Here is a 49,219-nt window from a genome sequence, read left to right on the forward strand (position 1 = left end):
GAATGACCTTGCCGGTCACGCCCACACGGTGTCCACCCTGTACACTGATATAACCCTGACGCAGCTCATCTTCACACGCATACAGAGAATATCCGCTGATGTACTCCAGTGTTTCCTTAAGGTCCTGTCTGGTCACCAGATAGGGGACATCCTTTGTTCGGAGGAATTTTTCGCCGCTGTCATAGCAAAGAAATACCGGTCGCCCCACCCGAAGGCGGATCTCGTAAATTCGCTCATAATCCCGCGGTGCTTCCAGAAGAAGCTTCCTGATATTGCCTGCAAAAAGATTCTTTACCTGTTCCGCCCTGATCGTCCTCACCCTCTCTTACACATAATATATGTAATGGTTTCGGATTTAGTACAGCCGTCAAAAGCTTCTTTCGGATTTTCTTTTTACACGAAAAAACCTCCCACATTAACTGTAGAAGGTTTCTGTTTCCATTGCGATCCCCATTCCCAGAATACACCAGAATAACGGCGAAACTGCTAAATTTGAATCATTTGCCAGTCCCATAAGCAGAAATCCTGTAACGCTTAAAAGAATCCCTGTCCTGAACATGGCTTTTTCTCTGTTTTTTTCTGTTTTTGCATTTCTGACTGCAATTCTGATATAGTGCAGGAAGAACATCAACAGACATATCCCGGAAAGGATTCCCGTCTGCAGTGCACTTTGCAGAAAAATCGCTCCTGTCCGATGCAATTTTCCGCTCCGTCAAAGAAGCTAAAATTCTCCTGTTCCAACCCAACTCAGTATCGGTGTATAAGCACCATCTCTCCAACCCATTTCCCGCTTTATCTACAAAATCCCTGTGGCACTCTCACCACAGGGATCATATATATATGCATTTACGGAAGCTGTACATCGACATGCTCCCACCGCAGCTCCAGCGGATCCTGTGACCAGACAGCACCGCTGTAGCCTTCCTCTAATTCTAAAAGTATATAGGAACCTTCCTCCAGTGAAATCGTCCGAAGATCTCTCGAAAGCCCCTCTCCAGTCCATTTGATGTAGGCCTCCCGAAGTACCCACTGTGTAAAAAAAGCTTTTTCTGGTTCATCCGCATCCAGAATCTCCCGGATCATATCCTGTGGAACCATCCGTTCCAGCATCCGCTCATAATTTGCCTTACGGTGCTGCTGCACATCAATTCCCACTTCCTGACCGGCAAGAATGCACATTACGTACTTGCCGGAATGGGTGATGTTGTAATGGATCTTCGGCTGCAGGATCAAAAATGGTTTTCCGTGCTCTCCTGTCGCCCTCGGCTCCTCCTTAAGCTTCAGACCATATTCTCTTAAAAGGCCTGTTTCAAGAAGCTTTTCCCCGATCATGTGCTCCATATTTTTGTGTTCGTACTGCTGTGCAACCTCTGTAAAAAAAATAACCGCCTTCATACTCCAGCCTCCTTTAAGAACCGGGATGGTTCCCGTTTCTTCTCATACTGCTGTCTTACGTAACACAGAGTCAGCTCTTTTCTGGCACGTGTCATTCCCACATAAAAAAGTCTCCGTTCCTCCTCGATTGCCGGTTCCAGAACAGCTTTTTTGTACGGCATGCTCCCTTCATTTACATTGAGGATGTACACCCTGTCGTATTCCAGGCCCTTAACTCCGTGAAGAGTGGAAATCAGAACGCCCTCCCTTTCTTTTTCCTGTTTGCGTGCCTGCTCTTCCAGCTTCTGTGTATAATCCTCTATGTAATCTTCCCATTCTTTCAGGCTGTCCATGCCCTTCGTACTCTCGGTCAGCCGATCCAGAATTTCACTTAACTCTTCTGGTTTTATTTTACGATACTCTGCATATTCACGCAAGTATTCTTCATATCCCATACCTTTTCTGATAAAATTTATCGCCGCATATGGTGCCAGTCCTTTCAGAATCCGCAGGTGCGTCTCCAGTGTAGTAAGCCGGTCACACATCCAGTCTTTATCCTTGTAACATTCTTTTAGCTGATCAAAAGATATTTCTGGTGAAAGCGACAGAGCATCCCTCGCTATATACCGGTTCGGACGGTTCATAAATTCCAGAAAATTTTTCCTGCTCCTGTCTCCGTTTGCAAAACGCATATAAGCAAGCAGATTCCGACAGATCCAGTGATGAAAAAGATTCGGCAGTTTTTCTTTCATATAGAATGGCACCTGCCGTTCCATCAGCGCTCCGACCAGCCCTTCCGCCTCCTGATTGGTACGGAGAAGAAGTGCCGTATCTTTCAGATCATCTCCCTTTTCCATCCTCCCACGAAGCCGCGCTACCACAGAAAGATATTCTTCCCGCGGATTCTGGTATTCGCTTATAGTTACTTCGCATCCTTCCTGATTCGGTGTCGAAAGATTCTTCTGAAATCTCTTTTTATTTGACCCGATCAGGCGAAGTGCCGAAGAAAGAATCCTGCCGCTGCAGCGATAATTCACATCCAGCGTGACCGTCTCCGCCTTCGGATAATCTTTCGTAAAATTAAGCATGATCTCCGGTCTTGCCCCGCGGAAATGATAGATGGACTGATCATCGTCCCCGACAATAAAAAGATTGTCCTGCGGTTTCGCCAGCATCCGCACAATGTCATACTGAAGCTGGTTGATATCCTGAAACTCATCGACCAGAATGTACTGAAATTTATTCTGCCATGCCGCCAGAATGTCCTTCCTCTGAACAAAAAGCTCATAGCAGTAGAGAAGCATATCATCAAAGTCCAGCTTGCGCCGTGCCTGACATGTCTGACAATAACCGCTGTAGATCTGTCGGAATACTTCATCCGGGCAGCAGGAAGAATAATAATATTCCAGAGAGATCCGATTTCCCTTGACCACACTGATCTCTTTTGCGATTTCTTCCGGGAAGTCACCTTCTTCTGCCAGATCTCCCCCGTAATTCAGAATCAGTTCTTTTAAAATCCCGGATTTTTCTTCTTCTGACAAAATATTAGCTGCTGTGAATCCATATGCCTGTTTCAGGATTCCATAAAAAACACCATGGAATGTTCCAAAGGTCACCCTGGTCGCAGTCTGACCTGTAAACTTCAGAAAACGTTCCTTCATTTCCTTTGCGGCCGCTCTGGAAAAAGTAACTACGAGAATGTTTTCCGGCGGAATCTTCCCCTCATCAGTCATATATGCAGTTCTTTCTACGATTACGGAAGTTTTCCCCGAACCGGGGCCTGCCAGAACCATCATAGGTCCTGACAGGTGGGCGATTGCCCTTGATTGAGATGGATTTCGTTTCATATTTATCAGCTGAGCTTTTCGATAGCTGCCTTTACACGTTTCAGTGTTTCTTCTTTACCGATGATCTCCATGATCTCTGTAGCACCTGCCGGTGTCATCTGTTTGCCGGATACTGCTGTACGCAGAGGCCACATTACATAGCCGTTCTTGTATCCTTTTTCTTTTACAAATGCGCTTAAGGACGCAAACAGCGGATCATTGGTATAATCTTCCTGAGCTTCCAGAACCGGAAGTACTTCTTTCAGGACAGCAAGAGAAGTTTCTTCGTTTGTTTTCATTTTCTTGTGGCAGTACATTGCAGAATCGTATTCCGGTACTTCCTCAAAGAAATCAATCAGAGCCGGAATATCCGGGAATGTCTCAATTCTTGTCTGAACCATACCTGCGATCTTGCGGAAGTTGTAATCTTTCCTGAGTACTTCTTTCATGTATGGCAGTGCTCTCTCATAGAATTCTTCCGGATCCATTTTCTTAATGTATTCGCCATTCATCCAGCGAAGCTTGGTGATATCAAATACAGCCGGTGATTTGCTGATGTGATGATAATCAAAAGCTTTGACCAGTTCCGGGAGGGAGAAGATCTCACAGTTGTCCTGCGGGCTCCATCCGAGAAGTGCAACAAAGTTTACGATTGCTTCTGTCACAAATCCCTGCTCCAGAAGATCCTCATAGGAAGAATGTCCGGAACGTTTGGACAGCTTCTGATGCTCTTCGTTTGTGATCAACGGACAATGCACATAGACCGGAATATCCCATCCGAATGCTTCATAAATACGGTTGTATTTCGGTGCAGAAGAAAGGTACTCATTTCCTCTGACTACATGTGTGATTCCCATAAGATGGTCATCTACAACATTTGCAAAATTGTAAGTCGGGTATCCGTCGGATTTGATCAGGATCAGATCCTCCATCTCCTCGTTGTTTACAGTGATATCACCATAGATAACATCATGGAAAGTGGTGGTTCCTTCTGTCGGCATATTGAAACGGATAACATGCGGCTCGCCTGCATCCAGACGCTTCTGTACTTCTTCTTTGGACAGGTGCAGACATCTCTTGTCATAGATAGAAATCTCTTTGCCTGCAACGACACGTTTCATGGATTCCAGTTCTTCCGGTCCGCAGAAACAATAATAAGCATCACCCTGCTCAATAAGCTGTTTTGCATATTTCAGATAAAGGCCGGATGCCTGTCTCTCACTCTGTACATATGGTCCGACACCGCCGTCCTTGTCCGGTCCTTCGTCATGAAGCAATCCGGTGTTTTTCATGGTACGGTAGATGATATCGACTGCACCTTCCATATAACGCTCCTGATCGGTATCCTCAATACGGAGGATAAAATCTCCGTCCTCGTGTTTTGCGATAAGATATGCATAGAGCGCTGTACGAAGATTACCGACATGCATTCTTCCTGTCGGGCTCGGTGCAAATCTGGTTCTGATTTTTGTCATCGTTCTTTCCTTCCTTTCAAAATGTAAAACCCCTGAGACACTGCTGCCTCAGGGAATGTTTTAAAACTTATGCTTCAATACCTCTGCCTCTGAGATATTCGATCACATCTCCCACAGTTGCCAGCTCTGTAAGTTCTTCGGCAGGTATCTCTATATTGTACTCATCCTCAAGAGCCATTACCAGTTCAAAAAGGTCGAGAGAATCTGCACCAAGATCATCTTTAAAAGAAGTGTCTGCGGTAATTTCACTTTCTTCACAGTTTAACTGCTGCGCAATCATTTTTCTCATTTCTTCTAACATTGCTTTTCTCCTTTATCAAGTAACTTATCTCTGCTTTGATGTGCAAAGTATATATTCTGGAAAAGTATTTGTCAATAGATTTTCCAGATTTTAGAGAAGCCTTTCAGGCTCTTTAAACTTAATCTGTCTTGCCACGCTTAAGGCAAGTCCCATCTCCGACATCAGGAACACGATCGAGGTACCTCCGTAACTGACGAGCGGCAGTGTGACACCGGTATTTGGCATCAGATTTAACACAACCGCAATGTTAAAAATAACCTGCAGTGCAATATGGATAAAAATACCGCTGACCATCAGCGAACCAAACATGTCCGGTGCATTCTGTGCGATGAAAAACAGCCGGTACAGAAGGTATGCAAACAACAGTAAAAGAATGATTCCACCCAGGATACCAAGCTCCTCACACACAATCGAAAAGATCATATCATTCTGTGCTTCCGGTACACTTCCGAGCTTCTGGATACTGTTACCAAGACCGCGGCCGAGAAATCCGCCGGAACCGATCGCATACAGTGCCTGAATCGTCTGATAACCATCACCTGATGCAAAATCTTCCGGGTGCAGCCATACAAGAATACGGCGCAGACGGAAACTGGAACTCGTCTCAAGAGAAGAGCTTAAGATCATAACAAAAATAATGATCAGCACAATACCTACTCCTGCTGCAATCAGGAAAGGCTTCACCTTCGGATGCGCAATGAAGATCAGTCCCATCGTGATGCAGAAAATGATGATCGCGGTACTTAAGTTATCGGTACATGCATATGCCAGAAATGCAAGTGCACTTCCGCTTCCTGCGAGGATCATAAATGCCTTGAGCGTTTTGATATTCCTGCCCATATTGACGATCATATAGGACAGGCACACAATAACGGCAATCTTTGCAACCTCGGATGGCTGAAAGGACAGAGGGCCGAGATTCAGCCAGCGCCTTGCACCATTCGCCGTTCTTCCGAGAGGTGTCTTAACCAGAATCATCAAAATAGCTGCCATTCCGTACAGCACCCCGGTAAATTTCGTCAGAATATGATAGTCGATCTGTGAAATCCCAAGTGCTATGATAATACAGCCAAAACTGATTGCCGCCTGTTTTTTGAAGTAATACATGTCATCACCGTAATTCAGCTCTGCCATGTAGGAACTGGTACTGTAAAGCATGACCAGACCAAAACATGTCAAAAGAATGATAACAGCGAGAAGACTGTAATCATAGTAATCTGTTTTCTTTTTTGTTTTTGGTTTTTTAATTGCTTTTTTTTCTCTGCTCATAATGTACAGTATAGCAGACTCCTTTTCTAACCGCAAGAAAAAACAGGGAAACGGCACACAATCCGTTTCCCTGTCTGTCACATCATTTTTGATTATTTGTCGCTGTCGTTATCGATGGCTGCTGTCTCGATCACAAATTTGACATTTCCATCCATGCCGGTGGATTTTCCACTGAAGGAAGTGTAAGCATTGTCATCGGAACGGATCGCATCGAAGCGGTCCATAAGATCCTGAAGATCATCTTCTACAAGATCAGACAGCTTCTTGATACCTTCATCGTCGAATTTCTTTGTTCCGTCTGCAAGCTCTTTTGCTCCGTCAGAAAGGCTCTTGATACCAGCCTTAACCTGTGTACTTCCGCTGCTGAGTGTTGCTGTTCCGCTTACAAGCTGCTGTGCACCGGATGCAAGCTGTGCCGCTCCACTTGTCAGTGTACCGCTGTTTGCTGAAAGCTGGGATGCTCCGCTTGTCAGCGTACCGCTGTTTGCAGCAAGCTGAGATGCTCCGCCTGTCAGTGTCTTGCCACTTGTCTCAAGCTGTGTTGCACCGCTCTTGATCGTCCTGTTGTTCCTTGTAAGCTGTTTTGCACCGGAAAGAAGCTGGTCGATACCTTTCAGGAGAGTGGATTTATAACCAGTCTGTAAAGCTTTTGCTCCGTCTGCCAGTTTTTTTACACCTGTCTGGAGATCTGTAACATTCTTATTGTTTTCTCCCAGAATGTCCGGAAGCTCTTTTGCAAGTGCTCCAACCTTCGTCGCTACTGCACCGGCCGCAGCCTCCAGAGATGGCTGTTCCTTACTTCCAACTGTTCCCATCGCCTGCAGTGTCTGTGCTCCTGCTGCCAGTTTCTGTGCATCTTCACCTTCAACTAACGTGGTAAGACCTGCATCAATTCCATCTACATACTGCTTAATTGCAGTAAGACCTGCTACTGTCTGTGCATCATCCTGTTTCTGTGTATCATCCGCATTCAGTGTTGTAAGACCGCTTTCAATCTGAGACAAACCGCTCTGAAGCTGTGCTGCGGCATCACCAACTGCGGCAGCCTGTTCACTCTGTGAGCTGACTGCTCCTGCTGCCTCCTGTACGGCTGCTGCCTGCTCATTCAGTCCGGAAACCTGACCAGCATGTGCTTCCAGACTTGCCACACCGCCCTGTGCGGTAGCCACACCACCGGAAATTGCACCGATTGCACTCTGTACTGCACTGTTTACAGCAGCTGCTGTTGCTTCATCCATGGAAGAAGTATCAATACTGCTTAAGATATCAATTGCGGAGCTTGCACTGTCCAGACCTGCTGAGATCGTACCTGCATCTCCCTGAAGAGCATCGCCGGTTCCTGCTGCCGCACTGACTGCACTTGCTGCTGCGTTTAACTGATCCGCTGCAGAAGTTCCTGCTACAGCTGATACAGAGTTTGCTGCTGCCTGTGCAGTTGCAAGACCGTCTTCAATCTGCTGTGTACCTGCTTCCGGAGAACTGCTGCCACCTGGAACCATACTGTCAACCAGCTTTTTCAGGGCATCTGTATTTTCTTTCGCACTTTTTACTCCCGGCATATAAGAATTAAGTAATCCATTTGCCAAATCGCCTGTACTTTTTGCAAAGCTCTGTGTACTCTGTGCAAATGTAATGATATCACTTAAATCCTGCGGTAAAGTCTCTAAACTTCCAGCCAATTTTTCGACCAGTCCGGAAACCCTTGTATTTAATTCATCCGTGCCTTTTACCAGATCATTCATTCCCTGTGTAAACTCTTTGGCAAGACCATTCTTTAATGTCTGAATTCCTTTCTGAAGAGTAGCAGCTCCATCTACATAAGTTTTTACACCGGAAGTCAGGGTATTGCTTCCTGCTACATACTGACTCACACCACTTGTCAATGTATCTGCTCCTGCAACATACTGTTTTACACCACCTGCCAGAGTATCCGCTCCTGATGTATAAGAAGATACGCCGCTGCTGAGTGTTGACGCACCACTTGAAAGCGTGCTGACGCCACTTGACAGCGTTCCGATTCCGGAATCAAATTCCTGATATTTTTCATCAAGTGTGGAAGCTCCGTCAGAAAGCTCCTTGCTTCCGTCAACCAGTTTGGTTGCCGCATCTGTCAGATCATTCATGGAATCCTTAAGATCGTCCAGGCCGTCTACATCATCCAGATTCAGAGAATTAAGAAGATCTGTCAGTGCAAATGTAAATGTTGAGCTCATACTGAAATCAGTAACATCCGCTTCCATTGTAAAACCTTCCGGAATATCCAGATCAATGTCCTCATCAATGCTCTTGAGGTCAAGGCTTTCAGACAATCCCGGCATACCTACACCGATTGCAATATTTCGCTGTCCGTCGGAAAGAACTTTACCATTGTCAATTGTGACATTTGTGAAATTATCAGTAGGAAGAATCATGGCTGTTGCCATAACAAACGGTGCATAGACGTCTGTTGTTTTCTTTCCTACTTTTGTTTTGTTCTTAACATTATTTGTATAATTTACTTCAATTTTCAGGTGACCGCTCTTGCCGCCAAGATCACTCGGACTTACCTGTACACCGTCCAGATAATATTTGATTTCCATAGATACAGGAAGATCTTTATTCGTAGTTCCCTGATAATAGATATCTTTATCCTCTGTATTCCATGTCAGATTGGAACCATCCTGTTCAAAAGTCTCATCACCTTTGACATTCTTGATATCTTTCAGGTCTGACTCATCGCTTAAATCTCCTGCCGATGCAGAGTTTTTCAGCCAGTCAGATACTGTAATATCCTCCGGCGTTCCGTCTGCTGCCGCATTTACATATACGGTTTCTTCTTTTGAAATATCTGTATCAGCTGCAAGTATCGGGCTTGCACCCATTACAACTGTCATTCCTACTGCCACAGAAGCTGCCACTGCTTTTTTTCTGTTTCTGTTCATGTTTTACGACTCCTTTTCCAGCCATTGGCTTCATTTATATATTTCAATCATCTTGTACGTATTTTGTTATTTCTTATCCGGTAAGAATCCTTTGGATGTATGAACAATGATCGGGTCAAATACCATAAACATTGCCGGCAGAATCAGCAATACTACGATCGTACTGATCACCGCGCCTCTTGCAAGAAGGGTACAGATGGAACCGATCATATCAACCTGTGAATAAAGGGCAACACCGAATGTTGCGGCAAAGAAACTGCATCCACTGACAATGATTGACTTCATGGAGAATTTATGTGCAATGGAAATTGCGTCTTTCTTTGTCTTTCCGAGGTGTCTCTGTTTCTGGTAATTACTTGTCATCAGAATCGCATAATCAACGGTTGCTCCAAGCTGGATCGCACCGATAACGATACTTGCCACGAATGGAAGTGTAACACCCTGATAATAAGGAATTGCCATGTTTACAAAAATCGCAAACTCAATAACTGCCAGAAGGATGAAAGGCAGTGAGATTGATTTGAATACAAACAGGATGATCACAAAGATTGCTGCCATGGAGAGGATATTTACTCTCTGGAGGTCTACGTCTGTCGTATCCTGAAGGTCTTTCATCAATGGTGCTTCACCGATGACCATAGATTCCGGACTGTAGGATTTGACGATCTCCTGAATCTTGTCAAGCTGTGCGTTACATTCATCTGTTGCTGATGAATACTCGGAACATACAAACTGTACTTCATAGTTACCGGACTGAAGCATTTCTTTGATATTGGAAGGAATCATAGATTCCGGAAATGTCGGTCCGATCAGGGAATTCATACCCAATGACCATTTCACTCCGTCAACTTTATCAATCTTGTCAAGCATCTGTGTCTTCTGTTTGCTGTCCAGTCCGTTTTTCAGAAGCACCATATGTACGGTACTCATATCGAAATCTTCTTTCAGTTTATCATTGGCAACATTACTTGCCAGTGTAGACGGAAGAGATTTATCAATATTGTAATAGATCTGTGTATGGTTGTTTCCGTAAATTGCAGGATACAGAAGTACGAGGAAAACAATCAGCCATACTTTATAATGTTTTGTAATAAATCCGGATGCTTTATCAAGGCTCGGGATCAGAGCTTTGTGTTTGGTCTTTTCGATTGCTCCGTCAAATACAAGGATCATTGCCGGAAGAACGGTAACACAACAGATAACACCGATGACAACACCCTTCGCCATAACGATACCCATGTCACGTCCAAGTGCAAATGTCATAACACAAAGTGCAAGGAAACCGGCAATTGTTGTAACGGAACTTCCTGCTACGGATTTAAAAGTATCTCCGATCGCATGTGCCATCGCACGTTCTTTTTCATCGTATTTCTTCTTATAAGCTTCAAAGGAGTTCAGAAGGAAAATGGAATAGTCCATTGTTACACCAAGCTGAAGCACTGCTGTCAGTGATTTTGTGATGTAGCACACCTGACCGAAGAAAATATTACTTCCGAGGTTATATACAACCGCAAGTCCTACACTGATCAGGAATAATACCGGAATTACCAGTGAGTCCATCGCAAGAAGCAGAACCAGAAGTGAAAGGCACGCAGCAATCACAACGTAGATCGGCATCTCTTCCAGGGCAATGTTCTTGATGTCGGTTACGACTCCTGACATACCACTGATATAGCACTGCTCATTTGCAATCTTGCGCATATCTGTGACTGCTTCCATTGCTGCATCGGAAGATGTCGTATTATCAAACAGTGCGATCATCATCGTTGCATCTCCGTTAAAGAATGCGTCTTTGAATTTATCAGGAATCATGCTTACCGGGATGCTTAAATCAGCTACACTGTCATACCACAGCACATCTTTCACATGATCTACATCCTGAAATTTTTCCTTTAATGCCGCTACGTCTTTCAGATCCATATTTTCGACAACTACCATGGAGAATGCACCCATTCCGAATTCATCCACCATGATGTCCTGACCTTCTACTGTCTCCAGAGAATCCGGCAGATAACTTAAGATATCGTAGTTGACTCTCGTTGCCGCCATTCCCAGGAATGATGGTATCAGCAGAAGCATACTGATTATTACGATCAGGACTTTATGCTTCGCAATCCATTTTCCAACCTTAATCATCATATCCTCCTTATTGACTATTTTTTTCATTTATGACTAGTAGTCACTTTTTATTCATACAGAGTTATATACCAAAACTGACCATTAGTCAATATACGTTTTGACCAATGTGTCCAAAAATTCTTTTGTATTTTTTGTAATATTGACTTTCGGTCAGTTTTGACTATAATAAATAACGAAGTTGTTTTTCGTAATTTAGAGGGAGGTTTTCTGATGGGAAAAGTAGAATCAAATAAGAAACAGAAAAAAGATGCTCTGTTTAACACTGCATTTGAGCTTTTTACCACAAAGGGCACAAATAAAACTACGATCTCAGATATCGCAGACAAAGCCGGTGTCGCCAAGGGAACCTTCTATCTGTATTTTAAAGATAAATATGATATAAGAAACAAATTAGTTTCCTATAAAACAAAAGAACTTTTTTACCGGGCCTATCAGTCGGTTCTCGAACATGAAATTTCAGGATTTGACAACCAGCTTCATTTTATGGTTGATTTTATTCTGGACAGTCTCGAGCAGGATTATGCCCTTCTTGTTTTTATTTCCAAGAATCTTTCATGGGGCGTTTTTCAGGCAGCTCTCGATGATAAGATGCCGGACAGTGATCAGCAGTTTTATCAGCAGTATCTCGAATTAATAAAAAAAGATGGCCGTACTTACGACCATCCTGATCTGATGCTTTTCTCTGTTATTGAACTTGCAAGCTCCACCTGCTACAGCTGTATTCTTTATCAGCAGCCGGTTTCACTTGCCGAATATCGTCCTTATATGCACCGGACGATCGATGCGATCCTGACAAGTTTTGAATCAAAGGGACTTTAATTTTCCGTCCTGCTGCGCTTTTTCAAGAAGTTCCACAATTCTGTGATTTGCACTTCCTATAATTATACCTGCATTGATAACACTTTCGCAGGAATCCATCAATTTCACAGCCTCTTCAAATGTCTGCTCGCTTATTTTCTCAAAAGGCTTTTCAGTTACTGTCTGTACTGCCAGAAGTCGTGCAAGCTGATAATCAATGTCATTCGGGTACAAAACCCCTGCCGCAAAAGGTATATTCTTACGCTGCAGCCTCCTGTAAACCGGTATTCCGCTTCCCCCGGAAGATATCACAAACACTTTTGGTTCTCCCTCTGGTCTCGGAAGTTCCAGACTGCCGAAGACCGGGTCAAAATACCCATTATCTATTCCATACAGCTCTCTGATCGTCTCCTCCTGAAAAATAGTTTCCGGTTTGCCGCAATGAGCAATCCTGTCGCCTTTGACGCAGATAATTTTATCTGCTACTTTTTCAGCCAGATCAATCTCATGAAGAGACATAATTACCGTAATTCCTTTTTTCTTCGCCATATTCCTGAGAATTGAGAGTAATTCCAGTTTATAACGTACATCCAGAAAAGATGTCGGCTCATCCAGAACAATAATCTCCGGTTCCTGACAAATTGCTCTTGCCAGAAGAACCCTCTGACGCTGTCCGTCACTGATCGCATTAAAATCTCGTTCTCCCAGCTCCTGTGCATGAACTGCCTCCATCGCCTCATCTACCTTCTGCTCATCTTCTCTGCTTAAGATTCCAAGTTTTCCGGTATATGGATAACGCCCCGTAGCAACAATATCATGACAGGTCATAAGTTCCGGTTTCATACGCTCTGTCAAAACGACCGCCATCTTGGTTGAAAGGTCACGAAAAGACAGTTTTGTCAGATTTTCTTCGGCAATAGTCACATTTCCTGAAATAATTTTCAGCTGTCTGGTAATACTCTTGAGAATCGTAGATTTTCCCGCACCATTTGGTCCGATCAGCGTCACGATTTCCCCCTTTTCAATCCCGATACAGATATCGTGGATCAGAGCCTTTCCATTGTAACCTACTGCCAGATTATTCATATTTATGTATTGTTCTGCCATATCACTGTCTTCCTTTCTGGCGTTTCAGCATCATTGCAATAACTACAGGTGCACCGAAGATCGAGGTCACCGTACTGATGTTCAATTCCAACGGAGCAAACGCAGTACGTGCGATCAGGTCACTGAGCATACAGAAAACAGCTCCACCGAGAAAAGTTCCCGGCACAACGATCAGCGGCCTTGATGTATTCAATGCCTGTTTCACAAGATGTGGAACCGCAATACCGACAAAAGAGATGGGACCGGCAAACGCGGTTACTGTCGCAGAAAGAACACTTGATAATAAAATCAATGTCACTCGGAAGATTTTTATGTTCACACCCATACTCTGTGCATAAGCTTCACCCAGCTGGTATGCCCCAATCGGTTTTGAAAGCATAAAAGTCAGTACCACCGCAACCGCAATGATCACAGCTGCCACTTTGACATTACTCCAGCTCATACCAGAGAAACTTCCCTGAGACCATCCGTGAAGATTTACAATATCCGAATCTTCTGCAAAAGTAACCATAAAATCTGTAATTGCAGAGCAGATATAACCAATCATAGTTCCTGCGATCAACAGGGTAGCCATATGCTTAATCCTTCTGGATACCAGAAGAATAAATCCAGTTGCGATCAGCGAGCCTATAAAGGCTGCAATGATCAATGTGTAGGAAGATACCTTATTGAATTTCTCCAGGAAGTAGATCATTGCCAGCGCGACAACCATCTTGGCACCTGAAGAAATTCCCAAAAGATATGGTCCTGCAATCGGATTTTCAAAAAAAGTCTGCAGCAGAAAACCAGAAAGTGAAAGTGCTCCTCCTAAAATAGCAGCCATCAGAAGACGCGGCATTCGGATTTTCCAGATGATATTATATTCTGTCTGTGCACCCTCCCGCAGAAAAACAATCTTCAGGATGCGAGAAACAGGAATATTCGTAGTACCTGTATTAATATTCAAGATCAGAATTGCAAAAAGTGCTGCAGCCAGTACTGCGAATACCGCCGCATAGCGTGAACGCCGCCGGAAGTTCTCCATATGAAAAGTTCCTGTTGCTTCACCTGTCTGTGATTTCATCATAACCGCTCCTGTAATTAATCAATTTTTGTCATAAATGTCATCTGACTTTCATCTCCGCCGGTGAGCATAAGATGAAGATCTGTAATCATATTTCCAACAATATCGGTCGCCTGATAAAGATATTTACCGGCACACCATACATTTCCTTCCTTTACAGCCTTGAAATCAGCAAAAAGCTCACTTTTCTGCAAAAGCTCATCCACACTGTTGATCGGATCATCGATGGTTCCATTATATACCAGATAATCTGCATCAATTGCCTGTGTGTAAAATTCTTCCATTGTCATTGGAACCGATGAACGTTTGGTTTCTTCTTCGGAATCCACCTGTTCAGGAACATATCGTCCACCTGCGATTTCGATCATCTTTGGAACATAATCTGTTGGTTTTCGCACTACTACTGAACCATCTGTACTGATATAGAAAAATGCGACTGTCTTTTCTGTATTTTTAAAATCTTTCAGCTCAGAGATGACTTTTGACTGTTCATCAAAAAATGCCTTTGCTTCATCCCTCTTATCAACCATCTCCGCATAAACTTTGATCCACTCCGTTCTTCCAAGAGGATGATTTTCATAGCTGGAACGATCTGTAAAAACAGGAATTCCCATCTGTTCGATCATTTCCTGAACTTTCGGAGTATGCAGGATCATGGTTGATTCGATTGCCAGATTACAGCCGGAATTTACAAGCAGCTCGTAATCCGGTTCACTGTACTTGCCGGCAAAAACAATGCTTCCATCTTCCATGGCCTGTTTTGCCGCCTCTACATACCAGCCAGACTCCTGAAGGGAAGAAAATTTGATATTGTCCAGTGCATCCAGCGAAGAAAACAATGACATAGCCGAAGTTGCTGCCAGATAAATATTATCCAGCGGTTTCTGAAGCACTACGATATCACTGTCCAGACCGTCCGGTGCTGTTTTTCCCTCCGGCACAAGCAGGAACTGTCCGCTGTCCGGTACATCGATCAGAGTGTAATCATCATTGTAATAATATATATGGAAACATTCTGCAAAATCGTTCTGCATTTCCGATTCAAATGTCAGTCCCGGAATTTCCGGTGCAGAAGAATCCGTGTCTGCGGCCTTTACATTCATGGAAATGCTGAAAATGCCTGCTACAAAAAAGCATACCATCAACAATGATAACCACAGAGTTCTTATACTTCTTTCTTTCATTTTCTTATCTCATCCTCCGATTTTGTATAAGGGGCGATCCGAAGACCGCCCGTGTTTTATTCTGTATCTGTGTTTTCTTTTGTGTCTGTACTTTCCTGAGTATCTGTACTTTCCTGAGTATCTGTACTTTCTTTCGAATCGCTGCTATGTGCACCTGCAGCAGATTCATAAAGTTTGGAAGCTTCTTTCTCGCATCCGAACAGCGCACCATATACCTTGCTCCATTCGTATTTCGCAAGTACATCTTTTTCATCTTTTGAACGGTCAAGTATCATAGGAATCTTGAGGATTGCAAATTTTTCTGCAAGAGTTGTCATAGCCGGATATTTTGTATCACCCTGCTCCTCTTCCGATTTATCTTTCAGAATATCAGACGGCACGATCGCAAGCTTACATTTATTCTTCACAAGATCTTTCAGGTCAGCCTTATCATAAGTTCCCGCAGAAATGATATCACCATTTTTTATGGATTCTTTTATTTTATCAATTTTGCATTCCTCTTCTGTTACTGACACCGCTGAAACGTTTTTATCCGCACCGATCTTATTGATCATTTCCAGCGCCACATCAGATGCCACGTATGTTTTGTCCATCGGAAGCTGAATGACGATGATTGATTTGTCAATTCCTGCCGGAATCTGATCCGTCTTGTCTTCCGGAACCAGCAGATAACGGATAGCATCCTGTTTGTAGAGTTTTGCATAATCCTGTTCGGATGCTGCTTCTTCTCCATCTGTACCGGAGGATTTGGAAGAAGTTGTCTCTTCAGATGATTTTGCAGAATCACCATTCTCACTGTCCGATGTAGTCTGTGCTGCATTATTCTGTGTAAGATCCACACTTTCTTTGCCAAACTCATCATTTAATGAAATTTCAAGTACTGTCATATCATTGCTGTAATAATGAATTTTGAACATTTTTGAATGTTCCAGTTTCAGTGAGCTCATATATTCCAGCCCCGTGATCTTTGGTGCTGCATCATCTTTGTAAACAATACCTGCATCTGTTTCGGCCTCTTCGCCCGCAGCTACCTTCTTTGCGCTTCCGGCTGCTTTTGCAGAGACACTGCTTCCTGATGAACTCTTGCTGCTGTCTGAAATGTCCATACCAAAATACAATGTATATTCGATTTCGTATGGTTTTGACATAGCCGTAGTACAGCCAACTACCTTATTGTTGGCATTCAGCTGAACCGGAATCTTGAAAGTTGTATAATCACTTCCCTGCTCTACCGGATCATACTGGCTTCCACTGGCTTTAAGATAAATCCACTTGCCACTGTTAAAAGTTACATAAGCCCATGCCTGTCCATTCTCTACACTGATCTTATCACAGGTGATATTCAGCCCGTGTGTACCGGTTCCGCCTGACCATGAAAACGAAAAGGCATCTGAACCATATTCACCATCTTTTAAGCTTCCCGCCGAAGAATCCACCTGACTGGTCTTACCGTCTGTTTTGGACTGATACTGGCTGCCGGATGAACTGCTTCCGCCGATGCTGCTTCCACTGGAGCTTCCTCCGCCGGTACTGCTTCCGTTCGAACTGCTTCCATTGGAATTACTTCCATTAGAACTGTTACTTCCACTGGAATTGTTTCCGCCTGTGTTACTTCCGTTAGAGCTGTTATTTCCATTAGAATTGCTTCCGTTGGAATTATTTCCACCGGAGTTATTGCTGCCGGAATTATCACTCTTTGAACCATCCCCGCCAGTCTCGGAACCACTGGTATCTACTGTAAATTTCAGGGTATGGTCATACCACATTTTTTCTTTGTCTCCGGCTTCATAATAACGATGGGAACGTGCTGCCAGTTTTACTTCCTGATTCAGACCCGGGAGTGAAAATGTATAAGTATATTTACCATTTCCGTCAACTTTGTAGGAGATCAGATTGCTGTCATCTGCCTTAAGTGCATCTTCTTTGCTTCCCAGGAACAGCCTGTCATATCCATCACTGCTCAGCGTGATCGTAGCCGTGACTTTACCGCTTTGGGCAACAAGTTTGCAGGCTATGATCTTAAACATCGTCTTTGTTCCATATGTATGTTCTACATTTCCGATATAAGTTCCATCCTTTACCTCATCGCCGGATGGCTTATCTGAAGACCCTGTATCGTTTTTTGTAATATGGATCGTATAATCAATGTCATGGGGTTCTGTCATAGCTATTGTCGTTGCAGTAATGACCATATCTGTGTTCAAGGCAACCGGAATCTCAAAATAAGATCCCCCCTCATTGCTCGTCGGCAGATATTCCTGACTGTCAACTACTACTCTGGTAAATTTCTCACTGCTGAACTTGATGGTTGCGTATGTCTTACCCTCCTTTACAGTGATACCTTCACAAGTGATCTGCGTTTTCCCTGTGCCGCCTTCAAAGGAAAATCCATCTGCTGTATATGTACCATCAGCAAGTGCAAAAACAGATATTACATCCTGTGTATCCTGTTCTGTATTCTCACTGTCTTCTTCCAGACTTTCTATGCGATAAGAATCTTCGTCCGTATCCTGTGTTTCTTCTGCAGTATTTCCTTCCAGTGATCCGATCTTCCAGAGCGAATCTGACATCTCATCTGCACCGCTCTTTGAAATAGTTCCCTCGCCGGAATTATCTGCCGGAATATTTTCTTCTGTTTCCTGCGGCTCCTGCATATTTTCTGAATTATTATCATCCACTGTCTCCTGTGCAGGTTCTGCCTCAGACGGAAGCATGAAATAAAGATCTTCCTCTGTATACCAGCTGTTATCTGCAGTGTTACCTGGAACATATCCTGCCTTTTCTCCCAGATACTGCGGATCAATATAAAACAGATAATGATATCTGCCCTCTTCGTCCATTGAACCTTCGATCACAGGTGTTTTATCCTCATCTGATCTGTTTCCAATATAAAGCCTGTTATATGCTGTATTTGCAGATACAATTTCAATCAGAACAGACTCGCCTTCCTGAAAAGCCCTTTTCTCCGTGATCTGCAGAAATTCTTCGTTCACAGGATCTGTATCAGCGTTCTGCTCTGTTTCTTCTGTCGTTGCTTCATCTGGTTCTTCATTTGCATCTGAGCCAGATTCTTCACCTGCATCTTCGCTGTTTTCTTTTTCCGGTGCAACATCACTGTTTTCCTGTACTGTCGCATTCTCTGCTGATGCCGAAACCACAGCCTGTGGTGCCGTCGTCATACTCAGTGCAAGAAGTACAGCAAGCGCCTTTTTTGCCTGCATGCTTACCTCTCCTTTTTATTTGAAGTGCTGTTTTTATGAATGTTTAACTTTTATAGGATAAAAATAAAGCCTGCTTTCCGTACAGAACAGGCAGACTTTTTCATACAAATAAAGTGTACACTTCCACTTTAAGCTCAATAGCATTCTGATCTTTCGTGGATTTGTTACACTTGCATTGATGCGATCTGCTTTCTTCGGAAGCTGTTCATCATCCCTCCAGCAGGTTTCCTGACTTACACAGTATCACATGCCCATTCCTTCTCACGCCTATTTCACGCAATGGCTCTTATGAACACCTCTTATGTTTACAGTGACCGGATCGTTCAGGACTTACACCTGATTCCCTATTATCCGCCTGCGGCAGCACTGGAGTTCCTATATTCTACTTTATTATAACAATATCTCCGATAAGGTGCAAGAGTCTGAACCCGATTTACATTTATATAAGAAAGCTGTTCATAAAATGTGCTGAAATGCACCGAAAAAGCCGCTGATTTTTTGATTAATATTTGTCAATTTTACTAATAAATGTTATTATAATTTTATGGGATGTATACGCGGAGCATTCCAGCCGCAACAGACACATGTAAATGTGTCCGAATTTATTTAATTACATAAGGAGACTATTATGAAGCAAAGAAGAAAAGCTATTTTGGCGCTGCTTCTCAGTGCGTCCGTGGCAGCTTCTCCAATTGTATCTGCAACATCCGTTTTTGCGGAAGATCTGGATTTTGCAACAGTTGAAGAAACTGAGGTTACATCAGAAGATGCGGGTTCTGATTTCTCAGATGACTCTATTTCCATAGAAGATTCTGATGACGTGACCGAGGCTGATACAGCCGATGATTCCATTTTAATTGACAACTCTGATTCTGCTGAGTATTCAGAATCAGATACAGATGTATTCAGTGCCGGTGATGAAGTAGACGCATTCACTGCAGCAGATGAAGTATCTGTACAGGCTGACGAAGAAGCAAAAACTCACTCTATTAAAGTTACTGTTGTCAACAGTAAGGGTGTGGTATCCGGCATGTATGCTATGGACAATGCCATCATTACCAAACAGGACGATGGCACTTATCTGGTTAAAATGCATCAGGCAAGTGAAAACAGAGAGTACATGGCGCTCACCAACGATATCACCGCTGCCACTCAGCACAGAGTTGACTGGTATGTTGCTGATTCAAACTGGTACTACACCATCCCGGTTGCAAACCTGACCGATCCTGTTTACGCAAGTTTCAGCTATGCGAAAAACGTAAATAAAGGCAGTAAATGGGGTAATGTTCAGACAATTACTTTTGATACTTCCTCTATGGCAGATACAACTGAACCTGATGTTGACGCTTCCGGCATGAACAAACAGGTAGCTCTTGACTATACTGCTGCTGATGCCGCTCTGGCTTCCGTTCCGGAAGATCTCTCAATCTACACAGATGAGACAGCAAAGGCAGTTACCGATGCTGTTAACAAACTTAAGGGAAACTATAAAGCAACCCAGCAGTCTGACGTTGATACCCTTGTCACCGCTCTCACTGACGCGGTTAAAGCTTTAAGAAAAAAAGCAGTTTCTCTTACCGTTACAAATAAGACAGGCATGTTTAATGTTACAGATGCAGTTCTCGATAATGACAAACTCATCGTTACTCTTCATGGAACTGGTTATCATTATCTGTACAAGGGTACTTATGAAGAAGCTGTTGAAAATGGGGATAACAGAGACAAATGGATTGCAGGCGATAATTCCAGCGGAAAATGGCAGTTTACCATTCCTGTTGCTAAAGGTGAAACCTTCGTCCCGATCGTAGCTATCTCCCACAGCTACCTTACCAAATATGAGCAGGGTAAGAACTCTCTGGAAAGAGCTTTCTATCCTCGCCAGGCTGTAATTGACCAGAACGCAGCTACTTTAGTTACCGGTGATTATGATCATACAAAAAATCTGACTGTCACCAATAATGTTAAAATGTTCAAAGTTGACACCGCTTCCCTTGAGACAATTGGTGGACCTAACTCTAATAATTATAAGGAGATTCTTCACCTCACCATGGGAAGTACCAGCTTCGATAAAGTATTTATCGGCTCTGCTGTAGATGCGGCCGCTGCTGAAACAACAACTGACATCACAGACCAGAAAGCAGATCTCACTGTAAAAGCAAATGCAATGGGCGGTACAACAACTGTCGACTACCTCGACAAGGACGTTGTTTTCTCTTTCCATTCTGTAAAAAATAATACCTGGTATGAACGTGTCTTCAATATCAGCAAAACAAACGGAACACTTACGATCACTCCTGTTGCTGTTCCTGCAACAGCAGTTGCTCTGGATTCTACCAGTCAGAAACTGGAAACCGGCAAATCTTTCACTTTGATGGCTACTGTTACACCAACTGATACAACAGACAAAGTTGTATGGTCTTCTGATAATGGAGCTGTTGCAAAAGTTTCCTCAACTGGTGTTGTAACTGCTGTAAAACCTGGTACTGCAGTTATCACTGCTACTGCCGGCAGCGTAAAAGCAACCTGCACCATTACAGTTGCCAACCCGGTTGTAAAGGTAACAGGAATTAAGATCACTGCTTCTTCCCGCAGCATCGCAGCCGGAAAGAAAGTTCAGCTCAAAGCAACAGCAGCACCTTCCAATGCTGATAACAAAGCAGTAACATGGACTTCCAGCAACAAAAAAGTTGCAACAGTCAATTCCAAAGGTGTTGTAACCTTCAACAAAAAAGCAGGAGGCAAGAAGGTAACGATCACTGCTGCTGCAAAAGACGGCAGTAAGAAATATGCAAAGATCACTCTGCGCTGCATGAAAGGTTCTGTAAAGAGCATCAAACTTTCCGGTAAGACTACTCTTAAACCAGGAAAGACTACCAAATTAAAAGCAAAAGTTACCACAGTAAACGGTAAAGCAAACAAATCCGTTGTATGGTCTTCCAGCAACACAAAACTTGCTACTGTTGACAAAAATGGTAAAGTAAAAGCTGTAAAAGGCAAAAAAGGTACCGTTAAGATCACAGCAAGAGCAGTTGATGGTTCTAGAAAGAAAGCAACTATTAAGATCAGAATCAAATAATATTTTCTGGTTTCCAGTGATATTATGACATAAAAAAATCCTGTCGGGTCCGGCTCTTTCATATGAGTCCAAACCTGACAGGATATTTTTTACTTGTAATGTTTTGTCGATTTCATTTTCGACAACTTATTTCTCTGAGTCTTTTTTCTCTGTAGCTTTTGCAGTATCCTCTGCTGCATCTGCATCAGCTTCTTCTTTCTGAGGATTTGTCACTTTGACCTTATGATCATACCATTTATTTTTCTTTCCGATCAGAGCCAGGTCAAATTCTTCGTCAATGGCAGGAACCGGAATATCAAATCCATAAACTTCCTCTGTCATTCCATCACTGTATGTCACAGTATCCGTTGTTGGCTCAAGAAGCTCTGCTCCATCCTTCTGTGCGTCTTCTGCAGTTCCTACAAAAAGATTCACGATATTTTTGGAAGCCAGACTTACATGAAGTGTCATTTTTCCATCTTTGACTGTCAGTGTACCTTTTCCATCATTTGCTTCATTTACATGGAACATTCCACTGTCTGTATCAAATTCTGCACTGTAAACGCCGTCTTCCAGGACCTCACCTTTTGCAGTATCTTCTTTTTTATCGTCTGCTTTTGCAGCATCTGTCTTGGCTTCAGCTCCATCCTTGTCTGTTGCAGTTGCAGAAACTGCTTTCGCTTCTGTCTTTGCCAGAACCGGACTGTAACTGCCAATCATAAGTGCTCCGCTTAATACACATGCCATCATTGCCACTGAACGTTTCATAATATAAAATCCTCCTGTTTTACAGGAAATGCCCGGAAGGACCTGAATCCTCCCGGGCAGCCCCGTTATCTTACATAAAAATTATGTACTGTTTTATTATTCTGCAGCTTCTTCTGTTGTTTCTGCTGTGTCATCTGCTGCTGTATCGTCTGTTGCTTCTGCGTCAGCATCATCTGTTGTTGCTTCTGCATCTGTTCCAATGGAATCAATTGCAGCTTTTGTGTGCTCTACATACAGATCTTCTACTGCTTCAATTCTTCCAAGTCCTTCAATCTGGCAGTCAATGCTGTCAAAAGCACCGGATGCTTCGAACTGGGATTTCCAGGAATCGTCATCATCACCAGCCATATCGTTGTTTGCATGGTCACCGGCAACAACCATCAGCGGACGAAGAACTACTTTTTTGAATCCAGCTTCTTTTACTTTTTCGATAACAGCCTGGCACTCTGTATCTTCCGGCTCACCTTCTACAGTACCGATGAAAGCGTTTGTGAATCCAAGGTCTTCCATCTGTGTCTGCATCTGGTCGTATGTTACGTTTGCTGTATGGGAAGTACCATGTCCCATAAATACGAATGCTGTTCCGTCTTCTGCAGCAGCTTCCATGCTGTCATATCCTGCGATCTTGCAGGCTTCATCTGTGATAGCCTGTGCAACTGCTTTCTTGTCATCGTTGATTACAGTAGCGTCATCGCCTACTTCACCAAGCATTGGCTCTGCGATTGCCACAGATTCGAATTTGTCTTTGTAGCTGTCGATTGCTTCTACCATCTCATCGTACTCAGCACCATGCATCAGATGTGTAGGCTGAACAACAAGATTCTTAACACCGTTTGCAACTGCACGGTCAAGCGCCTGATCCATATTGTCAATTACTTCATCGTCTCTTGCTTCTACATGGTTGATGATGATCTGTGCTGTAAATGCACGTCTTACAGACCAGTCCGGATATGCTTCCTGAAGTTTGTCTTCGATTCCTTTGATATCCTGTGCACGGCTGTCATTGAAGGAAGTACCAAAACTTACAACGAGAAGCTCATTCTCACCGATTTCATCCTGATTACGTGGATCATCCTTGGATGCATCACCTGTATCTGCACCGAAATATTCAGGACTGGCTTCTTCACCTTCAACCAGTTCTTTCTGAGCATCTGTCAGTTTGTCCCATGCTTCTTTTGCAGCTTTACAGTCTTCGTCAGTTGTGTCGTTTCTTTCCTGAACATAAATCTTGTCGATCAGTGCTGCGACTTTGTCTGCTGCTGCCTTGTCATCATCGGATGCTTCTTCTGTATCTGCAGCATCTGCGTTTTCTTCTGTATCTGCAGCATCTGCGTCTTCTTCTGTATCTGCTGTTTCCTCTGTTGCTACCTCTGCAGTGTCATCAGAAGCATAAATGCTTGCAGATCCCATCATTGTGACTGTTGCTACAGCCATAGCCAGTGCCAGTGCTTTTACAGTTTTGTTTTTCATGTTTGTTTCCTCCTGTACTTGTGGTTTTCATGAAAATTAAAATGAATAACAAAGTACGGCTGATAGTCCGGTGGATTGTTTTTATGTATTTTTTACATAAAAAAACTCCTGCACCGGGCTAAGAGTTTCTGGATTATGGTACAACCAATTACTCGTGATCCGGAATTAAAAAATCCCCGTACCAACAGCAGGCAGGTTTCCTGACTTACAGATCAACACATAAAAAGTCGCCTTCCCGGTTCTCCAGTGGCTGCGCATCCACGCATGACTTTACATTCCCTGTTTACAGTGACGAGATCGTACAGGACTTACACCTGTTTCCCTTTTAACTTGTGATTTCTTATAAAAAATCATCTGCACCTGTTGTTTATTATTCAATTTCTTACAGAATACCACTATTTTTTTAACTTTACAATAGTTCCGGTTATTTTTTTATCAATAAGTCCCACAGAGGCAGCAGGTATAAAAACAAAACAAAGAAAATAGAATGATCAGCTCCAACCTGAAAGTCAATCAATAACATTTCTTACATGCGCTGTACCCCATGCTTATTGCCTGACTGATGCTTACCTGGCGCGGACTGTGCATTCCACTGCAGGAAGCGCTGCTGTGATATTTACTTCCGGTAGCCGGAATCCATACATAACCGTTGACACCTGACGAGGAAGCTTGTCCTGAAGGCTTTCCGGAGGATTGACCGGAACTTCCAGAACTTTTCTTAGATCTGGTTTTTACGGTTACTTTGCATTTGTATTTGACACCATTTACTTTTGCGGTAATAGTTGCCTTGCCGGTTCTTCTGGCAGTTATTTTTCCTTTTTTATTCACGCTGACAACTGATGGCGCACTGGATGACCAGGTGACTTTACGTGAAGTACCTTTGAGTTTCAGCTGCTTTGATGTCTTAGTATAAACTGATAACCTGGTATTACTCAGTTTAGGCTTTTCTACTTTAATTTTGTAAGTCCATGTTACCTTTGAGGTTTTGGCTGTAACAGTGGCATTTCCCTTTGCTTTTGCAGTAACTTTCCCATTGGAATTTACGGCTGCAACTTTAGGATTGCTGCTTTTGAAGGTCATTTTTACAGGTGTTTTGATGGTTGTCTTTTGTCCAACGAACATTACCACTTTTTTCGCCTGATTCTGCAAAGTGTCTGCGGCCTGCACCGGAATTGCGCACATAGACAGGAGCATGACCATTGCCAGAAGCAGGGAAAGTATCTTGGATTTCTTTTTCATGAAACATTCCTCCTTAGTGTATTTTCTTAATTATACTGTAACTGTTCAGTACCTTCACAGTTACGAGTCAAAATGCATTCCAAATCACCTTCGGTGATGGCATTTTGCCTTGTATGTCTCGGGATTTTGGCAGAAAACATGCCAAAACGCCTCGCGGGATACTACCTTCTGAATAGTTACATTATACTACAGATTCTCAATTATGCACACTGACCTTTTTTATTTCATAAAGTATAAGGAAACAACTTTTTTATCAGAAAGGATTATTCATGGAAAATTATCAGATGCGCCGCGGTTGCGGTCGACCATATAATACAACCTGCGGCATGGGAAATCAGAGAGAATTGCCCTGTGCCCGCCGGACAATAACTGAAAAGCCGACAGCTTACGGGAAGGAAATGTATACCCACATTGATCAGATGGAACCCGCGATGGCATATGTTCCCTATCAGAATTTTACGACGACGTATGATCTTGGGTATGCGCTGCAAGTGGGAACTGTTTTCCCACAGCTGTGCAAACCGTTTTGCGGAAAGAGAGGTAAGCAGAAATGATGTATCGAAATCAGTGCACGCCCCGCGAAAATCTGTTGAACCGAATTAATGAAGTCAGCTTTGCAGTCAACGACATCCTGCTTTATCTCGATACCCATCCGGAGTGTAAAGAAGGGCTTGCTTTTTATCAGGAATGCGATAAGGAACGTCAGAAACTAATGAAAGAATATGCGCAGTGTTATGGTCCTCTGACTGTAGATGATGCGTTGGAGTCCGGCGGTGATACCTGGAAATGGGCAGAACAGCCGTTTCCATGGGAAGTGGAAGGAGGTTGCAGATAGTTTATGTGGAATTATGAAAAAAGGCTCCAATACCCTGTCAATATAAAGACACCGAATGCCAAAATTGCGCAGTTTATCATGAGTCAGTATGGTGGCCCGGACGGTGAGATCGGTGCATCCATGCGTTACCTCTCCCAGCGTTTTACGATGCCTAACCGAACAGCCGTTGCTGTCCTGAATGATGTCGGTACGGAAGAACTCGCGCATCTGGAAATGGTTTCCACGATCGTTCATCAGCTTACCCGAGGATTGTCCATGGAGGAAATCGAAAAGAGTGGTTTCGGACCGTACTATATTGATCATACGGTTGGTGTGTGGCCGCAGGCTGCCGGAGGAGTTCCATTCAATGCCTGTGAATTCCAGAGCAAAGGAGATCCTATCACGGATTTGTTTGAAGATCTTGCCGCAGAACAAAAAGCACGTGCAACTTATGACAACATCCTTCGTGTAGTACGTGACATTCCGGAAGTTGCAGATCCTATCCGATTCCTGAGAGCTCGTGAAATCGTGCATTTCCAGCGTTTCGGTGAAGCACTCCGTTCTGTACAGGAACAGCTTGATGAAAAGAATTTCTACGCTTTCAATCCGAGCTTTGACTGCCCGTGCGAAGCATCCTGTAAAAATTCCTGAATCAGAGAATATGCTCATGGCACTGCTTCAATACACAATGCAAAAAATTCAGCTCCCCACTGACGGGGAGCTGTTTTCACATTTGAACTAATATTTATTCAATTACATATGCATTTACGATTTCTCCGTAATATGCCACATGTGTATCTTTGTTTGAACCGGTAAACAGACTGTCTACATCCTGCGGATAGAATTTGGCTCTGTTTTCTTCGGTCATTGCATTCATATCCTGTGCCTGTTTGTAAGCGATCTTACATTCAAGTGTCAGTGGGAGTTCTTTTACTCCCGGTACAGAAGTCATTTCCGGTTCTTCATAGGTAAAACCGAGTTCTTTTGCTTTATCTACATCTCTGCCGGATTTTGAACCGCAGAAACTGAGAATTTTTTTTGCACTGTCGTCAACCGGAATGCTGACTGTAAATTCACCGGTCTTTTCAATGAGGCTCCTTGTAAAGCGATTTTCTCTGATAAAGGTAACAAAAATCGGTTTTCCCCATTCGATTCCAACCATTCCCCATGAGATAGTCATGGAATTTACTTTATCATCAGCTTTACCAGTGATGAGTACTCCTGATTTTACCCTTTTCAGAATTTCTCCCATATGTTCATAAACATCTATTTTTTTCTTCATTTTGGCTTTCCTCCTGTTTTGCATCCATATTCTGCAACTATTTTTCATCTTAAAATAAAAAAATGAAATCTGCAAGTATTTTATACTTTATCCGTTTCCCAATCCAATGTATAATAGAAACAATACATATCAAAGGAGTCTTTATTATGTCTTCAGCAAAAAATAAAAATTTAACGCCCATTTATGCCTTTATCCAGGGGTTGTACTGGATGAATTTTGCGGCAATCATGGGATATTCCGGATTTTATCTGCTTGGAAGTGGCTTTTCCAATACAGAGATCGGCATCATCATCGCAATCGCCGGTATCCTGTCAGCAGTTCTTCAGCCGGTACTTGCCAGTTATGCAGACCGTCCGGAAAGCCCTTCCCTGAAAAAATCCCTGCAGTTACTGCTGGTGCTGCAGCTGATTCTCGGAATTGCCCTTCTTTTCTGCAAATCAATATTGCTGACCGGAGTTGTTTATGGATGCGGCGTTACCCTGCTCCAGCTTCTGACTCCATTTATCAATTCATTGGGAATGGAAAGCATCAATCAGGGGCAGACACTTAATTTCGGCATTGCCCGCGGAATGGGTTCAGTCGCTTATGCAGCATTATCCTATGTTCTTGGAATCATCACATCACGCACCGGAATTACGGCAGTACCGGTATGCATCATGATTGTTACACTTATACTGATGGGCTGTCTGGCACTGTTTCCATTTACCAAAAGCAACTCAGTGCCGACAAAGGATAACGTTAAGGAAAAAACGTCAAATCCATTACAGTTCTTTCGCAAATATAAACGTTTTACGATCGTACTTACAGGATGTATCCTGATTTATCTCGGACATGTTCTTCTGAACAGTTTTACTTTCCAGATTGTTCAGAGCAAGGGCGGCGGCAGTTCAGAAATGGGAACAGCAACCGCGATTGCAGCAATGTCCGAACTTCCGACCTTATTCCTGTTTGGCTATATGCTGAAAAAAGCACGTTGTGATACCTGGTTCCGCCTCACCGGAATTTTCTTCACACTGAAATCACTTGGCTCTCTGCTTGCACCCAACATGACGGTATTCTACGGCATCCAGATCTTTCAGATGCTCGGCTGGGGTCTGATGGCAGCGGCATCCGTTTATTATGTAAATTCCATTATGGATACAGAAGATGCAATCAAAGGTCAGGCATATATCACGATGACTTACACACTTGGCAGTGTGATCGGTGCTTTCCTGGGCGGTGCGCTGATCGATTTCTCCGGAGTTAATACCATGCTTTTGTTTGCGACAATTTCTGCAGCAGCCGGAGCGGTAATTATTTTCTTTGGCGCCGAAAAGACTGCATAACACAAGAAACGTGCCACATAGTACTCTGACTGTATGGCACGTTTCTAATTTCATACTTATTTCCATCTGCTTTCTTTCCGTCTGCATATTTCATTCCACTGGCAGCCACCACAGATTTCCTCGCGTTTTCCGGTCTCGATGATATTTTTCTGTACGTTATCCACAAACTCCCGGAAACTCAGACTTTCTTTTTCTTTTAATCCACAATGCTCCAGTACTTTCCGATCGTAATGTTCTACGAGATCTGCACTTAAACATACTCCACTTTTAAGATTGGGGCAGGCTTTGCAAATTTCATCACCGGAAACGGTCATCTCCACCTCTGCACCTTTTTCCAGAAGTTCCAGCATATGCTGCATATTTTCGGTAAAATCATCACTGTAACCTTTTCCTTCGAAATACGCCAGACACATCCCATGGTGAGGTCTCAGCCGGATCATGCTACAAATTTACGAAGCTTTCTGGAGAGTCCATAAGCAAGTACGATCTTGATGATATCCGGAATGATGAACGGAATCACGCACCATCCAAGAACGGTTGCCAGACCAACAGCTCCGTTTGCTCTGCTGTAAACGATCATAAACCATGCAGTACCAAATGCATAACAGACAATCAGTCCTACGATCATAGAAACAATCTGCATCACTGCTTTTTTGCCAGGAAGTTTTTCCATTGCCCACATTACAAGTGCGGAGAAAAGAAATCCGATGATATATCCACCGGTCGTTCCTGCAAGAACACCGATTCCGCCGGAAAATCCTGCAAATACCGGTACACCGATGGCTCCGAGAAGGATAAATACCAGAACAGAAAGTGTTCCTCTTTTTCCTCCGAGAATGCCTACGGCAATAAAAACACCAAACGTCTGCAATGTAAACGGAACTGCTGCCGGAATGGAAATCCAGGAACAGATTGCCATGATCACTGCAAAAACGGCAATGTATACAATGTCATAAGTTTTACTTCTGGTTGCTGCTACTGTACTCATTTTGTCCTCCTCGCGATAACAGACTTCTGTCATCTGATCTTTGCTTTGATTTTAACAATTTAACACAGCGTTCTCAGATTGTCAACCTATCATTGTAAAAAGGTTTACTTTTATCATGTCGTAATTTACATATCACCACATCTTAATTTACTTTCTATTCCTGATGTACATAGACTTCCATCTGATTGTATGGAATTACAATTCCATTTGCATCAAATTCTTCTTTTATTTTCTGATTCAGACGCCATTTTACCGCCCAGTAGGACTCAGTTGCAACCCACACTCTTAATCCCATGATCACGGCACTTTCCGCCAGTTCATCTACAAAAACAACCATTTCCCGGCTGTCACTCTTTGTATCAGGATCTTCTTTCAGTATTTTTTCCAGAATGGTCTTGGCCTTCTGAATATCTGCCTCATAAGAAATTCCTACTTTGATCTCAAGTTTACGATTCTCTTTCGCCGTCACATTAATGATCGTACTGTTGGACAATGTACCGTTCGGAACTACAATTTTCTTGTTGTCAATACTGAGAAGTGTTGTATAGCAGATCTCAATCTTTGCAACCGTACCTTCACAGCCATTCGACTGATCCCGAATAATATAATCTCCCACTACAAACGGCTTAAACAAAAGCAGGAGAACACCGCCTGCCAGATTCGCAAGTCCGCCCTGCAGTGCCAGACCAACCGTTACGCCGGCAGTTCCGAGTAAAGCCGCCACTGACGACTCTTTTACCCCAAGACTCACTGCAATATTAATGATCAGCAGGATATACAAAATCGCTTTTCCCGCAGAAGAGGCGAACTGAATCACTCCGGCATCCACATTCGCGCGTTCCAGTGAACGTCGCATAACCTTCAGTATCCAACGAATGATTTTTCTGCCTACAAAAAATACAATAATCGACAATACAACTTTTATACAAAATCCGGTCACTGCTGGAATTTGATTCTGCAGATACTGTTTAAAGTCCAGAATATCCTCGATACTTTCTTTTACACTGCCGATTCCCATTTCCTGCAGTCCCTGATCTACTTTACTGACTGTTTCATCAACTGCACTCATAAAAAGCTCCCTTCGTTATTTTTGCATACAAACAGCATACTCTTTTTGTTTGCAAAACTGTAGTTTTAATATAACACGGATTTTACACAAAAACCATTTTATATGTTTAAAATTCTCATATAGAGTGATATAATGAAAACGCTTATAAATAGAAATATACTTTATTTTATGGAGGAAACCATGCATATTATAATTGTTGGGTGTGGAAAAGTTGGACGCACCCTTGCGGATCAATTGCAGGAAGAAGATACCGATCTGACGCTGATCGACACTGATCCGGATGTTATCAATGATCTTACTGAGGATATCGATGCAATGGGAATCGTCGGCAACGGTGCCAGTATCAATACACTTATGGAGGCTGGTGTAAAGACCGCTGATATCATGATTGCAGTAACTGCTTCTGATGAGCTGAACCTGCTCTGCTGTCTTATTGCACAGAAGACAGGTCACTGTCAGACCATCGCCCGTGTACGTAATCCGATCTACAGCAAAGAGATCAGTTTCATCAAAGAGCGTCTCGGACTGTCCATGATCATCAATCCGGAACTGGCAACTGCCAGAGAAATTTCACGATTGCTCCGTTTCCCAGCCGCAATCAAAATCGATCCATTTTCCAGAGGCCGTGTAGAGCTTCTGAAGTTTAAGGTTCTTCCGGAATTTGGTCTGGATGGAATGTCCATCTCTCAGATTACAGACAAGTATCGCTGCGATGTTCTTTTTTGCGCAATCGAAAGTAAAACAACTTTAAGTATTCCGGGTGGTGATCAGTTGGTTCATAATGGTGATTTTGTTTCTATCATCGCAACTCCGAAAAACACTGCCCATTTTTTCAAAAAAATCGGCCTCAAGACGCATCAGGTCAAAAATACTCTGATCATTGGTGGCGGTACAATTTCTTATTATCTTGCAAAGACTTTATCCGACCTCAAGATCGATGTCAAAATTATTGATAAAAATAAAGACCGCTGCGAGGAACTCAGTGAAATGCTTCCGGATGCAACGATCATCTGCGGAGACGGAACTGACCGTTCCCTGCTTCTTGAAGAGGGGCTCTCCACTGTAGAATCTTTCGTCACACTGACCAATATGGATGAAGAAAACATCTTTCTTTCCCTGTCGGCCAAGAACCTGACACAGGCAAAGCTGATTGCAAAAGTCAACCGTCTTCCATATAAAGACGTCATTGATGATCTTGATATCGGAAGTGTTATTTATCCTAAATACATCACCTCTGATTCTATTCTTCGTTATGTACGTGCCATGCAGAATACAATCGGCAGTAATGTGGAAACACTCTATCATGTCCTTGATAATCAGGCAGAGGCACTGGAGTTTATCATCCGTGATGAATCCCCTGTAGTAGGCATACCGCTTGCAGACTTAAATCTCAAGCCAAATCTCCTCGTATGCTGCCTTACCCGTGAAGGAACTGTCCGGATTCCACGAGGTCAGGACTCTATCCAGATTGGTGATAATGTCATTATTGTAACTACACACAAGGGCCTTCGCGATATTCGCGATATCCTTGCGTAAAATGAGGTGTATCGATGAATTTTCGTATAATTGCATATATCGTAGGATGGGTATGTAACTTTCAGGCAATCTTCATGGTGCTTCCCTGTATCACAGCCCTTGTTTATCAGGAACATGAATTCTTTGCTTTCCTGATCTCCATGATACTCTGCCTTATTGCCGGTATTCCTCTGACAGCTCGCAAACCAAAAAACAAAGTATTTTACACAAAAGACGGATGCGTTGCTGTTGCATTAAGCTGGCTGGCACTCTGCATCTTTGGATCCGTTCCATTTGTACTGAGCGGCTCCATCCCGCATCCGATCGATGCTTTTTTTGAAACTGTTTCCGGTTTTACTACGACCGGTTCCAGTATCCTCACGGATGTAGAAGTTCTTCCTCACTGTATTCTTATGTGGCGTAGTTTCACACACTGGATCGGTGGTATGGGTGTTCTGGTATTTCTGCTCTCCCTGCTTCCACTTGCAGGCGGTTATCATATGAATCTGATGAAAGCAGAGAGCCCAGGACCTTCTGTAAGTAAACTGGTGCCAAAGGTACAGCAGACAGCAAAAATTCTGTATTCTATCTATATCGGAATGACATTCCTTCAGATTGTTCTGCTTCTGATTGGAAATATTCCTTTATTCGATACATTATGTATTGCATTCGGCACTGCAGGTACCGGTGGATTCGGTATCAGAAATGACAGTATGGGAAGTTACAGCACCTATTGTCAGATTGTCACAACAATATTTATGATTTTATTCGGAGTAAACTTTTCCGCATATTATCTGATCCTTACAAAAAAGATCCGACAGGCACTTAAATTCGAAGAAGTCCGCTACTACTTCGGAATCATTGCTGCTGCAGTTCTTGTAATCGGACTTAATACTATGCACCTGTTTCAGAATCTTGGTGTTTCCATACAGCAGGCAGCATTTCAGGTCGGATCCATCATCACCACAACCGGGTTTTCCAGTGCTGACTTTAATCAATGGCCCGCCCTGTCAAAAACAATTCTTGTGCTGCTGATGTTTGTTGGTGCATGTGCCGGCAGTACCGGCGGTGGAATCAAAGTTTCACGTATTCTGATTCTCTGTAAAGCTGCAAGAAAAGAGTTCCAGTTATATCTGCATCCAAATGCTGTCAAAAAGATTAAAATGGATCAGAAAACGATCACTCACGATATTTTGAGATCCACCAATATCTATCTGACTCTTTATCTTCTGATCTTTGCAGTATCAATACTGCTTGTATCACTGGATAACTTTGATATGACTACCAACTTTACCGCAGTCACCGCAACACTTAACAACATCGGCCCCGGACTTGAGATTGTCGGGCCTATGGGAAATTTCAGTTCTTTCTCTTATTTCTCTAAGTGTATCCTGATTTTCGACATGCTTGCCGGACGACTGGAGATTTTTCCACTGTTGCTTCTCTTCTTTAAAGGGACATGGAAAAAATTCTGATGTAAAAAATTGATTTCTTCACAATTTATTCAAAATCGCATCACATTTTTTTCACACTTATCTAGTATAGTAGTCACTGTAGAGAGCGAAAGCTTTCTATAAAATATTTTTCTTTTTCATACGCGCCGGTACGAAAGTACCGGCCTCCTTCCATTTATGGGATTTTTCATCGCTCCTGTATAAGAAAAGAATTTATGAACGTTTCTTTATAAAATAAAAAGCACTTTACTCAGGTATTGTCTCAGCCATCTATGCTGAAGATTTTTTCTTTGAGTAAAGTGCTTTTCTGTATGTTATCTTCTGTAAAGTTTCTTATCTGTCAGAATTTTCTCAGGATGCTGCCTGCAAATTGTCGCTGATCGTCTGCCAGATGCTGCTGTTCTCAAATCCGAGTTTCCACTGCGCCACACCAGCCAGATTATACTTCGGAATCAGTTTTACTTTCTCGGCAATCGACTGCGCATCTTCCAGCCAAATCTGATATGTAGAATTGTCCTGCTCGAAGGTCGCATAATTCTGTCCGACGCTTCCATCCCAGACGGGCTCTACTGCATTTGCACTGAGGACATTCTGCGCCTCATCCATTCCGATTGCTTCACTGGTCACAGCACCTCCGGCAGTCTTCCAGAGCCTTGTATAGAACGGAATCGCAAGAATAGTTCTCTCCGGTGTAACCTCAGTGACCGTATCCTGTACCCCCTGTTCAACCCACGGAAGAGATGCAACAGATCCTGCATCAGAACCAACATAATGCTCATCATATCCCATAATGATAATATAGTCTACGACCAGCCCCTGTTCCTTTCTGTCATAGTGACTGGTAAAATCTTCCGGAACCGGATTATCCACCGAAACCACCAGATTATTTTTATGACATTCAATCGACAGTTCTCTCAAAAATTCAAGAAAATGCGGTCCTGCATCCTCACTGAGCGATTCAAAATCTACATTAATTCCATCAAGACCTACCGATAAAGCTGCCTGTACAAGCTGCTGAATGATATTCTGTCTGGATGCCAGCTGCGAAAGTGTCTCTGTCGTACTGACATCTGCAGTAAAGTTGTCAATCAGCCCCCATACTTTCAGGCCTCTCTCATGTGCCAGTGACACATAATCTGCTGATGCAATATTTCCGATATTTCCTGCTGTATCCTGAATATAGAACCATGTAGGAGAAATCACATTGACTCCGCTGATATTTGCAATGCTGTCTGCAAGATAAGCATTTGCCTCCTGTGTCGTCACCTGATGCCAGCTTAAATTCACTTTATCCTCCATGGTAAGATAAGTATATTCTTCTTTCTGGAAATCTCTCTCGAAATCTTTTGTCTCCATATCGGAAAGAGTATCCTTCCGGACATATCCGATATAACCATCCATGGTTGCCACCTGTACCCAGTCTTCCAGCGCTTCCATATAGAGCAGTGTCGTACCTTTGCTGACATCTGTCAGAATCAGGGATTTGATGCCTCCACGATAGCGAATACTGGTATCTTTCTTTACAGTTACAGTATTTACGGATGTAAACTGATGCTGGATCGCAATTCTTGAAGGATTGTCATATACATACGCATCCAGATCTGTATATTTCTTTATAAAGTCGAGATTCAGATATACCGTATCATCCTTTAACCAGACCTCACTGTCTCCACTCCCTGAAGCCGGATAATACTGCAGTTCTGATGGCGTAGCATAAAGAATCTGCTGGTTCGCACTGTCCCAGTAATATCTCTGATTCAGGTATGTATTTACCATATCCAGCGGAAGATACACCCTGTCTCCGGATTTTACCGCCTTCGTCTCCATAATATCTGTGCCAAGAATAACTGTCATTTCGTCTTCGCCCGTCTGTCCATAATATTCCGTCAAATCCATTCGCTCCTTCGTAGGAATATACTTTTTGATAAAGTGCGTTCCCACGCCGACAGCTGCCAGTACTAAGATCAATATACAGACAATCACTACCGGCTTCTGCTGTTTCTTCATTTGTTTCTCTGTCCCATGTTTCATCTGTTTCTCCCTTTTGACTCAGAGAATCTCTGAGTGTTCTGCAGTTTCTTCTGAAAATTGACATATACAGATTTATTATATCATGTTTTTTATGGCTTGTGTTGTTTATTTAAAATTTCGCATTTATGCAAAACTGTGCTGCTTTTCAGGAAGGGATCTTCTGACATATGGTTAAGTATTGTAGGGAAAGCTGCTTACAGGCAAATCAGAAAATCCCTTCTTCCTATATGCCCTAGGTGTTTTTTATCCGGTCAAAATCTACTCTTGCGATCCGTCCGTTCTCATCTTCTGTATAATCCCGCATATAACATCCGTCTTCTGCGATCATACAGGCTCTCGCTATCGTCTTCGGCTTACTTGGACTGCCATCCAGATAAAGCTCTACTCCTTGTCTGCGGTAAAGCTTCAGCTCTGACTTCAGAGGTTTTACGGAATTATTGTGTTTCTTGTCATGTGACATACTTCCTTAATCCTTTCCTCCCTTCCTTGTTATTTTGATTTTAGAAAACACCTGATAGGTTTAAGAAAAAATACCGGCACGATAATTGAACTTAATCTTAGGGAAATTGCTTGCTGCCACAGCGTGAATGCTGCAGGACATGTTTCTGGCAATGACTTTATGTAAAAAGAATTGTGTTATTGTGTAAGTGTTGGTTTGCTGTAAAAAAATGTTTTTCAACTATCCGCTACACAAATATTTTTTCTTACGGCTTATTATACCTGTATTTTTGATATATGCAAGCGCTTTTGTCATTTTATCAAAAAATTTCCACTTTTTTTCTAAATTTTTTATAAACAGGCAAATTGTATTTCTTTACATTCTGTAGGGTTGTGGTATATAATATTGCAGAGACAGGGGAACAAGAATAGGATGTGATAAAATGAAAATAGAGAAAATCAATGAAAACCAAATCCGTTGTACTTTAACCCGTGAGGATCTGGAAACACATCAGGTCAATCTCAAAGAACTTGCCTACGGCTCCGAGAAAGCCAAGAAGCTTTTCCGCGATATGATGCAGCAGGCACAGATGCAGTTTGGCTTTGAAGCTGACAATATTCCGCTGATGATCGAGGCAATTCCGGTCAATCTTGACAGTATCATCCTCATCATAACCAAAGTCGAAGATCCTGATGAACTGGATACACGTTTTTCCAAGTTTTCACCATATAAGGAAAATTCACCGGCTGAGCCACTTCAGCTTGACGGTGCTGATAACATCATCGATATTTTTCAGAAAATATGCGAAGCAAAAATGAAAGGTGGTTCTTCCCGAAAGCAGGCCACCACACAAAAAGACAGCCAGGAATCTCCTGCTGCTTCTTCAGATACTCCGGCAGTCAATCTGACATGTCTTTTCTGCTTCAACCGGCTTGATGATGTCATTGCTGCCGCTCATGGCCTGAACAGTTTCTTTACCGGTCTCAACACACTATACAAAGAAGGCAATGAGGCTCGTTATCAGCTCGTCATCCATCAGTCTGGTTACTCACCTGAGGAATTCAACAAAGTCTGCAACATTCTTTCTGAGTACGGTAAGAGCAGACCGTTTTCGATTGCCGGTGAAGCACACCTTAAAGAACACGGAGAACTGATCTCTGAAAATGCATTACAGCAGCTTACACAGCTCTGATTGATGCAATGCAATAAAAAGACTGGCATCTTCGCCAGTCTTTTTCATTAAAAATGGTTGGATATTATTCTCCAAGAAAGTCATTGATCTGCTGAACCAGTACATCAACATCCATTCCATGAACCATAGCAGCTTCTTCCAGTGATTCCATCTGTGAAGACGGGCAGCCAAGGCAGTGCATACCTGCTCTCATAAGAATCGGTGCGATATTTGGATCTAAAGTAATCAACTGGCCAATCAGCATATCTTTTGTAACTTTTGCCATCGTAATTTCCTCCTTTTCTTACGGAAAAAATATTTCTTAAATTTTCCGTTATTTCTCATTATAATATAAAAGTTAGTAGGAATCAACCTTAAATATCAAATTTTGTTCACAAATTTGTACTTGTAATCCCGAAAGATATATATTAGAATAACGATATAGAACCTGTAAGGGTACTAACGAGAAAAAAGGAGGATATTAATAATGGCATATGTAATTTCTGATGAATGTGTAAGCTGTGGAACTTGTGCAGCTGAATGTCCAGCTGAAGCTATCTCTGAAGGTGCAGAGCATTTTGAAATTGATGCTGATGCATGCCTTGACTGTGGAACTTGCGCTGACGCCTGTCCTACAGAAGCAATCCATCCAGCTGAATAATTTCATTCACGACAACAAAAAAGCTGCGGCATCTGCCGTAGCTTTTTTCTGTTCTTCTTTATTTTTTCTCTACGCCGTCCCGGTGTTTTCTTTTTCCCTTTTTTTCGGATGCAGCCGCGGCTTCACGCCTTGCCATCTGCTGCCTCCGAATTGCAAAATCAAGCGACCGGCACCGTTCCTCGTCTTCATTCTGAGAACGTAATTCCTGCGCGATCAATCGCTCAAGGATCGTCTGAAATTCCAGAATTTTTTCATTATTGTGTATTTCTGCTTTGACGGTATCTGTCCTCTTTTCTGTATTTATATCTTCTTCTGCTCTTGTCTGCGCATCTTCCGATATGTCCTCTGCAACACCTTCCAGCAATGCCGCCCCACTTTCTTCGAATCCGCTCATGGATGCAGTGATCTGAGGAATCAGTTTTTTGATTGCACGAAGCTGTAGCCCCCGCCTCTTCAGTTCTTTTATATTCAAAAAAAGCTGAATATCATATCCGGTGTAATAACGGTGTCCCAGTTCATTTCTATGGATCTGAAGCTCCAGTTCTTCCTCCCAGTACCGCAGAACATAGGACTTGACGCCAGTCATCTCAACTGTCTGTCTGACTGTATAACGTGTCTCCATCCCGCACCTCCTTATGAAATTCACTACAATTTATTATAGACAGGATTTTTCTCAAATTCAATGAAAACAGTCCGACAAAAAAACAGCCCTACACCATCGGAACTGTATAATTCCGCGGTATATGGCTGCATTCAGCACATATTGTCTATTTTTTCATATTCACAAACTGTGTATAACGAGGCAGCCATACCAGTTCGATCGTGCCGATCGGTCCATTTCTCTGCTTCGCAATGATAACTTCTGCAATGTCTTTCTTCTCAGTATCTTTATGATAATAGTCATCACGATACAAAAACATTACAACATCTGCATCCTGCTCAATTGCTCCGGACTCACGGAGATCCGAAAGCATCGGGCGGTGATCCGGTCGCTGCTCTACAGCACGGCTCAGCTGCGAAAGTGCAATGACCGGCACGCTCAGTTCCCTCGCAAGTGCCTTGAGTGAACGGGAAATATCGGAAATCTCCTGCTGACGGGAATCACTCTTTCCGCTTCCGCTCATCAGCTGAAGATAGTCGATCATGATGATTCCGAGATTATGTTCCAACTTATATTTTCTGCACTTTGAACGCATTTCTGCAATACTGATTCCCGGTGTGTCATCTATGATCAGATTGGAACGTCCGATGATATCTGCACCCTCTACAAGCTTTGTCCAGTCCTCATCCTTCAGATTACCGGTACGCATGTTCTGAGAGTCTACATGGGATTCCATCGCAAGCAGACGGTTCACCAGCTGTTCCTTTGACATTTCGAGACTGAAGATAGCCACGGTAACATCCTTACGGAATGCCATATACTGTGCGATATTCAGAACAAATGCCGTTTTACCCATCGAAGGACGGGCTGCGATCAGTACCAGATCCGATGGATGCATTCCCGATGTCTTATAATCCAGATCAATAAATCCGGTTGGAATACCGGTTACACTACCTTTTAATTTCGATGCTTTTTCAATATTATTGATTGCATTCAGGACGACCTGCTGAATCGGTACATAGTCTCCGCCGATACTTCTCTGAAGAATATTAAAAAGCTTTTTCTCAGACTCCTCAAGGATCATTTCTGTGCTTTCTTTCTCGAGATAGCAGGTATTTGCCACATCCTCTGTTGCCCGGATCAGGCGACGGAGAAGCGCTTTTTCACTGACGATGTTTGCATAGTATTTTACGTTTGCTGAAGTCGGAACTGCCTCGATCAGCTCACGGACATATTCCATACTGCTGATATCCGGCGGCAGATCTTTTTCTTTCAGGCGATTCTGCAGAGTGACCAGATCTACCGGTTTGCCCTCATTACAGAGTTCCACCATTGCATCAAAAATAATTCCATACTGATTCTGATAAAAATCATCACTTGTCAGAATCTCGGATGCAACCAGAATGGCATCCCTGTCAAGAAGCATGGCACCAATTACTGATTGTTCGGCCTCCAGACTGTGAGGTGGTATTCTTTTTATCAGTGCTTCTTCCATCGTGCCCACTCCTTGTTTCTTATGCTTCTTTGATCCAGACTTTCAGACTTCCGGTTACCTTAGGATGAAGTTTTACCGGAACCTGTGTCACACCAAGATTTCTGATCGGATTCGGAAGCTGCAGCTTTTTCTTGTCGATGTCGAGACCAAGCTGAGTTTTAGCTGCTTCGGAGATTTCTTTGGAGGAAACAGAACCGAATGTTCTTCCACCCTCTCCTACTTTCAGTGTCAGAATGATTTCTTTTGTTTCGAGATCTTTTGCAAAAGCCTGTGCTGCTTCGAGATTCTCCTGCGCAACTTTTTCTGCATTGGCTTTCTGAAGTTTCAGATCGTTGAGGTTCTTCGGAGTAGCCTCCACACCAAGTTTTTTCGGTAAGATCATATTTCTTGCATATCCGTCACTGACATTCACGATCTGTCCTTTTTTTCCAAGAGATTTTACGTCTTCTAATAAAATTACTTTCATTTCTTTGTTTCTTCCTCCTGATACATCTCATCTATAATTTCTTTGATCATATCTTCGACTTCATCCATCGGGCGTCTAACCTGTGCACCGGCAATATTGATATGTCCGCCGCCGCCAAGCTTTTCCATCATGATCTGTACATTGACTTCATCGATCGCGCGGGCACTGACGTAGACTTCTTTATTGTAAGGGGTCAGAACGAAAGATGCCTTCACTCCTGCAATATTCAGAAGTTCATTGGCAGCCTGTGCACCGACAACCGTAGGACTTTCCAGCCCTTTGCTCGGGCACTGTGCGATAGCAAAACATCCACGGTAGATTTCTGCAGTACGTACTGCCTCAGCTCTTGCTTTATAAGAATCAATATTATCACGTAGCATTTTGCGGACACGTGTCATATCCGCACCGGAGCGTCTCAAGAAAGCAGCCGCCTCAAAAGTACGCACACCTGCTCTTGTGATAAAGTTATTTGTGTCGATCATAATTCCCGCATACAGACAGTCCGCTTCAATATTTCTCAGACGGAGATCATCTGAAAAGTACTGCAAAATCTCGGCAACCATCTCACAGGTAGAGGATGCATACGGCTCCACATAGGAAAGTACCGCATTCTGAATGACTTCATTCCCTCTGCGGTGATGATCCAGTACCACGATTGTCTTTGTCAGATACAAAAGGTCTTCGCACTCTGTATAACTCGGTTTGTTCGTATCAACCACGACAACGACAGTATTGTCATCGACCAGATCGATTGCCTGATTACGGTCAATAAACATGGACGGTTCATAATCCGGATTATTCATATATCCTGCCATCAGCGGTCGGATTGAAGTAGATGGATCATTGACAACTATGTGTACCGGTTTGCCAAGTGTCTTACCTGCACGGTAAATACCAATGGCAGCTCCAAGTGCATCAACATCTGTGATCTTATGTCCCATGACGACAACGCGCTCTTTAGTGCTCATAAATTCCTTGAGTGCCTGTGCCTTTACTCTGGCTTTGACCCTCGTGGTCTTTTCCATCTGCTGCGCCTTACCGCCATAATAAGTGATCTTCTCACCATTCTTGATTACAACCTGATCACCGCCACGTCCAAGTGCCATCTCGATCGCAATACGTGAATATTCATAATCCTGAAGATAAGTCGGGGCATTCAAACCAATACCGATACTTAATGTCACCGTCATTTCATTACCGATATTTACCGTCTTTACTTCTTCAAGGATATGGAACTTCTGCTCTTTCAGAGCTTCAAGAGAACTCTGTCTCATAATCAGGAAATATTTGTCTTTTTCCAGTTTACGAACAAGTCCGTCATAATTGGAAAAGTATTTCGTGATCTTACGGTCGATCAGTGCGATCAGAAGAGAGCGCCTTACATCTTCAACACTTTCCAGTGCTTCTTCGTAATTATCGAGGTAAGCCAGCGCAACTACCAGCTTATTGTCCTCATTTGCCTGAATATACTCTTTCAGCTCTGTCTCATCATAGAGATACATCGCGATCAGGCTGGTCGTATCCGGAAAATCCATCAGAAGTTTTGATGGAGCAACGGATTCACCGAGCATCATCTTCTGCATAGAGATCCGGTAAATGCGGTCTCCAAACTGCGTACTGAGTTCTGCAATGTCCCTTCCATCCTTTCCCGGAAGTTTGTCTGCTGTAATATCCGGAAAAAGCGTGCTGACATTTTTATGATAGAAGGAATCTTTCCCGGTCAGCCGGGCAAACATTCTGTTGGACCAGATCATCCTTCCCTGCATATCCATCACTGCATATGGAAGCGCCAGTTCCTCAAGAACACGTTTCTCAAGAAATTCATACTGGCTGGCAAAAGCAATCAGATCATTGAACAACAGTGGTCTGTGATAAAGCAAAAGTGCAACTGCTGCCACAAGATAGAGGATATTGCCCATAGTGACAACTGCACCGGCTTTTATGTTGATCACGTATACCAGAATATTCAATGCAATCAGCAGAACGGATAAATACAATGGCCAGCGGGCTAAATGCTTCAGATGGCCTTTTAATTTTAATTTTCCCCTCATAACACTCTTTACCATTCTTTTTCTTATTCTTAACAACGATGCTATTCTCTATTATAACAGATTCACCGAGACTTTACCATAAAATTGTAAAGAAAACAGCTTCGGTGTCTTTTTTCAGAAAAAAAACGCTGCCACCCTCCAGACAGAATTCCGTCTTTTAGGTGACAGCCGCTCATATACGCTATATCGATCAGATTAGTCCTGAACGTATGGCATCAGGGACAGATGACGTGCTCTCTTAACAGCAACAGTCAGAGCTCTCTGATGTTTTGCACAGTTTCCTGTGATTCTTCTCGGAAGGATTTTACCTCTTTCAGAAACATATTTTCTGAGTTTTGCTACATCCTTGTAATCGATTTCATTGTTTTCTTTACCGCAGAATACACAAACTTTTTTTCTTCTGCGTCCGCCTCTTCTCTTCATTGGAGAGTCCGGTCTTTCGCCTCTATTGTAAGCCATGATGGTTTCCTCCTGTTCATATTTCTTTCAGTTTAAATTAAGAGCTTAGTTAAATGGAAGCTCCTCGTCGATTCCATCCGGAATGTTCATAAAGCCATCTGCGCTTGCTGCTCCCGGGCTCGGCATTGACGGAGCCGGTGCTGCATTCTGCTGAGGATGTGATGCTGCATAGCTGTCACTGGATGCTTTGCTTTCTGCAAATTCCTGTTCCTCAACAACAACTTCCGTTGTATAAACTTTCTGGCCTTCTCTGTTCGTGTAGCTGCCTGTCTGAATACGACCGCTGACTACAATGCGGATTCCCTGATGGAAATATTTCTCTGCAAATTCCGCGCCACGCCCGAAAACAACACAGCTGATAAAATCAGCGGTAGCTTCTCCGTCACGACGAAATCTTCTGTCGACTGCCAATGTGTATCTTGCAATTGCCAGTGCATTTTCTCCTGCGGAATATCTTACCTCAGGATCTCTTGTTAAGCGTCCCATTAAAATTACTTTGTTCATTGTTATACCTCTTTCTTCTTAGTGAGTGAACGGGTTTCTTAATGGTGCTTTCTAAAATCCATCTGTAAAAAGATTATGCGTCTTTACGAACGACTAAGTATCTTAATACGTTGTCCATGATACGTACATGTCTTTCTACTTCGGCCGGACACTGTGCGTCTGCTTCAAACTGAATGAAATAGTAGAAGCCTTCATGCATTTTCTGAATTTCGTAAGCTAATTTCTTCTTACCCCATTCTTCTACTTCTGTGACGTTTCCGTTGTAACGAGCGATGTAGCCTTTTGCTTTCTCTACTACTGCATCACGAACTTCGTCTTCAACTTTTGCGCTCACAACTAATGCTAATTCGTACTTGTTCATGCTTTCTTACCTCCTTGTGGTCTTTATGGCCCTCTGCCTGTACAGAGAGCAAGGATATGAAAATATATCACACAGTTGATTATTTTAACATATGAGTTTTCAAATGTAAAGCGCTTTTTGTCGAACATTTCACTTTTTATGAAAATTGTTCTTTTTTCCTGAATACATACTTGTTAAATCATATTTATTATTTGTTATTTTGCATAATACATTGTAATATTTTGTAAAACAGGATATACTGATTGCACAAACGCTTAAACGCGTATTAAAGGGAAAGGAGACCCACTAATGGACTCTGCATTATATGCAAACTATCTGAACATTCTGAAACAGGAGCTGGTACCTGCACTCGGATGTACAGAACCGATTGCCATTGCTTATGCAGCGGCAAAAGCACGCCAGATTCTCGGAGAATTTCCGGATACGGTGGAAATGCTTCTGAGCGGAAACATCATTAAGAATGTTAAAGGTGTTACTGTTCCGAATTCCGGCGGACTTAAAGGAATTGACGTTGCAGCTGTTCTCGGCATTGTCGGAGGAAATGCTGACAAAGCTCTGGAAGTACTCAGTGAAGTAACTCCCAAAGACATTGCCCTCACGAAAGAACTGATTGCAAAGAAAGTCTGTTCCTGCTCTCTTGTTCAGAATGTAGACAACCTCTACATCACAGCCAAAGTGATCAAAGGCGGACATTACGCTTCTGTCACTATCGAGCATCAGCACACCAACATCACCCATATCGAAAAGAACGGTGAAGTAATTCTGGATAATCCATACAAATCTGACAATGTTACTACTGTGGATAAATCCAAACTGGCAGTCAAAGACATCCTGGATTTTGCCGATCAGGTAAAAATTGAAGATGTACAGCCGATTCTGGATCGTCAGATCAAACTGAACTCCGCCATCTCTCAGGAGGGACTGGACAATAACTACGGCGCGCAGATCGGCAAAACGCTTATGCATGTCTGGGGCAAAAGTGTAACGACCAGAGCATGTGCAAGGGCTGCTGCCGGAAGCGATGCCCGTATGGGCGGCTGTTCCATGCCGGTTGTAATCAACTCCGGAAGTGGAAATCAGGGAATGACCGTATCTCTCCCTGTTATTGTTTTTGCTGAAGAATGGGAAGTTTCTCATGAGAAACTCTGTCGTTCTCTCGTTGTCAGCAATCTGATCGCCATCCACCAGAAATACTATATAGGAAGTCTTTCTGCTTACTGTGGCGCCGTCAGTGCAGCGTGCGGTGCCGGTGCAGGAATCACCTACATGTATGGCGGTACTTACCAGCAGGTATCCCTGACGATCATCAACACCCTCGGAAACGTCGGTGGAATCGTCTGTGACGGTGCCAAACCATCCTGCGCTGCAAAAATTGCCTCTTCTGTCGATGCCGCTCTGATGGCTTTCCAGCTCAGCATTCAGAACAAGAGTTTTCTTCCGGGCGAGGGGATCATCAAAGACGACATCGAAGAAACCATCAAAAGTATGGGCTATATCGGACGCGTCGGCATGCGTCTCACCGATACGGAAATTCTCAATGTCATGATAGATCAGGCTGATATCAATCAGGACTGTTGATCTTATATCTTTTTACAGGGAGACTACTTAAATGAAAAAAAATAATTTCCTTACAAGCCTGCCTTTCAAACTGTTGGTCGGTGTTATCATCGGTATCATTGCAGGTATCATTTTAAACAAAACGGACGGTGCTTCACTGACTGTTGCGATTCTGAATATCGTTGTCACAGTAAAATATGTTCTCGGACAGCTCATTAACTTCTGTGTACCACTGATCATCATCGGTTTTATCGCACCATCTATCACAAAGCTCGGCAACAGTGCCTCCCGTATGCTGGGTGTTGCTCTTGTGATCGCTTATGCATCTTCTATCGGTGCAGCTCTTTTTTCCACAGGTGCAGGATATATACTTATCCCACATCTTTCCATTGTTACTGATGTAGAAGGGCTTAAGACACTTCCGGAAGTCGTATTCGAACTTTCCATTCCACAGATCATGTCCGTTATGAGTGCCCTGGTATTTTCTATCATGGTAGGTCTGGCTGCTACATGGAATCAGACAAAGCTGATCACCGGTGTACTGGATGAATTCCAGAAAATCGTGCTTTCCATCGTATCCAAGATCATTATTCCGATCCTTCCATTCTTTATCGCACTTACTTTCTGCGGACTTGCTTACGAAGGATCTATTACCAAACAGCTTCCTGTATTCCTTCAGGTTATCGTAATCGTACTGATTGGTCACTTTATCTGGATGGCACTGCTCTATTTTCTTGCCGGTGCATATTCACATGAAAACCCGATGGAAGTTGTTCGCCACTATGGACCGGCTTATCTGACTGCGGTAGGAACCATGTCCTCTGCTGCTACTCTTGCAGTTGCTCTTCAGTGTGCAGGCAAAGCAAAACCACTTCGTAAAGATATGGTACAGTTTGGTATTCCTCTTTTTGCCAACATCCATCTCTGCGGGTCTGTTCTTACTGAAGTATTTTTTGTTATGACTATTTCAAAGATCCTGTATGGCTCTATCCCGGCACCTGGCACCATGATTCTGTTCTGTCTGCTGCTCGGAATCTTCGCACTCGGAGCACCTGGCGTTCCGGGAGGAACTGTTATGGCATCCCTCGGGCTGATTACCGGTGTTCTCGGTTTCAACGAAACAGGCACTGCTCTTATGCTGACGATCTTTGCCCTTCAGGACAGCTTTGGTACAGCATGTAACGTTACAGGCGATGGTGCTCTTACCCTTATCCTCACCGGATACGCCAGGAGACACAATATTAAAGAACAGAATATCAGCGTAGATTTATAATTTTATATTCTGTCTATTAAACTAATTATTTTACTGCCAATATAAGACCGGAGGATTTTGTCAGCTTGACAAAGTTCTCCGGTTTCTTCTATACTGAATTTAATTTAGTGACAGTAAGCAAAAGAACTGGCAATATCCTCTTGCACTGTCAGAAGGGAGAAAACTATGCTTCTTAAAAATGGTCATCTTATTGATCCGGCTACCCGAACCGCCGCACCTCGGGACATCCGTATTACAAACGGTATTATCACTGAACTTGCCCAGAACCTTGTTCCGCAGAATGAAGAAGAAATTCTTGACCTTTCAGGACTGACTGTAGCTCCGGGATTAGTCGATACACACGTGCATTTTCGTGATCCGGGACTCACTTACAAAGAAAATATCCATACCGGTTCACTTGCAGCTGCAAAGGGCGGATTTACATCTGTCATCTGTATGGCAAACACAAAACCTACCGTAGACTCTGTTGATACTCTGAAAGATATTCTGGAGCGCGCACAGAAAGAAAATATACATATCTATCAGACTGCTTCTGTCTCCTACGGCCTGAATAGTGAAAAAATGACTGATTTCGATGCACTTGCCAATGCAGGCGCCTGTGGATTCACCGATGATGGTATTCCGCTTCTCGACGCGGTATTCTGCTATCAGGCAATGAAAAAGGCTGCTGCACTTCATATGCCAATCAGCCTTCACGAAGAGGACAAAGCCTTTATCACCAATAACGGTATCAATGCCGGAAAAACCGCTGAAAAACTTAATGTCATTGGTTCTCCTGCCATCGCAGAAGAAGTTATGGTAGCACGTGATTGTATGCTTGCGCTTCAAAGCGGCGCTGCTGTCGTGATCCAGCATATCAGCTCCGCAAACTCCGTTGAACTTGTCCGCACAGCAAAAAAGCTCGGTGCTGATATCCATGCAGAAGCAACGCCTCATCATTTTACTTTAACAGAAGAAGCTCTTTTGAAGCATGGCACCCTTGCAAAAATGAATCCGCCGCTTCGTACAGAAAAAGATCGCCTGGCAATCATTGCGGGACTGAAAGACGGCACGATTGACCTGATTGCTACTGATCATGCCCCTCACAGTACGGAAGAAAAAGCAAAACCGCTTACAGAAGCTCCGAGCGGTATCACAGGGCTTGAAACCTCCCTCGGTCTCGGTATTACTTCCCTTGTAAAAGAAGGGCATCTTACCCTGATGGAACTTCTGGAAAAAATGACCTGCAATCCTGCGATGCTCTATCGTTTGCCGGGCGGTGTCATTCAAGTCAATGCTCCGGCTGACTTTGTAGTCTTTGATCCGGATGAAATATGGACCGTCACCGATTTTGCTTCCAAATCTTCCAACAGTCCGTTTACGGGATCTGAGCTGTACGGAAAAATCCACTACACGATCTGCGGTGGAAAAATTGTTTATCGCAGATAAATTGTGTGTATAACTTTACGCATCAACGGACGCGCCACCAGTGCCTCCTCAATATGTAATGCAAAGAACCCTCCCCAGCACAGTGATCTTATGGTCCTGCCGGGGAGAGTTCTTATTTCTATTTCTTATTCTTCATAAATCTGGTCAAACACACCGCCATCTGCAAAATGTGTTTCCTGAGCTTTTTCCCATCCTCCAAAATCGTCAATCGTCACAAGATTTATATTCAAGTCAAAGACATCTGCATATTCTTTCAGAATGTCCTCATTTGATGGGCGATAATAATTATCTGCTGCAATTCTCTGAGCTTCATCAGAATACAGATAATTCAGATATTCCGTCGCTACCTCTCTGGTTCCTTTTTTATCTACTACAGAATCTACGATTGCTACGGAATCCAGTACAAGTACGTTTGCATAAAGTTTCTTGATAAAGTCTTTGATCTTTTCTTCGTCGCCATCAAACTTTTTATCCGCATACGCCCATGCCGCCAGATAATTCCATCTTGCTCCACCGGATTTCCTTTTCTTACCAGAAATACGATCGTGGATGTGTACGGAGAACTGTCATTCGGAAATTCATCAATCCATCCCTCTTCAATCAGCCCTGCATTTTCTACTGCCTCTACATCGTATTCTAATGTAAGATCAGAAAACGATGTCAGGTTATTCAACTTTTTGTCTTATAACGCAATAAATCTATAGAAAATCACTCTATTACGAATGAAGTTTCTATAGATTCTTTATTTCCTGTATAGTGTAATGTTTTGCGAAAACGTTATCTTTCAGTATTTCTGCCGATATGTAATACAAAAAACAAACTCCGGAATATCGAATTCCGGAGTTTACAGAGGTGCCACCCGGATTTGAACCGGGGATAGAGGTGTTGCAGACCTTTGCCTTACCACTTGGCTATGGCACCATATTTAATTATTTCCTTTAAGGAAATGACTCCAAGGGGATTTGAACCCCTGTTACCGCCGTGAAAGGGCGGTGTCTTAACCGCTTGACCATGGAGCCAATTATCTGCTATCGGCTCTAAAGTCCGAAAAGCTAACTCCCCCTG

Annotated in this window: 44 protein-coding genes, 2 tRNA genes and 2 riboswitches (1 of these 48 running past the window's edge); of the genes, 13 read left to right on the forward strand and 33 right to left on the reverse strand. The window is 43.1% G+C overall.

What is annotated here, in order from left to right; translation table 11 throughout:
- The 9 genes from spoIIIAA to H8Z79_RS11165 form a co-directional block, all read right to left on the reverse strand.
- Positions 1-319 carry the start of a stage III sporulation protein AA gene (spoIIIAA, locus tag H8Z79_RS11125; protein ID WP_330360613.1) on the reverse strand. 608 nt of this gene lie to the left of the window's left edge, so 319 of the gene's 927 nt are visible here — the first part of the coding sequence; the start codon lies at positions 317-319; its stop codon lies beyond the left edge, outside the window.
- 96 nt (positions 320-415) lie between these two features.
- Positions 416-700, reverse strand: coding sequence for a hypothetical protein (locus H8Z79_RS11130; RefSeq protein WP_118039179.1), 285 nt, complete (start codon positions 698-700; stop codon positions 416-418).
- A 146-nt stretch (positions 701-846) separates the two neighbouring features.
- Complete coding sequence (locus H8Z79_RS11135) at positions 847-1,395, reverse strand: 4'-phosphopantetheinyl transferase family protein (RefSeq protein ID WP_118039178.1); 549 nt, start codon at positions 1,393-1,395, stop codon at positions 847-849.
- The gene (locus tag H8Z79_RS11140; RefSeq protein ID WP_118039177.1) at positions 1,392-3,221 is read right to left on the reverse strand and encodes an ATP-dependent helicase; all 1,830 of its coding nucleotides are present in this window, start codon (positions 3,219-3,221) and stop codon (positions 1,392-1,394) included. The genes H8Z79_RS11135 and H8Z79_RS11140 overlap by 4 nt, the downstream gene beginning before the upstream one ends.
- 5 nt (positions 3,222-3,226) lie before the next feature.
- Positions 3,227-4,675, reverse strand: coding sequence for a glutamate--tRNA ligase (gltX, locus tag H8Z79_RS11145; protein ID WP_118039176.1), 1,449 nt, complete (start codon positions 4,673-4,675; stop codon positions 3,227-3,229).
- 67 nt (positions 4,676-4,742) lie between these two features.
- A complete protein-coding gene (gene acpP / locus H8Z79_RS11150) occupies positions 4,743-4,976 on the reverse strand; it encodes an acyl carrier protein (RefSeq protein ID WP_015541113.1) in 234 nt (77 codons plus the stop codon).
- Between the two features lie 90 nt (positions 4,977-5,066).
- Entirely contained in the window at positions 5,067-6,245 is a 1,179-nt protein-coding gene (locus H8Z79_RS11155) for an FtsW/RodA/SpoVE family cell cycle protein (protein ID WP_118039175.1), read from the reverse strand.
- Between the two features lie 92 nt (positions 6,246-6,337).
- A complete protein-coding gene (locus H8Z79_RS11160) occupies positions 6,338-9,166 on the reverse strand; it encodes a methyl-accepting chemotaxis protein (RefSeq protein WP_118039174.1) in 2,829 nt (942 codons plus the stop codon).
- A 66-nt stretch (positions 9,167-9,232) separates the two neighbouring features.
- Positions 9,233-11,302, reverse strand: a complete 2,070-nt coding sequence (locus H8Z79_RS11165; protein ID WP_015541110.1) for an efflux RND transporter permease subunit — start codon at positions 11,300-11,302, stop codon at positions 9,233-9,235.
- A 213-nt stretch (positions 11,303-11,515) separates the two neighbouring features.
- Between H8Z79_RS11165 and H8Z79_RS11170 the strand changes: the two genes are divergently transcribed.
- The gene (locus tag H8Z79_RS11170) at positions 11,516-12,124 is read left to right on the forward strand and encodes a TetR/AcrR family transcriptional regulator (protein ID WP_118039173.1); all 609 of its coding nucleotides are present in this window, start codon (positions 11,516-11,518) and stop codon (positions 12,122-12,124) included.
- On the opposite strand, the gene H8Z79_RS11175 is transcribed toward H8Z79_RS11170, so the two are convergent.
- The 4 genes from H8Z79_RS11175 to H8Z79_RS11190 are packed head-to-tail and all read right to left on the reverse strand — an operon-like array spanning position 12,110 to position 18,678.
- Complete coding sequence (locus H8Z79_RS11175) at positions 12,110-13,210, reverse strand: ABC transporter ATP-binding protein (protein WP_118039172.1); 1,101 nt, start codon at positions 13,208-13,210, stop codon at positions 12,110-12,112. The genes H8Z79_RS11170 and H8Z79_RS11175 overlap by 15 nt on opposite strands.
- A 1-nt stretch (position 13,211) precedes the next feature.
- Positions 13,212-14,273 carry a FecCD family ABC transporter permease gene (locus tag H8Z79_RS11180; protein ID WP_015541107.1) on the reverse strand — a complete coding sequence of 354 codons (1,062 nt, stop codon included), beginning with the start codon at positions 14,271-14,273 and terminating at the stop codon, positions 13,212-13,214.
- A 17-nt stretch (positions 14,274-14,290) separates the two neighbouring features.
- A complete protein-coding gene (locus H8Z79_RS11185; protein ID WP_118039170.1) occupies positions 14,291-15,457 on the reverse strand; it encodes an ABC transporter substrate-binding protein in 1,167 nt (388 codons plus the stop codon).
- Positions 15,458-15,513: 56 nt separating this feature from the next.
- Entirely contained in the window at positions 15,514-18,678 is a 3,165-nt protein-coding gene (locus tag H8Z79_RS11190) for a hypothetical protein (RefSeq protein WP_118039169.1), read from the reverse strand.
- Positions 18,679-18,879: 201 nt separating this feature from the next.
- Positions 18,880-19,064: riboswitch (cobalamin riboswitch) on the reverse strand.
- 242 nt (positions 19,065-19,306) lie between these two features.
- On the opposite strand from H8Z79_RS11190, the gene H8Z79_RS11195 reads away from it, so the two are divergent.
- A complete protein-coding gene (locus tag H8Z79_RS11195; protein WP_118039168.1) occupies positions 19,307-21,754 on the forward strand; it encodes an Ig-like domain-containing protein in 2,448 nt (815 codons plus the stop codon).
- A gap of 126 nt (positions 21,755-21,880) precedes the next feature.
- Here the strand turns inward: H8Z79_RS11195 and H8Z79_RS11200 are convergent, their stop codons facing one another.
- The 3 genes from H8Z79_RS11200 to H8Z79_RS11210 form a co-directional block, all read right to left on the reverse strand.
- Positions 21,881-22,501, reverse strand: a complete 621-nt coding sequence (locus H8Z79_RS11200; protein WP_118039167.1) for a hypothetical protein — start codon at positions 22,499-22,501, stop codon at positions 21,881-21,883.
- Between the two features lie 96 nt (positions 22,502-22,597).
- Positions 22,598-23,971 carry a sirohydrochlorin cobaltochelatase gene (locus tag H8Z79_RS11205; RefSeq protein WP_118039166.1) on the reverse strand — a complete coding sequence of 458 codons (1,374 nt, stop codon included), beginning with the start codon at positions 23,969-23,971 and terminating at the stop codon, positions 22,598-22,600.
- A gap of 173 nt (positions 23,972-24,144) precedes the next feature.
- Positions 24,145-24,350, reverse strand: a riboswitch (cobalamin riboswitch).
- 134 nt (positions 24,351-24,484) lie between these two features.
- Positions 24,485-25,210, reverse strand: coding sequence for an Ig-like domain-containing protein (locus H8Z79_RS11210; RefSeq protein ID WP_118039165.1), 726 nt, complete (start codon positions 25,208-25,210; stop codon positions 24,485-24,487).
- Positions 25,211-25,479: 269 nt separating this feature from the next.
- Here H8Z79_RS11210 and H8Z79_RS16925 point away from each other — a divergent pair, with 269 nt between their 5' ends.
- From H8Z79_RS16925 to H8Z79_RS11225, 3 genes are read left to right on the forward strand one after another with little or no spacing between them, the layout of a single operon-like run.
- On the forward strand, positions 25,480-25,764 hold the full coding sequence (locus tag H8Z79_RS16925; protein ID WP_015541100.1) for a spore coat associated protein CotJA: 285 nt from the start codon (positions 25,480-25,482) through the stop codon (positions 25,762-25,764).
- A complete protein-coding gene (locus H8Z79_RS11220; RefSeq protein ID WP_118039164.1) occupies positions 25,761-26,045 on the forward strand; it encodes a spore coat protein CotJB in 285 nt (94 codons plus the stop codon). Before H8Z79_RS16925 ends, H8Z79_RS11220 begins: the two co-directional genes overlap by 4 nt.
- A 3-nt stretch (positions 26,046-26,048) precedes the next feature.
- The gene (locus H8Z79_RS11225; RefSeq protein ID WP_118039163.1) at positions 26,049-26,675 is read left to right on the forward strand and encodes a manganese catalase family protein; all 627 of its coding nucleotides are present in this window, start codon (positions 26,049-26,051) and stop codon (positions 26,673-26,675) included.
- 94 nt (positions 26,676-26,769) lie between these two features.
- On the opposite strand, the gene H8Z79_RS11230 is transcribed toward H8Z79_RS11225, so the two are convergent.
- On the reverse strand, positions 26,770-27,306 hold the full coding sequence (locus tag H8Z79_RS11230; protein WP_118039162.1) for a flavin reductase family protein: 537 nt from the start codon (positions 27,304-27,306) through the stop codon (positions 26,770-26,772).
- A 209-nt stretch (positions 27,307-27,515) separates the two neighbouring features.
- Between H8Z79_RS11230 and H8Z79_RS11235 the strand changes: the two genes are divergently transcribed.
- Positions 27,516-28,631, forward strand: coding sequence for an MFS transporter (locus H8Z79_RS11235; RefSeq protein WP_187002842.1), 1,116 nt, complete (start codon positions 27,516-27,518; stop codon positions 28,629-28,631).
- A 56-nt stretch (positions 28,632-28,687) separates the two neighbouring features.
- Here the strand turns inward: H8Z79_RS11235 and H8Z79_RS11240 are convergent, their stop codons facing one another.
- From H8Z79_RS11240 to H8Z79_RS11250, 3 genes are all read right to left on the reverse strand, one after another.
- Positions 28,688-29,044 carry a DUF1284 domain-containing protein gene (locus H8Z79_RS11240; protein WP_225876972.1) on the reverse strand — a complete coding sequence of 119 codons (357 nt, stop codon included), beginning with the start codon at positions 29,042-29,044 and terminating at the stop codon, positions 28,688-28,690.
- Positions 29,045-29,067: 23 nt separating this feature from the next.
- A complete protein-coding gene (locus H8Z79_RS11245) occupies positions 29,068-29,619 on the reverse strand; it encodes a biotin transporter BioY (protein ID WP_015541077.1) in 552 nt (183 codons plus the stop codon).
- Between the two features lie 154 nt (positions 29,620-29,773).
- Positions 29,774-30,688 (reverse strand): mechanosensitive ion channel family protein, encoded by a 915-nt coding sequence (locus H8Z79_RS11250; protein ID WP_015541076.1) that lies wholly within the window; start codon positions 30,686-30,688, stop codon positions 29,774-29,776.
- 180 nt (positions 30,689-30,868) lie between these two features.
- Between H8Z79_RS11250 and trkA the strand changes: the two genes are divergently transcribed.
- Positions 30,869-32,224 carry a Trk system potassium transporter TrkA gene (gene trkA / locus H8Z79_RS11255; protein WP_118039160.1) on the forward strand — a complete coding sequence of 452 codons (1,356 nt, stop codon included), beginning with the start codon at positions 30,869-30,871 and terminating at the stop codon, positions 32,222-32,224.
- A gap of 14 nt (positions 32,225-32,238) precedes the next feature.
- A complete protein-coding gene (locus H8Z79_RS11260) occupies positions 32,239-33,678 on the forward strand; it encodes a TrkH family potassium uptake protein (RefSeq protein ID WP_015541074.1) in 1,440 nt (479 codons plus the stop codon).
- Between the two features lie 330 nt (positions 33,679-34,008).
- Here H8Z79_RS11260 and H8Z79_RS11265 read toward each other — a convergent pair whose 3' ends face one another.
- Both H8Z79_RS11265 and H8Z79_RS11270 read right to left on the reverse strand, forming a co-directional pair.
- Entirely contained in the window at positions 34,009-35,688 is a 1,680-nt protein-coding gene (locus H8Z79_RS11265; protein WP_118039159.1) for a glycosyl hydrolase family 18 protein, read from the reverse strand.
- A gap of 232 nt (positions 35,689-35,920) precedes the next feature.
- Positions 35,921-36,148, reverse strand: coding sequence for a hypothetical protein (locus H8Z79_RS11270; RefSeq protein ID WP_015541072.1), 228 nt, complete (start codon positions 36,146-36,148; stop codon positions 35,921-35,923).
- Between the two features lie 421 nt (positions 36,149-36,569).
- Between H8Z79_RS11270 and H8Z79_RS11275 the strand changes: the two genes are divergently transcribed.
- On the forward strand, positions 36,570-37,319 hold the full coding sequence (locus tag H8Z79_RS11275) for an adaptor protein MecA (protein WP_118039158.1): 750 nt from the start codon (positions 36,570-36,572) through the stop codon (positions 37,317-37,319).
- Between the two features lie 64 nt (positions 37,320-37,383).
- On the opposite strand, the gene H8Z79_RS11280 is transcribed toward H8Z79_RS11275, so the two are convergent.
- Positions 37,384-37,584, reverse strand: coding sequence for a DUF1858 domain-containing protein (locus tag H8Z79_RS11280; protein ID WP_015541070.1), 201 nt, complete (start codon positions 37,582-37,584; stop codon positions 37,384-37,386).
- A 201-nt stretch (positions 37,585-37,785) separates the two neighbouring features.
- On the opposite strand from H8Z79_RS11280, the gene H8Z79_RS11285 reads away from it, so the two are divergent.
- Positions 37,786-37,959, forward strand: coding sequence for a DUF362 domain-containing protein (locus tag H8Z79_RS11285; RefSeq protein WP_005427212.1), 174 nt, complete (start codon positions 37,786-37,788; stop codon positions 37,957-37,959).
- 58 nt (positions 37,960-38,017) lie between these two features.
- On the opposite strand, the gene H8Z79_RS11290 is transcribed toward H8Z79_RS11285, so the two are convergent.
- The 7 genes from H8Z79_RS11290 to rpsF form a co-directional block, all read right to left on the reverse strand.
- Positions 38,018-38,581, reverse strand: coding sequence for a MerR family transcriptional regulator (locus tag H8Z79_RS11290; protein WP_118039157.1), 564 nt, complete (start codon positions 38,579-38,581; stop codon positions 38,018-38,020).
- A 145-nt stretch (positions 38,582-38,726) separates the two neighbouring features.
- Positions 38,727-40,055 carry a replicative DNA helicase gene (gene dnaB / locus H8Z79_RS11295; protein WP_015541068.1) on the reverse strand — a complete coding sequence of 443 codons (1,329 nt, stop codon included), beginning with the start codon at positions 40,053-40,055 and terminating at the stop codon, positions 38,727-38,729.
- 19 nt (positions 40,056-40,074) lie between these two features.
- Positions 40,075-40,521, reverse strand: coding sequence for a 50S ribosomal protein L9 (gene rplI / locus H8Z79_RS11300; protein WP_015541067.1), 447 nt, complete (start codon positions 40,519-40,521; stop codon positions 40,075-40,077).
- Entirely contained in the window at positions 40,518-42,572 is a 2,055-nt protein-coding gene (locus tag H8Z79_RS11305; protein ID WP_225876973.1) for a DHH family phosphoesterase, read from the reverse strand. The genes rplI and H8Z79_RS11305 overlap by 4 nt, the downstream gene beginning before the upstream one ends.
- Before the next feature lie 195 nt (positions 42,573-42,767).
- Positions 42,768-43,031, reverse strand: coding sequence for a 30S ribosomal protein S18 (gene rpsR, locus H8Z79_RS11310; RefSeq protein WP_015541065.1), 264 nt, complete (start codon positions 43,029-43,031; stop codon positions 42,768-42,770).
- Between the two features lie 45 nt (positions 43,032-43,076).
- Positions 43,077-43,535, reverse strand: coding sequence for a single-stranded DNA-binding protein (locus tag H8Z79_RS11315; protein ID WP_015541064.1), 459 nt, complete (start codon positions 43,533-43,535; stop codon positions 43,077-43,079).
- Between the two features lie 73 nt (positions 43,536-43,608).
- Positions 43,609-43,896 carry a 30S ribosomal protein S6 gene (gene rpsF, locus H8Z79_RS11320; RefSeq protein ID WP_015541063.1) on the reverse strand — a complete coding sequence of 96 codons (288 nt, stop codon included), beginning with the start codon at positions 43,894-43,896 and terminating at the stop codon, positions 43,609-43,611.
- Between the two features lie 288 nt (positions 43,897-44,184).
- Between rpsF and H8Z79_RS11325 the strand changes: the two genes are divergently transcribed.
- From H8Z79_RS11325 to H8Z79_RS11335, 3 genes are all read left to right on the forward strand, one after another.
- Positions 44,185-45,474 carry an L-cysteine desulfidase family protein gene (locus H8Z79_RS11325; protein ID WP_118039155.1) on the forward strand — a complete coding sequence of 430 codons (1,290 nt, stop codon included), beginning with the start codon at positions 44,185-44,187 and terminating at the stop codon, positions 45,472-45,474.
- A 31-nt stretch (positions 45,475-45,505) separates the two neighbouring features.
- Positions 45,506-46,726: a cation:dicarboxylate symporter family transporter gene (locus tag H8Z79_RS11330; RefSeq protein ID WP_118039154.1), complete on the forward strand. Its 1,221-nt coding sequence runs from the start codon at positions 45,506-45,508 to the stop codon at positions 46,724-46,726.
- Between the two features lie 165 nt (positions 46,727-46,891).
- Complete coding sequence (locus tag H8Z79_RS11335) at positions 46,892-48,154, forward strand: dihydroorotase (RefSeq protein ID WP_118039153.1); 1,263 nt, start codon at positions 46,892-46,894, stop codon at positions 48,152-48,154.
- A 388-nt stretch (positions 48,155-48,542) separates the two neighbouring features.
- Here H8Z79_RS11335 and H8Z79_RS17685 read toward each other — a convergent pair whose 3' ends face one another.
- The 3 genes from H8Z79_RS17685 to H8Z79_RS11350 all read right to left on the reverse strand — a co-directional run bounded on the left by H8Z79_RS17685 (position 48,543) and on the right by H8Z79_RS11350 (position 49,173).
- Positions 48,543-48,827 carry a hypothetical protein gene (locus tag H8Z79_RS17685; protein WP_330607564.1) on the reverse strand — a complete coding sequence of 95 codons (285 nt, stop codon included), beginning with the start codon at positions 48,825-48,827 and terminating at the stop codon, positions 48,543-48,545.
- Positions 48,828-49,004: 177 nt separating this feature from the next.
- Positions 49,005-49,075 (reverse strand) — tRNA-Cys (locus H8Z79_RS11345).
- A gap of 26 nt (positions 49,076-49,101) precedes the next feature.
- Positions 49,102-49,173 (reverse strand) — tRNA-Glu (locus tag H8Z79_RS11350).
- Between the last annotated feature and the right edge of the window lie 46 nt (positions 49,174-49,219).

The sequence above is a fragment of the Blautia intestinalis genome (assembly GCF_014297355.1).
GTDB classification, from domain to species: domain Bacteria; phylum Bacillota; class Clostridia; order Lachnospirales; family Lachnospiraceae; genus Blautia_A; species Blautia_A intestinalis.

Excerpts from the sequence above, each read along its gene's own strand:
- H8Z79_RS11165 (WP_015541110.1), bottom strand. The coding sequence starts at position 11,302 with ATGATTAAGGTTGGAAAATGGATTGCGAAGCATAAAGTCCTGATCGTA.
- H8Z79_RS11275 (WP_118039158.1), top strand. The coding sequence starts at position 36,570 with ATGAAAATAGAGAAAATCAATGAAAACCAAATCCGTTGTACTTTAACC.
- H8Z79_RS11205 (WP_118039166.1), bottom strand. The coding sequence starts at position 23,971 with ATGAAAAACAAAACTGTAAAAGCACTGGCACTGGCTATGGCTGTAGCA.
- H8Z79_RS11245 (WP_015541077.1), bottom strand. The coding sequence starts at position 29,619 with ATGAGTACAGTAGCAGCAACCAGAAGTAAAACTTATGACATTGTATAC.
- H8Z79_RS11235 (WP_187002842.1), top strand. The coding sequence starts at position 27,516 with ATGAATTTTGCGGCAATCATGGGATATTCCGGATTTTATCTGCTTGGA.
- H8Z79_RS11170 (WP_118039173.1), top strand. The coding sequence starts at position 11,516 with ATGGGAAAAGTAGAATCAAATAAGAAACAGAAAAAAGATGCTCTGTTT.
- H8Z79_RS11290 (WP_118039157.1), bottom strand. The coding sequence starts at position 38,581 with ATGGAGACACGTTATACAGTCAGACAGACAGTTGAGATGACTGGCGTC.
- H8Z79_RS11180 (WP_015541107.1), bottom strand. The coding sequence starts at position 14,273 with ATGAAATCACAGACAGGTGAAGCAACAGGAACTTTTCATATGGAGAAC.
- H8Z79_RS11285 (WP_005427212.1), top strand. The coding sequence starts at position 37,786 with ATGGCATATGTAATTTCTGATGAATGTGTAAGCTGTGGAACTTGTGCA.
- H8Z79_RS11190 (WP_118039169.1), bottom strand. The coding sequence starts at position 18,678 with ATGCAGGCAAAAAAGGCGCTTGCTGTACTTCTTGCACTGAGTATGACG.
- H8Z79_RS11185 (WP_118039170.1), bottom strand. The coding sequence starts at position 15,457 with ATGAAAGAAAGAAGTATAAGAACTCTGTGGTTATCATTGTTGATGGTA.
- H8Z79_RS11240 (WP_225876972.1), bottom strand. The coding sequence starts at position 29,044 with ATGTGTCTGGCGTATTTCGAAGGAAAAGGTTACAGTGATGATTTTACC.
- acpP (WP_015541113.1), bottom strand. The coding sequence starts at position 4,976 with ATGTTAGAAGAAATGAGAAAAATGATTGCGCAGCAGTTAAACTGTGAA.
- H8Z79_RS11325 (WP_118039155.1), top strand. The coding sequence starts at position 44,185 with ATGGACTCTGCATTATATGCAAACTATCTGAACATTCTGAAACAGGAG.
- rplI (WP_015541067.1), bottom strand. The coding sequence starts at position 40,521 with ATGAAAGTAATTTTATTAGAAGACGTAAAATCTCTTGGAAAAAAAGGA.
- H8Z79_RS11250 (WP_015541076.1), bottom strand. The coding sequence starts at position 30,688 with ATGAGTGCAGTTGATGAAACAGTCAGTAAAGTAGATCAGGGACTGCAG.
- H8Z79_RS11155 (WP_118039175.1), bottom strand. The coding sequence starts at position 6,245 with ATGAGCAGAGAAAAAAAAGCAATTAAAAAACCAAAAACAAAAAAGAAA.
- H8Z79_RS11265 (WP_118039159.1), bottom strand. The coding sequence starts at position 35,688 with ATGAAACATGGGACAGAGAAACAAATGAAGAAACAGCAGAAGCCGGTA.
- H8Z79_RS11315 (WP_015541064.1), bottom strand. The coding sequence starts at position 43,535 with ATGAACAAAGTAATTTTAATGGGACGCTTAACAAGAGATCCTGAGGTA.
- rpsF (WP_015541063.1), bottom strand. The coding sequence starts at position 43,896 with ATGAACAAGTACGAATTAGCATTAGTTGTGAGCGCAAAAGTTGAAGAC.
- H8Z79_RS11260 (WP_015541074.1), top strand. The coding sequence starts at position 32,239 with ATGAATTTTCGTATAATTGCATATATCGTAGGATGGGTATGTAACTTT.
- H8Z79_RS11330 (WP_118039154.1), top strand. The coding sequence starts at position 45,506 with ATGAAAAAAAATAATTTCCTTACAAGCCTGCCTTTCAAACTGTTGGTC.
- rpsR (WP_015541065.1), bottom strand. The coding sequence starts at position 43,031 with ATGGCTTACAATAGAGGCGAAAGACCGGACTCTCCAATGAAGAGAAGA.
- H8Z79_RS11305 (WP_225876973.1), bottom strand. The coding sequence starts at position 42,572 with ATGAGGGGAAAATTAAAATTAAAAGGCCATCTGAAGCATTTAGCCCGC.
- trkA (WP_118039160.1), top strand. The coding sequence starts at position 30,869 with ATGCATATTATAATTGTTGGGTGTGGAAAAGTTGGACGCACCCTTGCG.
- H8Z79_RS11220 (WP_118039164.1), top strand. The coding sequence starts at position 25,761 with ATGATGTATCGAAATCAGTGCACGCCCCGCGAAAATCTGTTGAACCGA.
- H8Z79_RS11160 (WP_118039174.1), bottom strand. The coding sequence starts at position 9,166 with ATGAACAGAAACAGAAAAAAAGCAGTGGCAGCTTCTGTGGCAGTAGGA.
- gltX (WP_118039176.1), bottom strand. The coding sequence starts at position 4,675 with ATGACAAAAATCAGAACCAGATTTGCACCGAGCCCGACAGGAAGAATG.
- H8Z79_RS16925 (WP_015541100.1), top strand. The coding sequence starts at position 25,480 with ATGGAAAATTATCAGATGCGCCGCGGTTGCGGTCGACCATATAATACA.
- H8Z79_RS11200 (WP_118039167.1), bottom strand. The coding sequence starts at position 22,501 with ATGAAACGTTCAGTGGCAATGATGGCATGTGTATTAAGCGGAGCACTT.
- H8Z79_RS11335 (WP_118039153.1), top strand. The coding sequence starts at position 46,892 with ATGCTTCTTAAAAATGGTCATCTTATTGATCCGGCTACCCGAACCGCC.
- H8Z79_RS11195 (WP_118039168.1), top strand. The coding sequence starts at position 19,307 with ATGAAGCAAAGAAGAAAAGCTATTTTGGCGCTGCTTCTCAGTGCGTCC.
- H8Z79_RS11210 (WP_118039165.1), bottom strand. The coding sequence starts at position 25,210 with ATGAAAAAGAAATCCAAGATACTTTCCCTGCTTCTGGCAATGGTCATG.
- dnaB (WP_015541068.1), bottom strand. The coding sequence starts at position 40,055 with ATGGAAGAAGCACTGATAAAAAGAATACCACCTCACAGTCTGGAGGCC.
- H8Z79_RS11270 (WP_015541072.1), bottom strand. The coding sequence starts at position 36,148 with ATGTCACATGACAAGAAACACAATAATTCCGTAAAACCTCTGAAGTCA.
- H8Z79_RS11175 (WP_118039172.1), bottom strand. The coding sequence starts at position 13,210 with ATGGCAGAACAATACATAAATATGAATAATCTGGCAGTAGGTTACAAT.
- H8Z79_RS11230 (WP_118039162.1), bottom strand. The coding sequence starts at position 27,306 with ATGAAGAAAAAAATAGATGTTTATGAACATATGGGAGAAATTCTGAAA.
- H8Z79_RS11280 (WP_015541070.1), bottom strand. The coding sequence starts at position 37,584 with ATGGCAAAAGTTACAAAAGATATGCTGATTGGCCAGTTGATTACTTTA.
- H8Z79_RS11140 (WP_118039177.1), bottom strand. The coding sequence starts at position 3,221 with ATGAAACGAAATCCATCTCAATCAAGGGCAATCGCCCACCTGTCAGGA.
- H8Z79_RS11135 (WP_118039178.1), bottom strand. The coding sequence starts at position 1,395 with ATGAAGGCGGTTATTTTTTTTACAGAGGTTGCACAGCAGTACGAACAC.
- H8Z79_RS11225 (WP_118039163.1), top strand. The coding sequence starts at position 26,049 with ATGTGGAATTATGAAAAAAGGCTCCAATACCCTGTCAATATAAAGACA.